The 56,341-nt window shown below is 58.9% G+C and carries 53 protein-coding genes, 2 tRNA genes and 4 pseudogenes; 39 read left to right on the top strand and 20 right to left on the bottom strand.

Annotation, left to right across the window (positions count from 1 at the left end; genetic code table 11):
• Positions 1 to 412: 412 nt before the first annotated feature.
• Positions 413 to 1,300 (top strand): threonine/homoserine exporter RhtA, encoded by an 888-nt coding sequence (rhtA, locus tag FBY10_RS30785; RefSeq protein WP_145338808.1) that lies wholly within the window; start codon positions 413 to 415, stop codon positions 1,298 to 1,300.
• Positions 1,301 to 1,464: 164 nt separating this feature from the next.
• Positions 1,465 to 1,746 carry a hypothetical protein gene (locus tag FBY10_RS30780; RefSeq protein WP_048730152.1) on the top strand — a complete coding sequence of 94 codons (282 nt, stop codon included), beginning with the start codon at positions 1,465 to 1,467 and terminating at the stop codon, positions 1,744 to 1,746.
• 106 nt (positions 1,747 to 1,852) lie between these two features.
• Here FBY10_RS30780 and FBY10_RS30775 read toward each other — a convergent pair whose 3' ends face one another.
• The 3 genes from FBY10_RS30775 to FBY10_RS30765 form a co-directional block, all read right to left on the bottom strand.
• Entirely contained in the window at positions 1,853 to 3,661 is a 1,809-nt protein-coding gene (locus FBY10_RS30775) for an aminopeptidase P family protein (RefSeq protein ID WP_145338807.1), read from the bottom strand.
• A 39-nt stretch (positions 3,662 to 3,700) separates the two neighbouring features.
• On the bottom strand, positions 3,701 to 4,861 hold the full coding sequence (locus FBY10_RS30770) for a cysteine desulfurase family protein (protein ID WP_145338806.1): 1,161 nt from the start codon (positions 4,859 to 4,861) through the stop codon (positions 3,701 to 3,703).
• Positions 4,862 to 5,094: 233 nt separating this feature from the next.
• The gene (locus FBY10_RS30765; protein ID WP_131699206.1) at positions 5,095 to 5,364 is read right to left on the bottom strand and encodes a hypothetical protein; all 270 of its coding nucleotides are present in this window, start codon (positions 5,362 to 5,364) and stop codon (positions 5,095 to 5,097) included.
• Between the two features lie 397 nt (positions 5,365 to 5,761).
• Between FBY10_RS30765 and msuE the strand changes: the two genes are divergently transcribed.
• From msuE to FBY10_RS30745, 4 genes are read left to right on the top strand one after another with little or no spacing between them, the layout of a single operon-like run.
• Positions 5,762 to 6,325 carry an FMN reductase gene (gene msuE, locus FBY10_RS30760; RefSeq protein WP_145338805.1) on the top strand — a complete coding sequence of 188 codons (564 nt, stop codon included), beginning with the start codon at positions 5,762 to 5,764 and terminating at the stop codon, positions 6,323 to 6,325.
• A 9-nt stretch (positions 6,326 to 6,334) separates the two neighbouring features.
• On the top strand, positions 6,335 to 7,474 hold the full coding sequence (gene ssuD / locus FBY10_RS30755) for an FMNH2-dependent alkanesulfonate monooxygenase (RefSeq protein ID WP_145338804.1): 1,140 nt from the start codon (positions 6,335 to 6,337) through the stop codon (positions 7,472 to 7,474).
• Positions 7,475 to 7,529: 55 nt separating this feature from the next.
• Positions 7,530 to 8,717: an acyl-CoA dehydrogenase family protein gene (locus tag FBY10_RS30750; protein WP_145338803.1), complete on the top strand. Its 1,188-nt coding sequence runs from the start codon at positions 7,530 to 7,532 to the stop codon at positions 8,715 to 8,717.
• A 13-nt stretch (positions 8,718 to 8,730) separates the two neighbouring features.
• Complete coding sequence (locus FBY10_RS30745) at positions 8,731 to 9,834, top strand: sigma-54-dependent Fis family transcriptional regulator (RefSeq protein WP_131699202.1); 1,104 nt, start codon at positions 8,731 to 8,733, stop codon at positions 9,832 to 9,834.
• On the opposite strand, the gene FBY10_RS30740 is transcribed toward FBY10_RS30745, so the two are convergent.
• Entirely contained in the window at positions 9,823 to 10,188 is a 366-nt protein-coding gene (locus FBY10_RS30740; RefSeq protein ID WP_065924540.1) for an antibiotic biosynthesis monooxygenase, read from the bottom strand. The genes FBY10_RS30745 and FBY10_RS30740 overlap by 12 nt on opposite strands.
• A 99-nt stretch (positions 10,189 to 10,287) precedes the next feature.
• On the opposite strand from FBY10_RS30740, the gene soxR reads away from it, so the two are divergent.
• The 10 genes from soxR to FBY10_RS30690 all read left to right on the top strand — a co-directional run bounded on the left by soxR (position 10,288) and on the right by FBY10_RS30690 (position 17,616).
• Positions 10,288 to 10,728, top strand: a complete 441-nt coding sequence (gene soxR / locus FBY10_RS30735) for a redox-sensitive transcriptional activator SoxR (protein ID WP_131699201.1) — start codon at positions 10,288 to 10,290, stop codon at positions 10,726 to 10,728.
• Between the two features lie 91 nt (positions 10,729 to 10,819).
• Entirely contained in the window at positions 10,820 to 11,278 is a 459-nt protein-coding gene (locus FBY10_RS30730) for a VOC family protein (RefSeq protein WP_145338802.1), read from the top strand.
• Between the two features lie 220 nt (positions 11,279 to 11,498).
• The gene (locus tag FBY10_RS30725) at positions 11,499 to 12,701 is read left to right on the top strand and encodes a PepSY domain-containing protein (RefSeq protein WP_131699199.1); all 1,203 of its coding nucleotides are present in this window, start codon (positions 11,499 to 11,501) and stop codon (positions 12,699 to 12,701) included.
• Positions 12,698 to 13,237 carry a thiamine pyrophosphate-binding protein gene (locus FBY10_RS30720; RefSeq protein ID WP_131699198.1) on the top strand — a complete coding sequence of 180 codons (540 nt, stop codon included), beginning with the start codon at positions 12,698 to 12,700 and terminating at the stop codon, positions 13,235 to 13,237. The genes FBY10_RS30725 and FBY10_RS30720 overlap by 4 nt, the downstream gene beginning before the upstream one ends.
• Positions 13,234 to 13,557, top strand: a complete 324-nt coding sequence (locus FBY10_RS30715) for a hypothetical protein (RefSeq protein ID WP_131699197.1) — start codon at positions 13,234 to 13,236, stop codon at positions 13,555 to 13,557. The genes FBY10_RS30720 and FBY10_RS30715 overlap by 4 nt, the downstream gene beginning before the upstream one ends.
• Complete coding sequence (locus FBY10_RS30710) at positions 13,554 to 14,114, top strand: DUF6162 family protein (protein ID WP_131699196.1); 561 nt, start codon at positions 13,554 to 13,556, stop codon at positions 14,112 to 14,114. The genes FBY10_RS30715 and FBY10_RS30710 overlap by 4 nt, the downstream gene beginning before the upstream one ends.
• 19 nt (positions 14,115 to 14,133) lie before the next feature.
• Entirely contained in the window at positions 14,134 to 15,054 is a 921-nt protein-coding gene (locus tag FBY10_RS30705; protein ID WP_065924535.1) for a metal ABC transporter substrate-binding protein, read from the top strand.
• The gene (locus FBY10_RS30700) at positions 15,051 to 15,797 is read left to right on the top strand and encodes a metal ABC transporter ATP-binding protein (protein ID WP_131699195.1); all 747 of its coding nucleotides are present in this window, start codon (positions 15,051 to 15,053) and stop codon (positions 15,795 to 15,797) included. Before FBY10_RS30705 ends, FBY10_RS30700 begins: the two co-directional genes overlap by 4 nt.
• Entirely contained in the window at positions 15,794 to 16,693 is a 900-nt protein-coding gene (locus FBY10_RS30695; RefSeq protein ID WP_131699194.1) for a metal ABC transporter permease, read from the top strand. Before FBY10_RS30700 ends, FBY10_RS30695 begins: the two co-directional genes overlap by 4 nt.
• Entirely contained in the window at positions 16,693 to 17,616 is a 924-nt protein-coding gene (locus FBY10_RS30690) for a metal ABC transporter solute-binding protein, Zn/Mn family (protein ID WP_145338801.1), read from the top strand. Before FBY10_RS30695 ends, FBY10_RS30690 begins: the two co-directional genes overlap by 1 nt.
• Before the next feature lie 15 nt (positions 17,617 to 17,631).
• Here the strand turns inward: FBY10_RS30690 and FBY10_RS30685 are convergent, their stop codons facing one another.
• Positions 17,632 to 18,345, bottom strand: a complete 714-nt coding sequence (locus tag FBY10_RS30685; RefSeq protein WP_145338800.1) for a UTRA domain-containing protein — start codon at positions 18,343 to 18,345, stop codon at positions 17,632 to 17,634.
• A 347-nt stretch (positions 18,346 to 18,692) separates the two neighbouring features.
• Here FBY10_RS30685 and FBY10_RS30680 point away from each other — a divergent pair, with 347 nt between their 5' ends.
• From FBY10_RS30680 to FBY10_RS30655, 6 genes are all read left to right on the top strand, one after another.
• A complete protein-coding gene (locus tag FBY10_RS30680; protein ID WP_131699191.1) occupies positions 18,693 to 19,769 on the top strand; it encodes an ABC transporter substrate-binding protein in 1,077 nt (358 codons plus the stop codon).
• Positions 19,770 to 19,896: 127 nt separating this feature from the next.
• Positions 19,897 to 20,703, top strand: coding sequence for an alkaline phosphatase family protein (locus FBY10_RS30675; protein WP_131699190.1), 807 nt, complete (start codon positions 19,897 to 19,899; stop codon positions 20,701 to 20,703).
• Complete coding sequence (locus FBY10_RS30670) at positions 20,700 to 21,545, top strand: ABC transporter permease subunit (RefSeq protein WP_145338799.1); 846 nt, start codon at positions 20,700 to 20,702, stop codon at positions 21,543 to 21,545. The genes FBY10_RS30675 and FBY10_RS30670 overlap by 4 nt, the downstream gene beginning before the upstream one ends.
• Positions 21,532 to 22,332 (top strand): ABC transporter permease, encoded by an 801-nt coding sequence (locus FBY10_RS30665; protein WP_131699188.1) that lies wholly within the window; start codon positions 21,532 to 21,534, stop codon positions 22,330 to 22,332. Before FBY10_RS30670 ends, FBY10_RS30665 begins: the two co-directional genes overlap by 14 nt.
• Positions 22,329 to 23,318, top strand: coding sequence for an ABC transporter ATP-binding protein (locus FBY10_RS30660; protein WP_131699187.1), 990 nt, complete (start codon positions 22,329 to 22,331; stop codon positions 23,316 to 23,318). The genes FBY10_RS30665 and FBY10_RS30660 overlap by 4 nt, the downstream gene beginning before the upstream one ends.
• A 30-nt stretch (positions 23,319 to 23,348) precedes the next feature.
• Positions 23,349 to 24,002 (top strand): HAD family phosphatase, encoded by a 654-nt coding sequence (locus tag FBY10_RS30655; protein WP_145338798.1) that lies wholly within the window; start codon positions 23,349 to 23,351, stop codon positions 24,000 to 24,002.
• Between the two features lie 81 nt (positions 24,003 to 24,083).
• Here FBY10_RS30655 and FBY10_RS30650 read toward each other — a convergent pair whose 3' ends face one another.
• Positions 24,084 to 25,046: a zinc-binding dehydrogenase gene (locus tag FBY10_RS30650; protein ID WP_145338797.1), complete on the bottom strand. Its 963-nt coding sequence runs from the start codon at positions 25,044 to 25,046 to the stop codon at positions 24,084 to 24,086.
• A 138-nt stretch (positions 25,047 to 25,184) separates the two neighbouring features.
• Here FBY10_RS30650 and FBY10_RS30645 point away from each other — a divergent pair, with 138 nt between their 5' ends.
• Together FBY10_RS30645 and FBY10_RS30640 are read left to right on the top strand one after the other, a co-directional pair.
• Complete coding sequence (locus FBY10_RS30645; RefSeq protein ID WP_178116820.1) at positions 25,185 to 27,266, top strand: carboxy terminal-processing peptidase; 2,082 nt, start codon at positions 25,185 to 25,187, stop codon at positions 27,264 to 27,266.
• A gap of 118 nt (positions 27,267 to 27,384) precedes the next feature.
• Complete coding sequence (locus FBY10_RS30640) at positions 27,385 to 29,154, top strand: bifunctional diguanylate cyclase/phosphodiesterase (RefSeq protein WP_145338796.1); 1,770 nt, start codon at positions 27,385 to 27,387, stop codon at positions 29,152 to 29,154.
• Here the strand turns inward: FBY10_RS30640 and FBY10_RS30635 are convergent.
• The 4 genes from FBY10_RS30635 to FBY10_RS30620 form a co-directional block, all read right to left on the bottom strand.
• Complete coding sequence (locus tag FBY10_RS30635) at positions 29,151 to 29,522, bottom strand: hypothetical protein (protein ID WP_005786715.1); 372 nt, start codon at positions 29,520 to 29,522, stop codon at positions 29,151 to 29,153. The two genes, FBY10_RS30640 and FBY10_RS30635, sit on opposite strands and share 4 nt — an antisense overlap.
• Positions 29,519 to 29,857, bottom strand: coding sequence for a helix-turn-helix transcriptional regulator (locus tag FBY10_RS30630; protein WP_145338795.1), 339 nt, complete (start codon positions 29,855 to 29,857; stop codon positions 29,519 to 29,521). Before FBY10_RS30630 ends, FBY10_RS30635 begins: the two co-directional genes overlap by 4 nt.
• Positions 29,858 to 29,950: 93 nt before the next feature.
• A complete protein-coding gene (locus FBY10_RS30625) occupies positions 29,951 to 30,409 on the bottom strand; it encodes a YkvA family protein (protein WP_131699181.1) in 459 nt (152 codons plus the stop codon).
• A gap of 312 nt (positions 30,410 to 30,721) precedes the next feature.
• Positions 30,722 to 31,453 carry an FKBP-type peptidyl-prolyl cis-trans isomerase gene (locus FBY10_RS30620; protein ID WP_131699180.1) on the bottom strand — a complete coding sequence of 244 codons (732 nt, stop codon included), beginning with the start codon at positions 31,451 to 31,453 and terminating at the stop codon, positions 30,722 to 30,724.
• A gap of 258 nt (positions 31,454 to 31,711) precedes the next feature.
• On the opposite strand from FBY10_RS30620, the gene FBY10_RS30615 reads away from it, so the two are divergent.
• Together FBY10_RS30615 and FBY10_RS30610 are read left to right on the top strand one after the other, a co-directional pair.
• Positions 31,712 to 33,520: a di-heme-cytochrome C peroxidase gene (locus FBY10_RS30615; RefSeq protein WP_145338794.1), complete on the top strand. Its 1,809-nt coding sequence runs from the start codon at positions 31,712 to 31,714 to the stop codon at positions 33,518 to 33,520.
• Positions 33,517 to 34,683 (top strand): catalase family protein, encoded by a 1,167-nt coding sequence (locus FBY10_RS30610; RefSeq protein ID WP_145338793.1) that lies wholly within the window; start codon positions 33,517 to 33,519, stop codon positions 34,681 to 34,683. Before FBY10_RS30615 ends, FBY10_RS30610 begins: the two co-directional genes overlap by 4 nt.
• A 266-nt stretch (positions 34,684 to 34,949) precedes the next feature.
• Here the strand turns inward: FBY10_RS30610 and FBY10_RS30605 are convergent, their stop codons facing one another.
• The 3 genes from FBY10_RS30605 to FBY10_RS30595 form a co-directional block, all read right to left on the bottom strand.
• Entirely contained in the window at positions 34,950 to 36,317 is a 1,368-nt protein-coding gene (locus FBY10_RS30605; RefSeq protein ID WP_032885992.1) for a glutamine synthetase family protein, read from the bottom strand.
• A 69-nt stretch (positions 36,318 to 36,386) separates the two neighbouring features.
• On the bottom strand, positions 36,387 to 37,787 hold the full coding sequence (locus FBY10_RS30600; RefSeq protein ID WP_145338792.1) for an aspartate aminotransferase family protein: 1,401 nt from the start codon (positions 37,785 to 37,787) through the stop codon (positions 36,387 to 36,389).
• Between the two features lie 168 nt (positions 37,788 to 37,955).
• A complete protein-coding gene (locus tag FBY10_RS30595; RefSeq protein WP_131699176.1) occupies positions 37,956 to 38,747 on the bottom strand; it encodes an SDR family NAD(P)-dependent oxidoreductase in 792 nt (263 codons plus the stop codon).
• A gap of 97 nt (positions 38,748 to 38,844) precedes the next feature.
• On the opposite strand from FBY10_RS30595, the gene FBY10_RS30590 reads away from it, so the two are divergent.
• Positions 38,845 to 39,750, top strand: coding sequence for a LysR family transcriptional regulator (locus tag FBY10_RS30590; RefSeq protein WP_131699175.1), 906 nt, complete (start codon positions 38,845 to 38,847; stop codon positions 39,748 to 39,750).
• Positions 39,751 to 39,770: 20 nt separating this feature from the next.
• Here the strand turns inward: FBY10_RS30590 and FBY10_RS30585 are convergent, their stop codons facing one another.
• Positions 39,771 to 40,661 (bottom strand): LysR family transcriptional regulator, encoded by an 891-nt coding sequence (locus tag FBY10_RS30585; protein ID WP_131699174.1) that lies wholly within the window; start codon positions 40,659 to 40,661, stop codon positions 39,771 to 39,773.
• Between the two features lie 165 nt (positions 40,662 to 40,826).
• Between FBY10_RS30585 and FBY10_RS30580 the strand changes: the two genes are divergently transcribed.
• The 6 genes and pseudogenes from FBY10_RS30580 (at position 40,827) to FBY10_RS32420 (ending at position 47,775) form a co-directional block, all read left to right on the top strand.
• The gene (locus FBY10_RS30580) at positions 40,827 to 41,909 is read left to right on the top strand and encodes a 4-oxalomesaconate tautomerase (protein ID WP_145338791.1); all 1,083 of its coding nucleotides are present in this window, start codon (positions 40,827 to 40,829) and stop codon (positions 41,907 to 41,909) included.
• A gap of 44 nt (positions 41,910 to 41,953) precedes the next feature.
• Positions 41,954 to 43,267: a dicarboxylate/amino acid:cation symporter gene (locus FBY10_RS30575; RefSeq protein WP_145338790.1), complete on the top strand. Its 1,314-nt coding sequence runs from the start codon at positions 41,954 to 41,956 to the stop codon at positions 43,265 to 43,267.
• A gap of 128 nt (positions 43,268 to 43,395) precedes the next feature.
• Complete coding sequence (locus tag FBY10_RS30570) at positions 43,396 to 44,700, top strand: CitMHS family transporter (protein ID WP_131699171.1); 1,305 nt, start codon at positions 43,396 to 43,398, stop codon at positions 44,698 to 44,700.
• Between the two features lie 91 nt (positions 44,701 to 44,791).
• Positions 44,792 to 46,045: an OprD family porin gene (locus tag FBY10_RS30565; protein ID WP_131699170.1), complete on the top strand. Its 1,254-nt coding sequence runs from the start codon at positions 44,792 to 44,794 to the stop codon at positions 46,043 to 46,045.
• Between the two features lie 59 nt (positions 46,046 to 46,104).
• A pseudogene (locus FBY10_RS32425) lies at positions 46,105 to 46,917 on the top strand (cache domain-containing protein); the annotation flags it as partial.
• A 36-nt stretch (positions 46,918 to 46,953) separates the two neighbouring features.
• Entirely contained in the window at positions 46,954 to 47,775 is an 822-nt protein-coding gene (locus FBY10_RS32420; protein ID WP_371921010.1) for a methyl-accepting chemotaxis protein, read from the top strand.
• 243 nt (positions 47,776 to 48,018) lie between these two features.
• Here the strand turns inward: FBY10_RS32420 and FBY10_RS30555 are convergent.
• From FBY10_RS30555 to FBY10_RS30545, 3 genes are all read right to left on the bottom strand, one after another.
• Positions 48,019 to 48,095 (bottom strand) — tRNA-Asp (locus tag FBY10_RS30555).
• Between the two features lie 19 nt (positions 48,096 to 48,114).
• Positions 48,115 to 48,190 (bottom strand) — tRNA-Val (locus FBY10_RS30550).
• A gap of 394 nt (positions 48,191 to 48,584) precedes the next feature.
• Positions 48,585 to 48,872 carry a hypothetical protein gene (locus FBY10_RS30545; protein ID WP_145338788.1) on the bottom strand — a complete coding sequence of 96 codons (288 nt, stop codon included), beginning with the start codon at positions 48,870 to 48,872 and terminating at the stop codon, positions 48,585 to 48,587.
• A gap of 153 nt (positions 48,873 to 49,025) precedes the next feature.
• Between FBY10_RS30545 and FBY10_RS32415 the strand changes: the two are divergent.
• Together FBY10_RS32415 and FBY10_RS32410 are read left to right on the top strand one after the other, a co-directional pair.
• Positions 49,026 to 50,345: pseudogene (locus tag FBY10_RS32415) on the top strand (HAMP domain-containing protein); the annotation flags it as partial.
• Positions 50,346 to 50,447: 102 nt separating this feature from the next.
• Complete coding sequence (locus tag FBY10_RS32410) at positions 50,448 to 51,203, top strand: methyl-accepting chemotaxis protein (RefSeq protein WP_371921009.1); 756 nt, start codon at positions 50,448 to 50,450, stop codon at positions 51,201 to 51,203.
• A 75-nt stretch (positions 51,204 to 51,278) separates the two neighbouring features.
• Here FBY10_RS32410 and FBY10_RS30535 read toward each other — a convergent pair whose 3' ends face one another.
• Entirely contained in the window at positions 51,279 to 51,419 is a 141-nt protein-coding gene (locus FBY10_RS30535) for a transposase (protein WP_145338786.1), read from the bottom strand.
• 335 nt (positions 51,420 to 51,754) lie between these two features.
• Positions 51,755 to 52,608 (bottom strand): IS5 family transposase gene (locus FBY10_RS30530; protein ID WP_145338785.1). Its coding sequence is split into 2 segments (ribosomal slippage): positions 51,755 to 52,260 and positions 52,260 to 52,608, totalling 855 coding nucleotides; the frame shifts between segments, so codons are not numbered across the junction.
• 126 nt (positions 52,609 to 52,734) lie between these two features.
• Between FBY10_RS30530 and FBY10_RS30525 the strand changes: the two genes are divergently transcribed.
• Genes FBY10_RS30525 through FBY10_RS30515 form a run of 3 tightly spaced genes read left to right on the top strand, consistent with a single transcriptional unit; the run spans position 52,735 to position 55,297 of the window.
• Complete coding sequence (locus FBY10_RS30525; protein WP_145338784.1) at positions 52,735 to 53,412, top strand: response regulator; 678 nt, start codon at positions 52,735 to 52,737, stop codon at positions 53,410 to 53,412.
• A complete protein-coding gene (locus FBY10_RS30520; RefSeq protein ID WP_145338783.1) occupies positions 53,412 to 54,800 on the top strand; it encodes a HAMP domain-containing sensor histidine kinase in 1,389 nt (462 codons plus the stop codon). The genes FBY10_RS30525 and FBY10_RS30520 overlap by 1 nt, the downstream gene beginning before the upstream one ends.
• 59 nt (positions 54,801 to 54,859) lie before the next feature.
• On the top strand, positions 54,860 to 55,297 hold the full coding sequence (locus FBY10_RS30515; RefSeq protein ID WP_206665934.1) for a hypothetical protein: 438 nt from the start codon (positions 54,860 to 54,862) through the stop codon (positions 55,295 to 55,297).
• 442 nt (positions 55,298 to 55,739) lie between these two features.
• Here FBY10_RS30515 and FBY10_RS30505 read toward each other — a convergent pair.
• Positions 55,740 to 55,933 (bottom strand): annotated as a pseudogene (locus FBY10_RS30505) (transposase); the annotation flags it as partial.
• Between the two features lie 121 nt (positions 55,934 to 56,054).
• Between FBY10_RS30505 and FBY10_RS30500 the strand changes: the two are divergent.
• Positions 56,055 to 56,341, top strand: a pseudogene (locus FBY10_RS30500) (transposase); the annotation flags it as partial.

The following is a 56,341-nucleotide window of genomic DNA, read 5'->3' as shown; positions in this document are numbered from 1 at the left end:
CTCTCGTTAGCGGGAGGCGAATTCTACAGCGTTACACGCTGCTGTCAACACCTCTTTTTCTCCGCTTTCGACCGAGAAGATCGAATCGTTAATAGTGCCAAACAACACGACTCTATCAACTCCTTCTGGGCTTCGATGAACTGAAGCAACTCGCCGTCTAATCCTGCATAACTCTTTGTTTAGCAAGGAGTTTTAAGTTTCGACTGCGCCGGAAGTGGGGCGAATTATAGACTTCCAGAATCTGCCGTCAACACTTAATTTGGTTTTCCTATCAAAGCACCTACCAACCTTAAAATCCCTCTATATATAGCAGGCCACCACTGTAAATTTGAGCAATATATTGCTCAACATACAACAGTTAAGCATCATAGCGGCCCCGGCTTCTCAAATATGACCTTGGACGAACACCCCAATGACCACCTCCCACCGCAGTTTGGCCTCGGCATTGTTTCCGGTCGGCCTACTGTTGATCGCTATGGCCTCCATCCAGTCCGGAGCATCACTGGCGAAAAGCATGTTCCCGATTGTGGGAGCACAAGGCACCACAACCCTGCGCCTGATCTTCGCCAGCGTAATCATGCTGCTGATATTGCGACCATGGCGCGCCAGGCTGACCGCAAAATCCCTGCGTACCGTGGTCGTCTACGGGATGGCCCTGGGTGGCATGAACTTCCTCTTCTATATGTCCTTGCGCAGCGTTCCCTTAGGAATTGCCGTAGCCCTTGAATTCACCGGACCGCTCGCCGTCGCAATCTACGCATCGCGCCGAGCGATAGACTTCCTGTGGATCGCCCTCGCGATCGTCGGCCTGCTCCTGTTAATTCCCTCGGGAGAAGCCAGCAGCGGAATCGACCTGGTCGGCGCGGCCTATGCATTGGGTGCGGGTGTGTGCTGGGCACTCTACATTCTGTTCGGACAGAAAGCGGGTAACGACAACGGCGTCCAAACCGCCGCCCTGGGTGTGATGATCGCTGCCCTGTTTGTTGCGCCCATCGGCATTGTCCATGCCGGTACCGCGCTACTGACCCCTGCATTGATCCCGGTCGCCATCGGTGTCGCGATTCTGTCCACTGCACTTCCCTACACCCTGGAGATGGTAGCGCTGACACGCCTCCCCGCCCGCACCTTCGGAACGCTTATGAGCATTGAGCCTGCTTTCGGCGCGCTCTCGGGACTTTTCTTCCTACAGGAACACCTCTCCCTACCGCAATGGCTGGCCATAAGCTGCATTATCCTGGCCTCGGTAGGCGCGACACTGACAATGCGCAATGACTCAAAGCCGCTGGTTCCGGCAGATTGAATCATCTTTGAAAGTTGCTCTGGTATTTGCTGCGTATTTAGGCCATGTTTAAACTGCAAACGAATGTCATTCATGGAGTTTTTCGACAAGGACAGCACGAACGCTACACTCGAGAGCGAGTAGAGCCGACTTCGAGCATTGCGAAGTGGCTATTAAGGATAGGAATGAAGCGAATTTTGATACTGTTAATGGTCCTGGCCATTGCTGGCTGTGCCGCGACTACCAAGACAGAAGTAAAACGCGGCAAAAAAGGGCTGCATATCAACTGTTCCGGCCTGTCTTCTTCCTGGGACCAGTGCTACACCAGTGCAACCAACTCTTGCGGCGCCAAGGGCTACCGGGTTATCGCCAAGTCCGGTGACAATTCCGAGGAGCCAGGGGACTACCCCTTCGGCATCAACCCTGCCGGCTATACCAGCCGCAGCATGATCGTCATCTGCAAGTGATCTCCTCCGAGCAGTCACCATCGACTGCTCATATAAATGCCTGATACAACCCCGTCCCTTCGCGGCGCTGCAACTAAATTATTGCAGCTCCTGATTTTGCAACAGGTTAAATGGCCATCGTGCGCATCTGCAGCCACTCCAACGCAGCACCGCTGAGCAGCGGGCTCAGGCGTTCACGCACCTGGGCGTGATACGCGTTGAACCACTCGCGTTCATCCGCAGTGAGCAGCGACGGCTCCAGGCAACGGGTGTCGATCGGGCACAAGGTCAGGGTTTCAAACGAGAGGAACTCACCAAATTCGGTCTTGCCTGCTTCGCAGTTCAATACCAGGTTCTCGATACGCACGCCCCAGCGTCCAGGGCGGTAGGTGCCCGGCTCGATGGAGGTGATCATCCCTGGCTGCATCGCGGTTTGCGGCGCAGGGGCCGCCTGATAGGCGATCACTTGTGGGCCTTCATGCACATTGAGGAAATAGCCTACGCCATGCCCGGTACCGTGGCCGTAGTCCACGCCTTCAGCCCAAATCGGCGCGCGGGCAATGGAATCCAGCAGCGGTGACAAAATCCCCTTGGGGAAATGTGCACGGGACAATGCAATAACGCCCTTTAGTACACGGGTGCAGTCACGTTTCTGTTCGTTGCTCGGCGTGCCAATAGGCACCATCCGAGTGATGTCCGTGGTGCCACCCAGGTACTGGCCACCTGAGTCGATCAGCAGCAATCCATCGCCTTCGATCACCGCATGCTCATCTTCGGTCGCGTGGTAATGCGGCATCGCACCGTTGGCATTGAATGCGGCGATGGTATTGAAGCTCAGCGACACATAATCGGGGCGACGGCTGCGAGCAGCCGTCAGGTACTCATCGATGGTCAGCTCAGTGATGCGCTCACGACCCAGCGCACTCTCCAGCCAGGCGAAGAATTCGCAAAGGGCCGCGCCGTCCTGCTCCATGGCCCGGCGAATGTGTTCCGCGTCCGCCAGGCTTTTGCGGGATTTGGCCAGTGTGGTCGGGTTCAGGCCTTCAATCAGCTTGACGCCGGCATCCAGGTTTTCCAGCAAACCGGCAGTCACGCGGGCGGGGTCAACTTGCAAGCTGGCACCCGATGGCACTGCACGCAGGGCATCCGCCACTTCGCTGTAATCGCGCAACGTCACACCATCCTGCGCAAGCACCGCGCGCAAGTCTGAATCAACTTTACTCAGCGCCACAAACAACGTGGCCTGTTGTTGATTGATCAAGGCAAACGAAACAAACACCGGATTAAACGAAACATCGCCTCCGCGCAGGTTGAACAGCCAGGCGATGTCATCCAGGGTCGCGATGAAGTGCCAGTCAGCGCCCTTCTCTTTCAAACTGGCGCGCAGTGCGGCAAGTTTATCGCCACGGCTGACGGTCGCCTGAGGCGGCAGATGCTCATAGATCGGCTGGTTCGGCAGGCTCGGACGGTCTTTCCAAACGGCATCGAGTATGTCGATATCGGTACGCAGGCGAGCGCCACGTTCTGCCAACTTGGCGCCCAACGTGCGCGCAGAAGCGACAGCCATCACCGCGCCGTCCACTGCCACCACGCCGCCTTCCGGCGTCTGCTCGGCCAGCCATTCCAGCGGCCCGGGTTGGCCCGGTTGCAGCTTGACCAATTCAATGCCGCTGCCCTTGAGCTCCTTGGTGGCCTGTTCCCAGTAACGGCTGTCGGCCCAGACACCGGCGAAATCCGCAGTGACAATCAACGTGCCTACCGAACCATGGAAGCCCGACAACCATTGACGCCCCTGCCAGTAACCCGGCAAGTACTCGGACAAATGCGGGTCAGCCGACGGCACCAGCAGGGCATGGATGCCCTCGTGGCTCATCAGTTCGCGGATGTGCGCCAGGCGCTGGGGAACCGTTCCATAGATCAAGGGCTGCGTACTCATTGTGTCTCCTGCTAACCACTAATAATTGTTATGAAAAAATCAGACGGCCCAGAACGCCGGGGCGCTGGCCAGTGCGGCCTTGATCAATTGCACAGCCTGGTCGATATCCTGCTCGGTGGTAAACCGGCCAAGGCTCAAACGTATGGTACGGCTGGCAGAACGCACGTCATGGCCCAACGCAAGCAGCACGTGGGAAGGCGCATTGCTGGCTGAATTGCACGCAGAGGTCGCAGAAAAGGCGATGCCGGCACTCAATGCCGCAGCGTCAAACTCACCTTCGCTGAAGGTAAGGCTGAGGGTGTGAGGAATGCGCTGCGCAGGACTGCCGTTGAGGCGCACGCCACCGATGGTCTCCAACTGGTCCAGCAGGCGCTGACGCAAGGCCACAATCACGGCCTTCTCCTCAGCAAAAGACGCCGCCGCCAGGGCGAACGCCGCGCCCATGCCCGCAATCTGATGGGTGGCCAGGGTACCAGAGCGCAGGCCACCTTCGTGACCGCCACCATGAATCTGTGCCAACACTTTCTGTTGCGCCCGGGGGCCGACATACAACGCACCAACCCCCTTGGGGCCATACAGCTTGTGCGCGGAAAACGACATCAGGTCCACCGGCCACTGCGCCAAATCGATCGTCACCTTGCCCGCCCCTTGCGCCGCGTCGACATGCAATAACGCGCCATGCTCACGCACGCGCGCGCCGATGGCCGGGACGTCATTGAGGGTGCCCAGTTCGTTATTCACCAGCATCAGCGATACCAGAAAGGTGTCTTCACGCAATGCCTCGCTGACTGCCTCGGCGCTGATCAACCCATCGGCGTCCGGCACCAGGTAAGTCACGGCCACACCGGCTTCCTGCAACTGCCGCGCGGTATCCAGCGTGGCCTTGTGTTCGATCTGGCTGGTGATGATATGCCCGCCCGCCACACCCCGCGCCTGGGCAACGCCCTTGATCGCGAGGTTGTTGGATTCAGTGGCGCCTGAGGTCCAGACGATCTGTTCAGGCTGTGCGCCCACCAACTCCGCCACCTGGCGACGCGCCTGTTCAACCGTTTGCCGGGCCGCTTGGCCGAACGCATGAGAACTGGACGCGGGGTTACCGAAGTTGGCGTTGAAGCCCAGACACTCGACCATCACCTGGATGACGCGCTCGTCCACCGGGGTGGTGGCGGCGTAGTCGAAATACAGCGGACGTTTATTCATGACAGTTAAGACTCGCAAAGCAGGTCCCCGAGAGCAGCGTCTCAGGGGCATCGGCCGGAACAGAGGTCGTCAGGTTTACCGGATCGAATGCCATTAAAGAAGGACAACTTTAAGTAAATGTGCGTAGGAACGCTCCTGAAATTCAGCTTAACAGGCTGAAGTCACGCCATGGCAAACAAAAAGCCCGAGGTTCCTTAAGGGAATCCTCGGGCTTTTTTCCATTCGGCGCAGGCTCAACTGGGACGACCATGCAAGGTCACGCTGCGTTCGGCGTTCATTTCGCCCTGGCGATCAAAGCCAAAGGGTTTCTGTGGCTGGCCGGTCAGTGCGGCGCGCTGCTGCTGGTACTCATCAAACGACAACCCACGACGGCTCAGTGCTTCCAAGGCCAACTGCTTGGTTTCTTCCGCTGAGTAGGGCCGTAATTCGGGCGAAGGATGGGTCGCACAGCCGGCGAGGACGGAAGTGACAATTAATAAGGAAACAGCGAGAAATCGGTTCATGGCGGTAGCCCTGCAAAGAAGGTTTCGAGTCAATGAACACAGGCTACTCCCGCCGTTGCGCAGTGAAAAATCACCGTCCGTGATAGTCGCTATCGACCACCTAGGCACCCTCGATAGGAAACGACATATTTCCTTATGATCTATAAATATGGAAATACGTTCATTTACGGAATAACTGCAACCTTCTATAAATGGCTCACGCCGAACCCGCACTGTTCGCCACGCAACTGTTTGCCAGGCAACAGCCATTCAACAAATCACAAGTCAGACAACAGCAGCATTTTTCAGCAGTGAACCTGCAACCCACGCCGATCAAGGCCTGTAGCCGTTGGTACAGCTCTTGCTCAACACGTTGCACCCCACCTGCTATGAACCACTGTTGATAAAGGAACTGTTCATGACCCGTCCCCTGAATGTCGTCGCCCTCTCCGGCGGAACCTGGCGTCCGTCCCGTACCCTCGTGCTGACCCAAGCCGTACTGGCTGAGCTGGCGACCTTACTGCCGATCCAGACCACCCTGATCGAATTGGGCGACATTGCCCGGCCCCTGGGTGGTGCGCTGTCACGCGATGAATTGCCCGCCGAGGTCGAAGCCCAACTGGTGGCCATCGAACAGGCCGGCCTGCTGATCGTCGCTGCACCGGTCTATCGCGGTTCCTACCCTGGCCTGCTCAAGCACCTGTTTGACCTGATTGGCCTCAACGCCCTGATCAACACACCGGTACTGCTCGCCGCCACCGGCGGCAGTGAACGCCACGCGCTGGTCCTCGATCATCAACTGCGTCCGCTGTTCAGCTTCTTCCAGGCCCTCACCCTACCGATCGGCGTGTACGCCACAGAGGCCGACTTCACCGACTACCAAATAACCAGTGAGCCCTTGAAGGGCCGGATACGTCTTGCGGCAGAACGCGCAGCGCCGTTGTTTGCTGCGCACTCCCCCTCTCTGCTGAAAATCGCTTAAGGATTGGTCATGGATGTTTTCTGGTTTCTGCCGACACATGGCGACGGTCATTACCTGGGTACCACCCAAGGTGCACGGCCGGTCACCCTCAATTATCTGAAGCAAGTCGCGCAGGCGGCTGACAGCCTGGGTTACCACGGCGTGCTGATTCCTACCGGCCGCTCATGCGAAGACTCCTGGGTCATCGCCTCGGCGTTGGTGCCGCTGACCGAACGCCTGCGTTTCCTGGTGGCAATTCGCCCGGGCATCATCTCGCCGACCGTTTCTGCCCGCATGGCGGCGACCCTGGATCGCCTGTCCAACGGCCGCTTGCTGATCAATGTGGTCACCGGCGGCGATCCCGATGAGAACCGCGGCGACGGCAGCTTCCTCGACCACAGCGAACGCTACGAAGTCTCCGACGAATTCCTACAGATCTGGCGCCGCGTGTTGCAGGGCGAGTCAGTAGATTTCGAAGGCAAACACCTGCGCGTGCAGAACGCCAAGGCCCTTTACCCACCGGTGCAGAAGCCTTATCCACCGCTGTATTTCGGCGGCTCCTCCGATGCCGCCCACGACCTCGCCGCCGAACAGGTGGATGTGTACCTGACCTGGGGCGAGCCGCCCGCCGCCGTCGCCGAAAAACTCGCAGATGTGCGTGAGCGCGCTGCCCGCCACGGGCGTACGGTGAAGTTCGGCATTCGCCTGCACGTGATCGTGCGCGAGACCGAAGAGGACGCGTGGAAAGCTGCCGACAAGCTGATCGAGCACATCAGCGACGACACCATCGCCGCTGCGCAAAAATCCTTCTCGCGCTTTGATTCCGAAGGCCAACGCCGTATGGCCGCCCTGCACGACGGGCGCCGCGACAACCTGGAAATCGCCCCCAACCTGTGGGCCGGTGTCGGCCTGGTGCGCGGCGGTGCCGGTACCGCGCTGGTGGGCAACCCGCAGCAAGTGGCCGAACGCATCAAGGAATACGCCGACCTGGGCATCGAGAGCTTCATCTTCTCCGGCTACCCGCACCTGGAAGAAGCCTATCGCTTTGCCGAGCTGGTGTTCCCGCTGCTGCCGGAACCCTATGCCAGCCTGGCCGGACGCGGCATCACCAACCTCACTGGCCCGTTCGGCGAAATGATTGCCAACGATGTTCTGCCAGCCAAGGCCTGATCGGCGCAGCGGCGGGAGCGGCATTGGTCGTTCCCGCTTATAAAGAGGAGACCCCGTGACAGCCAAACCCCACAGCGTCCTGCCATCACCGTTGCAGACCGCCAGATTGCTGGCCGCCGAATTCGCCCTCACCGCCGTCGAACGCGACGAGCGCGGTGGCACTCCCAAGACCGAACGTGATGCCCTGCGCCAAAGCGGCCTGCTGGCCCTGAGCATTCCCACCCAATACGGTGGCCTCGGCGCCCGCTGGAGTGACACCCTGGCCATCGTGCGCGAGTTCGCCAAGGTCGACAGCTCCATTGCCCACGTCTTCGGCTTCCACCACCTGATGCTCGCCACCGTGCGCCTGTTCTCGCGGCCGGACCAGTGGCAACCGTGGTTCGAACAGACCGCGCGCAAAAACTGGTTCTGGGGCAACGCCCTCAACCCATTGGACACACGCACGGTGGTCAAGGACTTCGGCGGCTGGCGTGAGTTCTCCGGCAAAAAGAGCTTCTGCTCCGGCGCCAGCGACTCGGAAATGCTGATTGCCTCGGCGGTGGATGAAAGCGCCGGCGGCAAGCTGCTGATCGCCGCCATCCCCAGCGGACGCAGTGGCATCACCCTGCACAACGACTGGAACAACATCGGCCAACGCCAGACCGACAGCGGTAGCGCCAGCTTCGAACGGGTGCGCGTCGAGGAGTCGGAATTGCTGATCGACCCGGGCCCGCTGAGCACGCCTTTTGCCTGCCTGCGCCCGCTGATCGCCCAGTTGACCTTCACCCATATGTTCCTCGGCATCGCCGAAGGTGCATTTGAAGAAGCACGCAACTACACGCTCACCGAGACCCGTTCCTGGCACAAGTCCTCGACCGAAGACGTGCGCCAGGACCCTTACGTGTTGCATCACTACGGCGAATTCTGGGTGGCGCTGGAAGGCGTGCGTCTATTGGTGGAGCGTGCCGCCGAATTGCTCGACCACGCCTGGGCCAAAGGCCCCCACCTCAGCGAACACGAACGCGGCCAACTGGCGATTGCCATCGCTACCGCCAAGGTCGCCGCCACCCGCCAAGGCCTGGACCTGTGCAGCCGCCTGTTTGAAGTCACCGGCGCACGCTCCACCCACGCTTCACTGCGTCTGGACCGCCATTGGCGCAACCTGCGCACACAAACCCTGCACGACCCGGTCGACTACAAACTCCACGAACTGGGGGACTGGGCGTTGAACCAATCCCTGCCGATTCCGACGTTCTACTCATAAAAAAGAGGTGCCCATGCAGCTTCTAACCTTACCGCCCTCGCCCGCCCTCGCGACGTCGATCCGCGCCACGGCCCAGGTCTTCGAAGACCCGAAATCCAAGGCGCTGCTCGACCACATCCAGCAAGTGGCGCCCAGCGAAGCCAGCGTGCTGATCATCGGCGAGACCGGAACCGGTAAAGAGCTGGTGGCGCGCCATATCCACAACCTCAGCGCGCGGCGCAACCGGCCGTTCGTAGCGGTGAACTGCGGCGCGTTCTCTGAATCCCTGGTGGAAGCCGAGCTGTTCGGCCATGAAAAAGGCGCGTTTACCGGCGCCCTGAGTGCCAAGGCCGGCTGGTTCGAAGAGGCAGATGGTGGCACCTTGTTCCTCGATGAAATCGGCGATTTGCCGATGCCCATCCAGGTCAAGTTGCTGCGGGTGCTGCAGGAGCGTGAAGTGGTGCGCCTGGGTTCGCGTAAGAGCATTGCGATCGATGTGCGCGTACTGGCCGCCACCAACGTACAACTGGAAAAGGCCATCAACGCCGGACATTTTCGCGAAGACCTCTACTACCGCCTCGACGTCGTCAGCCTCGAGCTCAGCCCGCTGCGCGAGCGCCCCGGCGATATCCTGCCGCTGACCCGGCATTTTATCGAAGCCTACAGCCAGCGCCTGGGCTACGGCCCGATCACCATCAGCCGCGAAGCCGAACACAAGCTAAAGAGCTACAGCTGGCCGGGCAATATCCGCGAGCTGGAAAACGTGATTCACCACACCCTGCTGATCTGCCGCAACGGCGTGATCGAACGCGACGACCTGCGCCTGTCGAACATGCGCATCGAGCGCCAGGACGACAGCCAGCACGGCACCGACAACAGCGCTGAGGCCTTGCTGGAGCGCGCGTTTCAAAAGCTCTTCGAAGAACAGGCCGGCGCCCTGCACGAAAAGGTCGAAGATGCGCTATTGCGCGCCGCCTACCGCTTCAGCCATTACAACCAGGTGCACACCGCCAACCTGCTGGGGCTGAGCCGCAACGTCACGCGCACACGCCTGATCAAGATCGGCGAGTTGGCGGTGAACAAGCGCCGCCCCGGGGAAAATGTGCAAGGCGAACGGATGCTGCATCTATCCATTTAGCCGGCAGTGCAACGCGTTGTCATGGCTGCGCTCGAAACTGCGCAGCACTTGGAACGAACCGAAGGTCACGGCCGTGGCCTGGTGCGCGCGAATCAGCGTCCAGAAATCTTCCTCGCCATGCTCAAAGCACTGGAACGCCGCTTCACCGTCCTCGCGGGAACGCCACTGCAGGTAATTGAGCACCCGCCGCCCGTCTTCGCTGACCTGCACACTCGCATTGATAAAACCGCCATGGCCCTGGGCCAGGCGCTCGCTTTGGGTGGACAAGGCGGCCACCAGCGCCACTTGTTGCTGGGGTTCGATGTGAAATTCGATCAACTGAGTGAAGCTGCGATTCTTCTCAGATACCTGCATGAAAACTCCCCTTTCTCTGTAGGCAGAATCTTGCGATTCAATGTCACGCAGGGTAAAACCTCTAGTTAAGTCAAGGTCAAGCGCTTAATCGGAGTTTTCATGATTACCAAGGAACTCACCGTGGGCCAACTGGCAGCCCGCAGCGGCGTGGCCGTCACGGCCCTGCACTTCTATGAAAACAAGGGGCTGATCAAGAGTCATCGCACTGCCGGCAATCAACGGCGCTATCCCCGGGATGTACTGCGCCGGGTGGTGGTGATCAAGATCGCCCAGCGCCTGGGAATTCCGTTGGCGACGATTGGCGAGGCCTTGCAGACGCTGCCGAATGGACGCACGCCCAACGCTCAAGACTGGGAGCGCTTGTCCGCGCGGTGGCGGGAAGACCTGGATGAGCGCATCAATAAGCTGATGCTGCTGCGCGACAAGCTCAATGGCTGCATTGGTTGCGGGTGCCTGTCGATGGACGCGTGCCCGCTGCGTAACCAGGACGACCAGCTCGCTGAGCGCGGGCCGGGGGCTCAGTTGCTGGAACCCAGTTGAGCATCCCCTGGTCGGGACCGACAGAGCCCTTGATTGGCGTGGCCTATAGTGAAAAGGCCGGTTCACCACCACCCCAATCAAGGAGAACGATATGAGCGTTAAACCTATTCCGGAGGGTTATCACAGCGTCACGCCCTATATGGGCATCGACAAAGCCTCAGAGGCTATCGAGTTTTACAAAAAAGCCTTCGGCGCCACCCAGATCATGCGCCTGGACATGCCCGATGGCAGGGTTGGCCATGCCGAGCTGCGCATTGGTGATTCGGCGATCATGCTGGGCACGCCCTGCGATCAGATGTCCCTGGGCAATCCGACTGAAAGCACGAGTGTGGCCTTGCATCTGTATGTGAACGACGTGGACGCGCAGTTCAAACAAGCCGTCGCAGCCGGCGCCAGCGTGGTGTCCGAACCAGAGGACCGCTTCTATGGCGACCGCTCGGGCAGCGTGAAGGATCCCTACGGTCACCTCTGGTACCTAGCCACCCGCAAGGAAGACCTCAGCGAAGAACAGATCCGTCAACGCGCCATGGAGATGTTCCAGCAAGACTGAGCATCGGGGCCGGTTCGCCGGCTCCTCCCCACCTCATGATCAACCCCTGCACGCCTTAAACCCACTGAATGTGAACCTGAAACATTTTCTTTCATATCGGCCTTGGGGATTTCTCATTCTCATCCGTCTTAATTTAGATACAGCCCGTCGCGTCAGCAAAAGCTACGACTGGCCTTTTTCGGGCCTCTTTCGCCCCCCTCTGATCAAGACCCTCATTCACATGTCCAAGAAGTCACGCTCAAAACTCTGGTTTCTCGTACATAGCTGGCTGGCCTTGCCCATCTGGTTCTTTGTACTGATCGTCTGCGTCACCGGCACCCTGGCGGTGGTCAGCCAGGAAATCGTGTGGCTGGCCAACCCGGACATCCGTGCGAGCAAGCCGTCGGATGATGCCGAGCCGCTGAGCTACGACCAGGTGATCAGCGCCATCAAGCGGGCCGAACCCCAGGTAATCGTGCAGTCTCTCAGTCGTCCGGACGAGTCGCACTTTGCCCTGAGTGTCGACCTCAGCTACCCGGACGGGCGCTCGGTAGAGGTCTACGTCAACCCGTACACCGGGGCGATCCAAGGCATCAGCCCGTCGTTCAACTTCCGTCAGTTCACCCGCGCCCTGCACGGCTGGTGGCTGGTGCCGTTTACCAATGGCTTCAGCTGGGGCTGGTACCTGGTGTCGCTGCTCGGTTTGCCGTTACTGGCCTCACTGGTCACCGGGCTGGTGGTGTATAAGCGCTTCTGGAAAGGCTTTTTCAAGCCGACCCTGCGTATCCGCCACGGCGCGCGAATTTTCTGGGGCGACTTCCACCGCCTGAGCGGTATCTGGTCGATCTGGTTTATTGCGGTGATTTCCATCACCGGCACCTGGTTCCTGATCCAGGCAATCCTGGGTGATAACCAGATCTCCATCTCCAGCGAGCCCATCGTCCCGGTGATCGCCCGTGAAAAAGTCCCAACCTCAGCCCCAGGCGTGCCGGCACCGATGATTCCCGTGGATGAGGCGATCGCGATCGCTACCCAACGTATCCCGGGGCTGGAGGCGAGTTTCGTGAGCCTGCCGCTCAATGCTTACAGCCACCTGCAAATCGGCGGGCGAGGCTGGTATCCGCTGATGTTCCAGACCGCGCAGATCAACCCGTATGACGGTGAAATCGCCTCGTCGCACCTGCTGTCCGACCGCACCAAGCTGGAGTTCGTCACCGAATCCATGCGGCCCCTGCACACCGGCGACTTCGGTGGCCTCTGGATCAAGCTGATCTGGGCGTTCTTCGGCCTCGTGCTGAGCATGATGGTCCTGAGCGGCTTGCTGATCTGGACCAAGCGCACTGCCCTGGCCACCCTCAACGCTCTCAAGCGCGAAGCCAAGACGCAACGTGCGCCGGCGTCCATCCCGGCCATGCAGGCTGAAACCTCGGAGGCCAACTCATGAGCAAGTCCGCTAACGCTACCCCGCCTTCACCGTTGCGGTCCTTTTGGCTGAAATGGCGTTTCCACATCAATGTCCTGTTGTTGCTGGTACCGCTGGGCTTCATGCCCAAATACTTCGCCGATGCCGCGCTGTTTCGCGGTGATACCGGCATCGGCGAGCGTGTGGCCGGCGATGTGCAGGTCGGACCCTGGAGCCTCAAACTGGCCGAATTCCGCAATGAAGGCCCGCGCCCCGACCCGGCCGGCCCGATGAAGTTCTTCAATGCCGCCCTGTGTGACACCTGCGCCGACCAGGTCAAGGCCACGTACCTGCGCATCGGCAAACCGCGCAGCCTGCGTGCCGCCGGGGTGATTTTCTTCGGCACCCCGTACCGCATGGGTGCCGGCCTGCCCGTGCCGGAACGCACCCCCGTCGACGCCGAACTGTGGGTCACCATGGAAGGCTGGGACGGCACCATGCACCAGGGTTCCATCCCGTTGAGCCAGGCCTCGCCTGCCACCATTGCCTGGCTGAACAAGCAAGGAGTTAAACCATGACGTTCAAGCGCCTGTCCCGCGCCGCGCTGTTGCTGTGCGCCGGTTTCAGTACCACAGCCTTTGCCCACAACCCGATGTGCGAATGCAAGGAAATCCCCGGCGAGCAGATCCAGTGCAAAGGCGGTTTCTCCGACGGCAGCGGCGCCCCCGGCGTGACCCTGGATGTGATCGGCTACGACGAAACCATCCTGGTGCCCGGCAAGCTCGGCCAGGACTCCACACTGACCTTCAAAAAGCCCGCGTCCGAGTTCTACGTGCTGTTTGATGCCGGCCCCGGTCACGTGGTGGAAATCGACCAAGCGGATATCCAGGCTCAATGAGTACCACACAGGTTGTACGCCCCGCCGGTGCCGGCCACGAGACCCTCTACGTGCTGCTGCTGTGCCTGATCATCCTGGCGGTGGCGGGAACGGTGGTGGCGCTGCACGGTGAAACCCAGGAGGTCGCGGCGGTGCCCAGCCATCAACTGGACGCCCGCCGCGACCTGAGCGCCGCCGAACAAGGCATCTACGCCGACCTGCGGGTAACGCTGGATGAAATCCACGTGCTGCAGCAAGAGCAAAGCGCCCTGCCCACCCCCGAGCAACTGGCCGCAGAAGGCTTTGCGCCGTTTGCCCACGACGCCAGTTCGGTCAGTCGTGGCGACCACCGCTGGCAGTTGCTGGCGAATTCGGCCTATCTGGGACTGAGCCAGGCACCGACCACCAGTGGCTCGCTGCTCATGCGCGTGCAAGGTGACGAGCCGGACATCTGGCTCAACCGCAGCAAAGACCTGGCCACCCCCGCCGACCTCACTGACCAGGCGCTGATCGCAGCCGGCTGGCAGCAGGTGATCGCGCAATTCGATGCCGGCGTCACCCGCCAGCACCGCCACTGAACGAGAAGACCGATTGCCCATGTCTATTTCATCTCCCCTGTTGCGCGTATTTCTGGTTGGCCTGTTCAGCCTGATACTCGCTCCCCTCGCGAATGCCGAGGCGGCCAAACGCCTGCGTATCGGTATCACCCTGCACCCGTATTACAGCTACGTGGCCAATATCGTCGGCGACAAGGCAGAAGTGGTGCCGCTGATCCCGGCCGGCTTCAACCCCCACGCCTACGAGCCACGCGCCGAAGACATCAAGCGCATCGGCACCCTGGATGTGATCGTGCTCAACGGCGTCGGCCATGACGACTTCGCCGACCGCATGATCGCCACCAGCGAGCGCCCGGACATCCCGGTGATCGAAGCCAACGCCAATGTGCCGCTGCTGGCGGCTACCGGCAACGCCGCGCGCGGTGCCGGCAAGGTGGTCAACCCGCACACGTTCCTGTCGATCAGTGCGTCGATTGCCCAGGTCAACAACATCGCCCGGGAACTGGGCAAGCTCGACCCGGACAACGCCAAGACCTACACCCAGAACGCCCGCGCCTATGGCAAACGCCTGCGGCAGATGCGTGCCGATGCCCTGGCCAAGTTGACCGGCGCGCCCAACCCGGACCTGCGCGTCGCCACCGTGCACGCGGCCTACGATTACCTGCTGCGCGAGTTCGGCCTGGAAGTCACGGCCGTGGTCGAGCCGGCCCACGGTATCGAGCCGAGCCCCAGCCAGTTGAAGAAAACCATCGATGAACTGCGCGCCCTGGACGTGAAGGTGATCTTCTCGGAGATGGATTTCCCGTCCACTTACGTCGACACCATCCAGCGCGAATCCGGGGTCAAGCTGTACCCGCTGTCACATATTTCCTACGGCGAATACAGCGCTGAAAAATACGAAGTGGAAATGACCGGCAACCTCAACACCGTGGTGCGGGCGATTCAGGAGTCGGGGGCATGACCGCAGCGGAACAACTTAACGTCGCCTGCGTCGGTCCGACCCTCGACTTCGACAAGGTGTCCCTGACCCTGGGCCGCACCGTGATCCTCGACGGCGTGAGCTTCCAGGTGCAGCCGGGCAGTATTCATGCGCTGGTGGGCCCCAACGGCGGCGGTAAGAGCTCGCTGATCAAGACCCTGCTGGGACAAACGCCGCACCAGGGTCGGTTAAGCCTGCAGTGGCCGTCCACGCCCGGCACCATCGGTTATGTGCCCCAGGCGCTGGAGTTCGACCGTGGTTTGCCGATGACCGTCGACGATTTCATGGCCGCCATGTGCCAGCGCCGTCCGGCGTTTCTGGGGTTGTCCAAACAGTACGCCGCCGCGATTGGCGAGGCGCTGGAACGGGTCGGCATGCAGGACAAACGCAAGCGCCGCATGGGCGCACTGTCTGGCGGTGAGCGCCAGCGTGTGTTGTTGGCCCAGGGGTTGATTCCCGCGCCGCAACTGCTGGTCCTCGATGAACCGATGTCGGCCCTCGATGAGGCCGGCATCCAAGTGTTCGAACGCTTGCTCAGTGACTGGCGCCTGGCCGGGATCACTGTGCTATGGATCGAGCACGACCTGGAAGCCGTGGGCCGCCTGGCCGACCGCGTCACCGGCCTGAACCGCCGCCTGCTGTTCGACGCCACGCCGAAAGAGGCGCTGACGCCGGACCGCTTGCTGACACTGTTCTCTACCCATCCTCGGAGCACGGCGCAATGAGTTATGAAGCGTTTCGCCTGATGGTCCAGGGCTGGGCATCGTCCGGTTACCTGCCGGAAGCGTTGGCCTATGGTTTTGTCGTCAACGCCCTGCTCGCCGGCCTGCTGATCGGCCCGGTGCTGGGCGGCCTGGGCACGCTGGTGGTGGTCAAGCGCTTTGCGTTTTTCTCCGAAGCGGTCGGTCATGCCGCGCTGACCGGCGTGGCCGTGGGCATTCTGCTGGGCGAGCCCTACACCGGCCCCTATGGCAGCCTGTTCGGTTACTGCCTGTTGTTCGGCATCCTGCTCAACTACCTGCGCAACCGCACCGGCCTGGCGCCAGACACCTTGATCGGCGTGTTCCTGTCGGTGTCCCTGGCACTGGGCGCCAGCCTGCTGCTGATCCTGGCGGGCAAGATCAACGTGCACATCCTCGAAAACGTGCTGTTCGGTTCGGTGCTGACGGTCAACGGCAACGACCTGCTGGTACTGGCGATTGTCGGCGCCCTGGTGATGGCGCTGGCGCTGCCGCTGTACAACCGCATCATGCTCGCCAGCTTCAACCCGCAATTGGCGGCGGTGCGTGGCGTGGCGGTGAAGACCCTGGACTACCTGTTCGTGATCCTGGTGACGCTGATCACCGTGGCGGCAGTCAAGGTCATTGGCGCCATCCTGGTGGGCGCGCTGCTGGTGATTCCGGCCGCGGCGGCACGCTTGCTGAGCCAGTCGCTCAAAGGCTTCTTCTGGATATCGGTGGTGATCGCCACCGTCAGCACCCTGTGCGGGATCCTGTTGCCGATCATCTTCGACCTGCCCATCCCCTCCGGTGCCGCGATCATCCTGATGGCCGGTATCGCCTTTGCCTTTGCCGCCATCGCGCGCGGCACCGTGCCCAGCCTTAAAGGGAACCTTGGATAATGCGCTCCGTTCTTCAGCCTCTGGCCCTGGCCATCGCTTGCTTGATCACCACGCCACTGATGGCGGCCGACGTGGGCAAACCTGCTGCTCACGCGGCAAAACCGGTCAAAGTCCTGGCCTCGCTGCCGATCACCTACGGCCTCGCGCAGGTGCTGCTCAAGGGCACCGACGTGCAGCTTGAGCGCGCGGCCCCCGCCAACCTGCCGGGCTCGCGACAGGTGTCGTACTTCACCGGGCGTGGCGCGACGGCACTGAACACCCTGGCCCAGGACGCCGACGCCGCCATCGGCCTGCGCTCGCTGTGGGCCGATGACCCGCTCTACCCCGTGGCCCGGCGCAGCAATATCCGCATCGTCGAAATCGATGCCGCACGCCCGGTGGATGGCGGCTTGCCGGGAATCGCCGTGCAACCTGGCGTCACCGATGGTTTGAACAGCCAGCCGTGGCAATCGAGCAACAACCTGGGACGCATGGCCGATGTCCTGGCCGCCGACCTGAGCCGCCTGGCCCCGGGCGCCAAGGCGAAGATCGACGCCAACCTGGCCGCCCTCAAGCAACGCCTGCTCAAGCTCAGCGCCGACAGCGAGGCGCGACTGGCCAAGGCGGACAACCTGAGTGTGGTCAGTTTGAGCGATCACTTTGCGTATCTGATCAGCAGTTTGAATCTGGAACTGCTCAGCACCGATGCCCGGCCCGACGCCGATTGGACGCCTGGGGCATTACAGAAACTCAGTGCAGCGCTGAAGGACAACGACGTGGCCGTAGTGCTGCATCATCGCCAGCCGAGTGACGCAGTGAAAGCCGCTATCACGGCAGGCGGCTCAACGCTGCTGGTGTTGAACGTAGACGGCGCGGACCCGGTATCGGAGTTGGAGAGCAATGTGGATCAGGTGATCAAGGAACTCACGGTGCACTCACTGTAGGAGCGAGCACCCCGATCACACCACATCGACGCCAACATGAATCGCATCATGCCGCCAGAATTCCAGGTCGCAGTCGATCAACCGCTGGTGCTGGTCGTAATTGACCCGGGCGATCCGCAAGCCCGGGCTGCCCACCGACATGCGCAATGCCGCCGCAGCCTCCACCGGCAATGAGGTCGGCACGATCTCGAAGCGCACCCGCCCGTAGTGCAAGTCGTACTTGCGCGCATACAACTCGGTCATCGACTGATTCAGGTCGCACTCAAGAATCCCCGGGAAATACTGCGGGTTCAGGTAGTGCTCCACGTATAACACCAGCCGCCCGTCAATCCGCCGCCCCCGGCAGATCTGGATCACGCGGGACAACGCTGGCAACTGCAGCCACGCACACACCGCCGCCGAGGCCGGTTGCAGCCGCGCACTGATGACTTCGGTGGACGCCACCCGCCCCTGGTCGTTGACCATGGCGTGAAAGTGACTGCGCTGCATCAGGTTGTAGGCCAGCCGAGGCGGCGAGACAAACCAGCCACGACGCTCCTCGCGATAAATCTGCCCTTGAGCCTCCAGTTGTAACAAGGCTTCCCGCACCGTAATTCGAGTGGTACCAAACAACTCGCTGAGCTTGCGCTCGGCGGGCAGCTTGCTTGCGGGCGGCAACAGGCCGTGGTCGATCTGCTCTTGCAGCGCCAGGCCAATGGATGTCACCGCCTTGATTGCCTCATCACGCATCAACGTTACCTATCTGGACTAGACCAGCACTGTTCAGGTGCACAAACCGCTGGGTAAATGGGCTTGCGCGACTGCTTGCCAGCCTAGGCACTCCTGATGACCGACAGATGACAGTCCCTGCCCCGTCCCTGCACCACACCCTGCAATACGCCGGCCAAGTCCAGTCCCTGCGGGCATTTGAGCATGGTCTACGCTAAGTCTGCGCCGAACGACATCAAGGCTTTAAAAACGACATCGACATGAAACTGTCATCCATCGCGTCTAGATTGGCTCAGGTATTGCTCTGACCTAGACCAACAACACCGTAGAAAACACCGCCGCGTTGAAAACGCCCAAAGGAGCTTCGGATGAAACAGCTTTTCCTGGCATCACTGTTAGGCTCGACCATTGCCATGTGCACCGCCGCCATGGCCGCTGATACCGATTTAAAAACTCTGGAAGCCGCCGCGAAAGCGGAAGGTGCCGTCAACAGCGTCGGCATGCCCGATGACTGGGCCAACTGGAAAGGCACCTGGGAAGACCTGGCCAAGACCTACGGCCTCAAGCACATCGACACCGACATGAGCTCGGCCCAGGAAATCGCCAAGTTCAAAGCCGAAAAAGACAACGCCAGCGCTGACATCGGCGACGTAGGCGCCGCCTTCGGCCCGATCGCGGTGAAGCAGGAAGTCACCCAGCCGTATAAACCTTCTACCTGGGCTTCGGTGCCGGATTGGGCGAAAGACAAGGACGGTCACTGGGCCCTGGCCTACACCGGCACCATCGCGTTCATCGTCAACAAGAAGCTGCTGCACGGCTCCGAAGTCCCTACCAGCTGGGCTGACCTGCAAACCGGCAAATACAAAGTCTCGGTGGGTGACGTGAGCACTGCGGCCCAGGCCTCCAACGCCGTACTCGCCGCCGCCATCGCCAATAAAGGCGATGAAAAGAACATCGCCCCCGGCCTGCAATTCTTCACCAAGATCGCCCAGCAAGGTCGCCTCGGCCTGTCCAACCCGACCATCGCCACCATGGAAAAAGGCGAAGTCGAAGTGGGGATCGTCTGGGACTTCAACGGCCTGAGCTACAAAGCCAAGATGGCCAACCCGGATGACTACGTGGTGTTGATCCCATCGGACGGCTCGGTGAAATCCGGCTACACCACCATCATCAACAAATACGCCAAGCACCCGAACGCCGCCAAGCTGACCCGCGAATACATCTTCAGCGACGCCGGCCAACTCAACCTGGCGCGTGGCAACGCACGTCCGATCCGTGCTGAAACCGACCTGAAACTGCCGGCCGACATTGCCAAGAACCTGATCCCGGGCGAGCAATACACCAAGGCCAACCCGCAGCCGATCAAGGATGCCGATGCCTGGGAAGCGACGTCCAAAAAGCTGCCTCAGCTGTGGAACGAGCAGGTCATCGTAGAGATGAAGTAAGGGTTTATCCCACATTGGAGCTCCAGTGGAGATCCAATGTGGGAGGGGGCTTGCCCCCTCCCACATTTTTGACCCCGTTCCTCCAGAGGAATTGAGCCAAGTCAATCATTGCGGAGCGTCGCCCCCCATGAAGCACCCAGTCATCCTTGTCGTGCTCGACGGCCTGAACTTCGAGGTTGCCCGGCACACAATGGGGCACTTGCAGGCCTATGTCGGCGCAGGACGCGCAGCCCTCTACACGCTGGAATGTGAACTGCCCGCCCTGTCCCGCCCGCTGTATGAATGCATCCTCACCGGTGTGCCACCGATCCACAGCGGTATCGTGCACAACCAGGTCTCGCGCCTGTCCAACCAGCGCAGCATTTTCCATTACGCCACCGACGCGGGTCTTACCACTGCCGCGGCGGCTTACCATTGGGTCAGCGAGTTGTATAACCGCACGCCCTTTCTCGCCGCACGGGATCGTCATACCGACGACAAGGCGCTGGCGATCCAGCACGGGCATTTCTACTGGAATGACCACTACCCGGATTCCCACCTGTTCGCCGACGCCGAAAGCCTGCGGCTCAAGCACGCGCCGGACTTCCTGGTGGTGCACCCGATGAACATCGACGACGCCGGCCACAAGCACGGCCTCGACACACCGCAGTACCGCAACAGCGCACGCTCGGCCGACATCCTCCTGGCCGACTACCTGCAAGCCTGGCTCGATGCCGGTTACCAGGTGCTGGTGACCGCCGACCACGGCATGAACAACGACCGCTCCCACAACGGCCTGCTGCCGGAAGAACGGGAAGTGCCGCTGTTCGTCCTCGGCGATGCCTTCAGCCTGGACGCCGGGGCCACACCGAAACAGACCGACCTGTGCGGCACCGTCTGCGAACTGCTGGGCGTACCCCACGACAAACCTGTGTGCCGGGAGTTACTGAAGTGAGTTCAATATCCCGCGGCAAATGGCTGGCCCTGCTGTGCCTGGTGCCTTTCGCGCTGTTTTTTATCGTGTTCGAGATCGCCCCGCTGGTATGGGTGCTGATCAATAGTCTGCAAACCGAAGAAACCGGGTGGGGCGTGGACAACTTCACGCGCATCTTCAGTTCGAAGTTCTACCTGCAGGCCATCCAGTTCAGCCTGGAGATCAGCTTCTACTCGAGCATCTTCGGCATCATCATCGCCACGCTGGGCAGTTACTCCCTCCGCCGGGTGGATTCGCCGCTGCGCAACTTCGTCACCGCCTTCGCCAACATGACCAGCAACTTTGCCGGCGTGCCCCTGGCCTTCGCGTTCATCATTTTGCTGGGGTTCAACGGCAGCATCACCATCATGCTCAAGCAAGCCGGGATCATTCAGGACTTCAACCTGTACTCCAAGACCGGCTTGATCATCCTCTATACCTACTTCCAGATTCCGCTCGGCGTGCTGCTGCTCTATCCGGCCTTTGACGCACTGCGCGAAGACTGGCGTGAGTCGGCGGCCCTGCTCGGCGCCAATGGCTGGCAGTTCTGGCGACATATCGGCTTGCCGGTGCTCACCCCGGCGCTACTGGGCACGTTCGTGATCCTGCTGGCCAATGCCCTGGGTGCCTACGCGACGGTCTACGCCTTGACCACCGGTAACTTCAACGTGCTGCCGATTCGTATCGCCGGCCTGGTGTCGGGGGATGTATCCCTCGATCCGAACATGGCCAGCGCCCTGGCCGTGGTGCTGGTGGCGCTGATGACCGTGGTCACCGTGGTCCATCAACTGCTGCTCAAGAGGAGCTACCATGTCTCGCGCTGAAGCCGGCCCGGCCTCCCTTTACCACCGCGTGGTGGTGTACCTGTTGTTCGCGATCCTGGTGCTGCCGCTGATCGGCACCTTTGTCTACTCCATTGCCAGCAGTTGGTCGGCGACCATTCTGCCGGCTGGCTTCACGGTGAAATGGTATGTGCAACTGTGGAGCGACCCACGCTTCCTGATGGCCTTCGGGCAATCCTTGCTGGTGTGCGTGGGTGCGCTGATCCTGTCGGTGGTGTTGATCCTGCCGCTGCTGTTCGTGGTGCATTACCACTTTCCCAAGCTCGACGCCTTGATGAACATCCTGATCCTGCTGCCGTTTGCGGTGCCGCCGGTGGTGTCGTCGGTGGGCCTCCTGCAGCTGTACGGTTCCGGGCCGTTGGCGATGGTGGGCACGCCTTGGATCCTGATCGGCTGCTACTTCACCGTGGCGCTGCCGTTCATGTACCGGGCGATCACCAACAACCTGCAAGCCATCAACCTGCGCGACCTGATGGACGCCTCGCAACTGCTTGGCGCCAGCACCTGGCAAGCCGCGATCTTCGTGGTGCTGCCCAACCTGCGCAAAGGCCTGATGGTGGCGCTGCTGCTGTCGTTCTCGTTCCTGTTCGGTGAGTTCGTGTTCGCCAATATCCTCGTGGGCACTCGCTACGAAACCCTGCAGGTGTACCTGAACAACATGCGCAACAGCAGCGGCCACTTCACCAGCGCCGTCGTGATTTCCTATTTCTTCTTTGTGCTGGTGCTGACCTGGGCCGCCAATATCTTGAACAAGGACAAAAGCCAATGAGCTTCGTCAGCGTCCAACACCTGCAAAAAAGCTACGCCGGCACCCCGGTGTTCAGTGACATCAACTGCGAAGTCGCCAAGGGCGAGTTCGTCACCCTGCTCGGCCCATCCGGTTGTGGCAAGTCCACCCTGCTGCGCTGCATCGCCGGCCTGACGTCAGTGGACAGTGGGAAAATCCTGCTGGACGGCCAGGACATCGTTCCGCTGAGTCCGCAAAAACGCAACATCGGCATGGTGTTCCAGAGCTACGCGCTGTTCCCCAACATGACTGTGGAACAGAACGTCGCCTTCGGCCTGCGCATGCAAAAGGTCAACGCCGATGACAGCCACAAGCGCGTGCAGGAAGTGCTGCAACTGGTGGAACTCAAGGACCTGGCCGGCCGCTACCCGCACCAGATGTCCGGTGGCCAGTGCCAACGTGTGGCCCTGGCCCGCTCACTGGTCACTCGCCCGCGCCTGTTGCTGCTGGATGAACCGTTGTCGGCGCTGGATGCACGGATTCGCAAGCACCTGCGCGAACAGATCCGCCAGATCCAGCGCGAACTGGGGTTGACCACGATCTTCGTAACCCATGACCAGGAAGAAGCCCTGACCATGTCGGACCGGATCTTCCTGATGAACCAGGGCAAGATCGTGCAAAGCGGCGATGCCGAGACCCTCTATACCGCACCGGTGGATGTATTCGCCGCCGGTTTTATCGGCAACTACAACCTGCTGGACGCCGACAAGGCCAGCCAACTGCTGCAACGCCCGATCAGCGGGCGCATCGCGATTCGCCCAGAGGCCATCGAACTGAGCCACAACGGCGAACTCGACGCGCTGGTGCGCAGCCACAGCCTGCTGGGCAACGTGATTCGCTACCGCATCGAAGCCCGTGGCGTGGAATTGGTGGTGGACGTGCTCAACCGCTCGGCGGACGATCTGCACCCGGATGGCCAGCGCCTGGCACTTTCCATCGACCCCAGTGCGCTGTGTGAAGTAGCCTGAGCAGCAGTGAATTTTGAGAGAGCGTAACGGATGGCATTGGTAATTTTTGATTTGGACGACACCCTGATCCATGGCGACTGCGCCACCCTCTGGAGCGAACAGATGGGTCGCCTGGGCTGGGTCGACCCGGAGTCGTTCATGCGCAGGAACAACGAGCTGATGGACGCCTACAGCCGGGGCGAACTGGCCATGGAAGACTTCATGGACTTCAGCCTGGAGCCGATGATCGGCCGCACCCCGGAGGAAATCGACCACTTGGTGGAGCCCTGGGTCGAGGATGTGATTGAGCCGCTGATCTACAGCGACGCCACCAGGACCATCGCCCGCCACCGCGCGAACGGCGACCGGATCCTGGTGATCTCCGCATCGGGGACTCACCTGGTGAAACCGATCGCCGCGCGCATCGGTATCGATGAAGTGCTGGGAATTGAGCTGGAGATCAGTCATGGCGTGTACAGCGGCCGTACCGTGGGTGTACTCACCTACCGCGAAGGCAAGATCACACGCTTGCTGGAATGGTTGGAGCAGGAAGGCGAGACGCTGGACGGCGCGTACTTCTATTCGGATTCGCGCAATGACTTGCCGTTGCTGTTGAAGGTGGATCACCCGCAGGTGGTGAACCCGGATCCGGTGCTGCGCGAGCATGCCGAGAAGGCCGGCTGGCCAATCCACCACTGGGTCTGACACCGCCTATCCAGACTTGAAATCCAATCAAATGTGGGTGGGGGTTGCCCCCTCCCACATCGACCCTATTCCAATCCGGGATCAGGTGAGGCTTTCGTCAATTACCAACACCAGCTTCCCGGCAATCTGATTGGTCGCCAACTCGGCAAACGCCGCCTCGGCATCCTTGATCGGGAACGTCTTGGCCAATTGCGGGCTCAGACGCCCTTCGGCAAACAACGGCCATACATGCTGGCTCAGGTCGCTGAACAGGTCGGCCTTGAACTGATCGTCACGGCTGCGCAGGGTCGAGCCCAACAACTGAATACGCTTGCCCAGCACCTGGGCCAGGTCCAACTGCGCCTCGCGGCCGCCCATCAGGCCAATCAATACCCAGCGACCGTCCAGCGCCAGCAGCTTGAGGTCCAGCGCGGCGTAGTCGCCGCCGACCGGATCGAGGATCACATCGAATGGCCCGAAATCCCGCAGCCCTTCGATACCGTCAGTACGTACTACGCCGCCCTGGGCGCCCAAGTCCTCACAGTAGGCCAGGCGCTGCACCGAGCCGACACTGACCCAGCACGGGCTGCCAAATGCCTTGCACAACTGGATCGCCGCCGAGCCCACGCCACTGGCACCGGCATGCAGCAACACCTTCTCACCGGGCTTGAGGCCCGCCAACTGGAACAGATTGAGCCACGCCGTGCTGTACACCTCAGGCAACGCCGCCGCTTCGACCAGCGACACACCTTCCGGTACCGGCAACACATGCCGTGCATCCACCACCACTTCTTCGGCCATGCCGCCACCGGCCAGCAGCGCACAGACGCGATCGCCCACTTGCCAGGACGCGCCTGCGCCCACTTCACTGATTACCCCGGAGCACTCAAGTCCGAGCACAGGGCTGGCGCCAGGCGGTGGCGGATAGAGCCCGGCACGCTGCAATAAATCGGCACGATTAAGGCCAGCAGCTGCCACGCGAATGCGCACCTGGCCTACATCACATGTAGGACTTGGTTCGTCCAACCACTCCACATGACCTTCAACGCCTTGCAATGCTTTCACAGTGCCTCCATAGTGAGTCTGGACTGAGCCCGTAGCAGTAGCGTCGGGCTTTTTGCATTATGCGACCGGCCCCTATGGAACCGGCAACTTCAAAGACGGCCTAATATGCGTTATCAATTGCCCCCGCGTCGAATCAGCATGAAGCATCTGTTCCCCAGCACCGCCCTCGCTCTTTTCATTGGTATCGGCTTCGCGTCGATGTCGACCAATACGTTCGCAGCCAACAGCTGGGACAACCTTCAGCCGGACCGCGATGAGGTGATTGCCAGCCTTAACGTCGTCGAGTTGCTCAAGCGTCATCACTACAGCAAACCGCCGTTGGACGACGCGCGCTCGGTGATCATCTACGACAGCTACCTCAAGCTGCTGGATCCGTCGCGCAGCTACTTCCTGGCCAGCGATATCGCTGAGTTCGACAAGTGGAAGACCCAGTTCGACGACTTCCTCAAAAGCGGCGACCTGCAGCCCGGCTTCACCATCTACAAGCGCTACCTGGACCGCGTCAAAGCGCGTCTGGATTTCGCCTTGGCTGAGCTGGACAAGGGCGTCGACAAACTCGACTTCACCCAGAAGGAAACCCTTCTGGTGGACCGCAAGGACGCGCCTTGGCTGACCAGCACCGCCGCCCTCGACGACCTGTGGCGCAAACGCGTCAAGGACGAAGTGCTGCGCCTGAAGATCGCCGGCAAAGAGCCCAAGGCCATCCAGGAGTTGTTGACCAAGCGCTACAAGAATCAGCTGGCGCGTCTGGACCAGACCCGTGCCGAAGATATCTTCCAGGCCTACATCAACACCTTCGCGATGTCCTACGATCCGCACACCAATTATCTGTCGCCAGATAACGCGGAAAACTTCGATATCAACATGAGTCTGTCACTGGAAGGCATCGGTGCCGTCCTGCAAAGCGACAACGACCAAGTGAAGATCGTGCGTCTGGTGCCGGCCGGTCCGGCAGACAAGACCAAGCAGGTTGCGCCTGCCGACAAGATCATCGGTGTGGCCCAGGCCGACAAAGAGATGGTCGATGTGGTCGGCTGGCGCCTGGACGAGGTGGTCAAGCTGATCCGTGGGCCGAAAGGCAGCGTGGTGCGCCTGGAAGTGATTCCGCACACCAATGCTCCGAACGACCAGACCAGCAAGATCGTGTCCATCACCCGTGAAGCGGTGAAGCTCGAAGACCAGGCGGTGCAAAAGAAAGTCCTCAACCTCAAGCAGGATGGTAAGGACTACAAGCTGGGCGTGATTGAAATCCCGGCCTTCTACCTGGACTTCAAGGCCTTCCGTGCCGGCGACCCGGACTACAAGTCCACCACCCGCGACGTGAAGAAAATCCTTACCGAGTTGCAGAAGGAAAAAGTCGACGGCGTGGTCATCGACCTGCGCAACAACGGCGGCGGTTCCCTGCAGGAAGCCACCGAGCTGACCAGCCTGTTTATCGACAAGGGTCCGACCGTGTTGGTACGCAATGCTGACGGCCGTGTCGACGTGCTCGAAGACGAGAACCCGGGCGCCTTCTACAAAGGCCCGATGGCGTTGCTGGTCAACCGCCTGTCAGCCTCGGCTTCGGAGATTTTCGCTGGCGCCATGCAGGACTATCACCGCGCGTTGATCATCGGCGGCCAGACCTTCGGCAAAGGCACCGTGCAGACCATCCAGCCGCTGAACCATGGCGAGCTCAAGCTGACGCTGGCCAAGTTCTACCGGGTTTCCGGGCAGAGCACCCAGCATCAGGGCGTCCTGCCGGACATCGATTTTCCGTCGATCATCGACACCAAGGAAATCGGCGAAAGCGCTCTGCCGGAAGCCATGCCGTGGGACACCATCCGCCCTGCGATCAAGCCGGCCTCGGACCCGTTCAAGCCGTTCCTGGCGCAATTGAAGGCTGATCACGATACCCGCTCCGCCAAGGATGCCGAGTTTGTGTTCATCCGCGACAAGCTGGCCCTGGCCAAGAAGCTGATGGAAGAAAAAACCGTCAGCCTCAATGAAGTGGACCGTCGTGCACAGCACTCCGACATCGAAAACAAGCAACTCGTATTGGAAAACATCCGCCGCAAGGCCAAGGGTGAAGAACCACTCAAGGAGCTGAAGAAAGAAGACGAAGATGCGCTGCCGACCGAGGCGGATAAAACCAAGCCGGAAGACGACGCTTACCTGGCCGAGAGCGGCCGGATCCTGCTGGACTACCTGAAAATCTCCAAACAGGTGGCCAAGCAGTAAATGATGGCGATTTAACGTGATCGCTCCTCGGAGTGTCATCATATAGACATCATTCTGTCGTGAAATGAAGGACCGCAGGCGTAACGCCTGCGGTCCTTTTTTTTCGATCGAGATCGCCATGACTATGACCGAACAGCTGAGTGCATTGGGCTCTATCCTGGCTCAAGGCAGTTTGCACAGCCTGTTCCAACCGATCATCTGCCTGTCAGAACGGCGCATCCTTGGCTACGAAGCCCTCAGCCGCGGCCCGTCGAACAGCCCGCTGCACTCGCCCATCGCCCTGTTCTCGGTGGCGCGCCACGCCGGGCGCCTCAGCGAACTGGAAATGACCTGCCGCGAAAGCGCATGCCGACGCTTCAGCGAGCAAAAGCTGCCGGGCAAGCTGTTCCTGAATGTATCGCCGGAATCCTTGATGGACACGGCTCACCAGCCGGGGCGCACGCTGCAATTGCTACGCGACTTCGGGATTCCACCCAGCCAAGTGGTGATCGAGCTCACCGAGCAAACACCCACCGACGATTTCGACCTGCTGCAAACCGCCCTGCACCATTACCGTGATATGGGCTTCGCCATCGCGCTTGATGACCTGGGCGCCGGCTATTCCAGCCTGCGACTGTGGTCGGAACTGCGCCCGGATTACGTGAAGATCGACCGGCACTTTATCGACGGCATCCATCAGGATGCGCTCAAGCGTGAGTTTGTCGGCTCCATCCTGCAAATCGCCAGGGCCTCACGGGCCCAGGTGATTGCCGAGGGCATCGAATTGCCGGAAGAGCTGGCGGTATTGACCGAAATGGGCGTCGACCTGGTCCAGGGTTACCTGCTCTGCCGTCCACAGGAGCAACCGCCACAGGAAGCGCGCCAGATGCTGCCCAAGCCCGATCAGGCCAACGTGGCGCTCAACGAAGAAGCCGGCGACCTCAGCGCCCTGATCAACGAGCAACCGGCGGTCGATCAGGACACCGCGACCGCTCAGGTGTTGGAGGCGTTCCGCCGCCAGGCCAACCTTAACTCCCTGGCGGTTCTGGATGGACGCGGCCACCCGGTGGGTATCGTGCACCGGCATTCGCTGTCGGATGCGCTGCTCAAGCCGTTTGCCACCGACCTGTTTGCGCGCAAGCCCATCAGCCGGCTGATGAGTACGGATTTTCTGGCGGTGGAGTTGAGCCAGTCGCTGCAACAGGTCAGCCGCCTGCTGACCAGCCGCGCACGGCAACGCATCGAAGAAGACTTCATCATCACGCTCAATGGCGACTACCTGGGCCTGGGCCGGGTGATCGATGTACTCAAACTGATCACCGAACTGAAAATCCAGCAGGCGCGCTATGCCAATCCCCTGACCCTGCTGCCTGGCAACGTGCCGATCCAGCAGTGCCTGACGCGACTGTTACAACAACAGCGGGAATCGGTGATCTGCTACGTGGATATCGACAGCTTCAAGCCGTTCAACGACATCTACGGCTACGGACGTGGGGATGAGGTGTTGCTGTGCCTGGCGCAGTGCCTTAACGACCGGGTCGACCCCAGCCGCGACTTTGTCGGGCATATCGGTGGCGATGACTTTTTGCTGGTATTGGGGCCACAGGATTGGCGCAAGCGGCTCAACCAACTGCTGGACGATTTCCACACCCAGTGCCGGCGCTTCTACCGCGCCGAACACCTCGACGCCGGCCGCTTCGTGGCACTGAACCGCCAGGGCGTACGCCAGGAGTTTGCGTTGCTGTCACTGTCGATTGGGGTGGTGCATTTGTATCCACAGGCCTGTGGACAACTCGATGCCAGCCAGTTGGCGGAACTGGCCTCGCAGGCCAAGCACCACGCCAAGGATATGGCCGGCTACAGCATCCATGTGATCGACAGCATGGACATGTTGCCCCAGGCACTTTAAGCCTCGGCAGACTCCGGATACTCGTATTCGAACACCCGCACCACTTCCGAGGCATGCCAGGAGGCGGCGGCGACACCATCGGACGGTCCGCTGAAACGCCCCAGGCGCTCCACGCACTCAAAGAACCCGGTACGCGGCAGGCGGCTGGCGCCCTGGCTGATCACCAGGGAGCTGCGCAACGGTTGCTCGGCCTTGGCATCCAGCGCCGCCAGGTGCTCCAGGGCAGCTGCCAGGGTTTGCATCGCCGGCGTCGGAAATTGCAGACGCTCCAACAGTGCTCGGTAGGTCAGCAGATGGCGCTGGCGGCGCGCCTGGTCCAGTTCGTTAAGTAACCCATCCCAATGTTGACGACTGATACGTAGGCTCAAGACTCATCCCTCCAACCTGCAACGCCTAATTCCCAGGCCAGGCTGCGGCGGATTGCGGCATCCGGCTGACGTTCACCACTTTCGATCAATCCTAGATACGAGGGGCTGATGCCCACGGTGCGGGCCAGGGTCTCAATCGCCAGGCCCTTGGTTTCACGCAAGCCGCGCAGGTCTGCGAGCGGGCGCAAATCCTGATCAGGCGCGGCTTGGACAGTAGGAGAAGGTGCCGGTGAAGGCTGTTGATGACCGGCAGCTTTTAGCAGCGCCTGGTACTGATCCCATGGCAAAACCGCGTACTCGGGTTCGCCATTGCGTGAAATTATCTGAATATCCATGACCGCCCCGTAGGATAACTGCACTTACTGAGTAAGCTCTTTCCTTAGGAGTGTAATCCTAACAGCCACAAAGGTCGCAGGGGGATAGCCACGTCATCCGTTTTTTTGCGGGTTTTCCTTGGCCAGCAAGGCAGGCGTGGCAGGCAGGCGCTCGACCACCGCGAGTTTTTCCGGACGCTGCGCGTCACGCCAGGTGCGGAAAGCGCTCAGCTCACCGTTCAGGGTCTTCATGACCCACGCCAGTACAGCGATATCGTCGAGCATGCCGAACATCGGGATAAAGTCCGGGATTGCATCAATCGGGCTAAGAAAGTACATCAGCCCCGCCACCACAGAGATCAGCGCCTTGGGACTGATGGACCGATACTCGCCCCGCCAGTAAGCCAGGCACAGGGATTGAAGCAACTTGAGATCATCCTTGAGGGTGCCCAGGCGGTTGCCTTGGCTCGAGCCCTTGGCGGCGACGGCGAACAGCAAGGTCGGTAACCGCCCACGGCCCAGCAAGCGTGCAGCCATGGGCAAGAAACGGGTGAAATTGAAGGGTGGTTTCATCTGTCACTCCAGTTCCATCAAACAGAAAGGTTATCCACACAAATTGTGGATAACCTTGTGAACAGAGCCTGTTTTACCGGCTGAAAGCCACGGTCTACAAGGCTTTCAGTCAGATCGGGCGTTTTTTGCGCACATCAAAAAAACCCAAGAATTCATTGACTTGGCGCAGATGTGCCGGTACCCGTACTCGAGTCTTATATCAGACTGTTACAGCGTTCGAGCGTTCGATCGGATGTACACAGGTGCTGATTTTGAAAGCCGTGGAAACAACAACGCCCCGTCGAGACGGGGCGTTGTGTGTTCAGGCGCCGATTACTTTTTGGCGGCCGGTGCAGCAGGGGCTTCAGCCTTGGCTGGGTCCTTGATGCCCAGCAGTTCCAGATCGAATACCAGCACGGAGTTGGCTGGAATCGCCGGGCTCGGGCTCTGGGCGCCGTAAGCCAGGTCGGACGGGATGTACAACTCGACCTTCTCGCCTACGTGCATCAGTTGCAGGCCTTCGACCCAACCAGGAATCACGCCGCTGACCGGCAGGTCAATCGGGCTACCGCGATCCACGGAGCTGTCAAAGGTGGTGCCGTTGGTGAGCTTACCGGTGTAGTGAACAGTCACCACGTCAGTCGGCTTAGGCTGTGGGCCGTCGGCTTTCTTGGTGATCTTGTACTGCAGGCCGGAAGCGGTGGTGACTACACCGTCTTTCTTGGCATTGTCTTCGAGGAATTTCTTGCCGGCGGCTGCCGACTCTTCGCTCATTTTGGTCATGCGTTCTTCAGCACGCTTCTGCAGTGCGGCAAACGCTTCAACCAGTTCGTCGTCTTTGAGCTTCTGCTCTTTCTTGCCGACGGCATCTTCGATGCCCTGGGCTACCGCTTTGGAGTCCAGGTCATCCATGCCTTCCTGAGCAAGGCTTTTGCCCATGTTCAGGCCGATGCCGTAGGAAGCTTTCTGCGCCGGGGTTTTCAGCTCTACGCTGGTCTGCGAATCACAACCCGCAAGTACCAGGCTAACCAGGGCCACCGCCGCCGCCAACCGATGCTGTTTCATGCTATTTCCTTGTTCATGCGCCAAAAGGGCATTCGAATAAAGTCGCGAGCTTATCAGGCGGCCACGACCAATGGCTACCGGCATGTGAGCAGGAAACTTCTGATAAGTTCACGTGTTTAAAAGCATTTTCATTCATGATGGGCCGCCGCGAAGGATCGTGGGACCACCTGTTACCAGGCTCATGGCCACTTGCCCCACCTGTGGCGTAGTGGCATAACAACGCGACCCCTCGACAAGGCCGAGACAAGGATAGCCATCTTGCGCATTTTTTCCCGTGTTTTACTGCTGATACTCACCGTGCTGGGCCTGATCCTGGCCGTGGTGCTGTACTACACCGTTAACCCCAAGCTGCCCGACTACGTGCCGGTGGAGCAGGTGCGCTACCAGGACCAATGGAGTGCCGCCGACCGCCAGACCTATTACTTCACGCCCCAGGGCACCCAAGTAAAAGGCCTGCACTACAACTGGTTCACCGCCCTGGAGCTGCCATTCTCCCAGCGACGTTTTGCCACGCCGGAGTACCTGGCGCGCTTTGGTTTCCTGGTCGACCCCAAACAGGCACCCACCGCACAAAACCCCGGCAACCTGCCCGTGGGGTTCGCCCGGCATAAAAACGCCGGCAGCAACGTCGAGTATCTGGATATCACCTGCGCCGCCTGCCATACCGGTGAATTGCACTTCAAGGGCCAGGCCCTGCGCATCGACGGCGGCTCGGCCCAGCACGTACTGCCTTCCAGCGTACCGACCCTGCGTGGTGGCAGCTTCGGCCAGGCGCTGGTCGCCAGCCTTGCCGCTACCTATTACAACCCGTGGAAATTCGAGCGGTTCGCTCGCCAGGTACTGGGTGACCGCTACGACGCCGAGCACAGCCAGTTGCGCGAGGACTTCAAGCAGTCGCTGAACAAATTCCTCAAGGTCGCCTGGAACGATACCCACCGCGGCCTCTACCCCACCGAAGAAGGCCCGGGCCGCACCGACGCCTTTGGCCGAATCGCTAATGCCAGCTTTGGCGATGCCATTTCGCCGGACAACTACCGCGTCGCCAATGCACCGGTGGACTACCCGCAGTTGTGGGACATCTGGACCTTCGACTGGGTGCAATGGAACGGCTCGGCCCAGCAACCCATGGCGCGTAATATCGGTGAAGCCCTCGGTGTAGGCGCGACGCTGACCTTTTTCGACGCCGCCGGCCAACCGCTTCAGGGCGATGAGCGCTACCCGTCGAGCGTGCGGGTGCGTGACCTCAACCTGATCGAAGAAACCCTGCAACGCCTCAAACCACCAACCTGGCCCGAGGATTTGTTCGGCACCATCGACAAGCCCCTCGCCGCCCAGGGCCGTGCGCTGTTCGCCGAGAACTGCGCCGGCTGCCATGTGCCGACCGTCACCGAGGAAAATGGCCGCCCTGTGCAGCAGCTGAAAATGCTGCCGGTGGCGTACATCGGCACCGACCCCGGCACCGCCAGCAACATTGCCGACCAGCGTTATGACCTCAGCGCCCTGCAGTGGGACCCGGCGGAGCTGGCCAAGCTCAATGTCGAGTTGCACCCCACTCCCTCCGAGCCGCTGGACCTGAAAAAAATGTCCGTGGCCAAGGGCCTGGCCTACGTCACCGCCTTCGTCGAAGACCATGCCTACCGCGCCGCCGGCGTCACCCCGGCCGAGCGCCCGCGCCTGGATGGCTACGGCCTGCCCATTGGTGTGCGCGAGTTGCGCGCCTACAAGGCCCGCCCGCTGGCCGGTGTGTGGGCTACCCCGCCGTTCCTGCACAACGGCTCGGTGCCGACGATCTACCAGTTGCTGTCGCCCCAGGACGAGCGCAGCACCACCTTCTATAAAGGCACCTTCAACTACGACCCGCGTCACCTCGGCTTTGAGACCGAGGCGTTCAAAAATGCCTTCCTGTTCGATACCAAACTCACCGGCAACCACAACAGCGGCCACGAATTCCGTGCTGGCCAACGTGGCAATGGCGTCATCGGCCGTGGCTTGCTGCCGCAGGAACGCTGGGCGCTGCTGGAATACCTCAAAGTGCTGGGCGGCCCGCTGGAGCAACAACTGCCATGATGATCCGATCTCGATACGACCAACCTTCCCTGCTCGCCCGCCTGTGGCTGCGCATCGGCGCGTTTCTCGGCAAGACCCTGCTGTGGATGGTGGGCCTGGGCCTGCTTGGCTGGCTGGCGAGCACGGCGTGGTTTGCCTGGCAGCACAGCGGGCCGGTGTCGCCGGACGAGCAGATCCCTGCGGGTGAAGCGGCCATGACCCAGGGCATCATCCAGACCGCAGTGCGCATCGTTGATCAGCATCGCGAAGGCACGCGCTACCTGCGTGATGCCCATGCCAAGGCCCATGGTTGTGTGAAAGCCGAGGTCAGTGTGCTGCCCGATCTCGACCCGGCGTTGCGCCAGGGTGTGTTCGCCGAACCGGGTAAAACCTGGCAGGCGATGATGCGGCTGTCCAACGGCAACGCCTACCCACAGTTCGACAGCATCCGCGATGCCCGGGGCATGGCGCTCAAGCTGTTGGACGTGCCGGGCAAACAACTACTGGCCGACCAGCAGACACGCACGGAACAGGACTTCGTGATGTTCAGCCACCCGAATTTCTTTGTCAGCGATGTGGCGGAGTACGCGCAGAACATCGGCGCCCAGGCGGATGGCAAGAAAGTCCTGGCGTTCTTCCCCAAGGCCGACCCGCGCAGTTGGCAGGTGCGCCATCTATTTATCGCCCTGGCAACCCTGGCACCCGCACCGGCGAGCCCGACGCAGACAACCTATTTTTCGGTATCGCCCTACAAGTTCGGCGCGGCCAATGCCAAGTTCCGCGTGGCGCCAGACCCGCAGAGCTGCCCGGAATACGCCTTGCCCAAACAGAACCAGGACCTGCCGAACTTCTTGCGCAGCGCCTTGAGCCAGCAGTTGTCCACCGACCGCGTGCCGGCGTGTTTCGTGTTGCAGATCCAGCGGCAGAACCCGCAGAAATTCATGCCGATCGAAGACACCAGCATCGAATGGAAGGAAAGCGATGCGCCCTACGAGAGCGTGGCCAAGGTGCGGATCCCGGCTCAAGACTTCGATACGCCGGAACAAAACCTGGCGTGCGACAACCAGTCGTTCAACCCGTGGTTTGGCGTCGCCGAGCATCGCCCCATCGGCGGTATCAATCGCTTGCGCAAGGCGGTGTACGAGGCCGTCAGCGATTACCGCCACAGCCGCAACTCCCCGTAAAGACTGCGTAACAATGGACCCGGCGTCGTAAGGATTGCGTCGGGTCTATTGAGGCGCTTACGCCGTAACTCTACCGTGGACGCCTACTCCATCACGTAGGAAGCCCATCGTGGAAAGCTCAACCCTAGGCATGATCGTACTGACCATAATCGCCGTGTTCGGCACCGCTTCTTTTTGCTTCGAGCACTTGGCCACGCGCCAGCCACGCAAGAAAAAGGTCAGGTAGCCTCAGCGGTCCGTTTCAAGGCGTCCTGACGGGTCGACATTCATGCGTGAGTGAGGTACCAGCGCCAGTCCTGCTCTCCGACTTCAGCATTGAATTGACGGAACTCGCGCCACTTGATCGCCAGGAACACCTTCAGGAATTCAGCGCCCAGCGCCTCACGTGCCCAGGTTGAGCGTTGCAGTGCCTGCAACGCTGTCAGCCAATCGGTGGGTAGAAAATCGGTCGCCTGTTCATAGCCATTCCCCACAATCGCCGCGCCGGGATCGCTTTGATGAGTGATGCCGTGGTGAATGCCCGCCAGTAACGCGGCAGCGGCGAGATAGGGGTTGGCATCGGCACCGCAAATGCGGTGTTCGATGTGCCGACTGATGGCGGGGCCGCCGGGCACGCGGAACGACACCGTACGGTTGTTGACGCCCCAACTTTTAGCCAGCGGCGCGTAACTACCGGTCTGGAAGCGTCGATATGAATTGGCATGGGGGCAAAATATCGCCAGCGAGTCAAACAAGGTCTCCATCATCCCGCCGATGGAGTGCCGCAACAGTGGCGTACCCTGTGGGTCTTCGCTCGCATACAGGTTATTCCCGTGCTCGTCGGCCAGGCTGACGTGCAGGTGCATACCGCTGCCGGCCTGATCGCTGAATGGCTTGGCCATGAAGCACGCTTGCAGCCCATGTTTGTTGGCCACCCCCTTGACCAGGCGTTTGTAACGTACGCCTTCATCAATGGCCTGGAGTGCGTCGAAACGATGCTCCAGCGTCAACTCGACCTGGCCTGGCGCGTACTCGGATATCGCCGTACGTACCGGCAACCCCTGCAGCGCGCACGCTGCGTAGAGGTCATCAAGAAACGGTTGAAGCTGCTCAAGCTCGTATACGCCATAGACCTGTGGAGCAACAGGGCGTACGCCATTGGTCTGCAACGCCGGCTGCGGCCGACCGTTGACGTCGCGTTGTCGGTCCAGCAGGTAGAACTCCAACTCAACGGCCATGACCGGATGGAATCCATCGGCTTTCAGCCGCTCGATGGTGTTCACCAGTACGTGGCGCGGGTCCGCCGGTGCGGCGGGAATTCCTTGGGTCGGGTGCATGCTCACCTGCACTTGACCGGTGGGGTTGGTGCGCCAGGGTTGCAAGGTCAGGCTTCCCGCCAAGGGGTATGTCCAACAATCGGCGTCAGCAACATCCCAGACCAAGCCTGTGTCTTCTACGTCTTCACCCTGCACGGTCAAGGCGAGAATGGAACTTGGCAGTGGCCGACCATTTTCGTAGATCGCCAGCAGTTCGTCGCGATGTAACAGTTTGCCCCGTGGAACGCCATTCGCGTCGATAAGGAACAACTCGATGCTCAGCACTTCAGGGTGGGCGGCCAGATAATCTACGGCCTCTTTTTTATCCGCAAATTGCATGTCAAACCTCTTAGCGCTTATTCAAGCGACTGGCAGTATTTAAGAACAATGGCGTTTTCAGACGTGCAGTTATGAAGCGATAACCCGCGCGCCAGGTTGGGCAAGCAGGGTGGTCAGCGCGTTATCCAACTCAGCAATCAGCCTGTCGATATCCGCATCACTTGTTTGCGGACAGCACAGGGTCATGTTGTGAAAAGGCGTGATCAGGATTCCGCGGTTGATGAGATAAAGATGCAGCGCCATTTGAAGGCTGTCATGAAAAGCCGCCTCGGCTTGCGCGCCTGTTCTTGGCGAGGTAGCACAGAATTGAAACTCACAACGCGCGCCCAACTCTGTGACAGACCAGTTCAGTTGGTGCCGCTTGAACAACCCTCGAAATCCCTGGGCCAGCCTTGAGGCCAGGGGCAACATGTGCTCGTATGCAGACTCTGTCATGACCTCTTCGAGACTGACGCGCATGCAACGCATCGCCAGGGCATTGGCGGAAAGCGTCGTTCCCATGCCACTGTGGCCATGCCCGCCGCTCTCCTCGCTGATGGCCTTCTGGACGTCGCGCATGGCCGAGGCGACTGGCTCGCTAACGCCAAACACCGCGCAAGGCACGCCACCTGCAATGGGTTTACCCACCACGAAAAAGTCGGGTTTCAAATCCCACTGGCGAGTGCATCCACCGAGGCCGGTGGAAATAGTGTGGGTCTCATCAATGACCAACAGGCTGCCATATTTAAGGGTCAGCTCTCGGCACTTTTGCATGAACCCCGGATCCGGCAGGACCATGCCAATGTTCGTCATCGCCGGTTCGCACATCAGCGCGCACACATCGCCCTGGGCTAATGCCGCCTCCAGTGCGGCGACATCGTTGAAGGGGATGGATCGACTGTATTGGCTCAAGTCGTAGGCTTGGCCCACAAGACCTGAACGGTGCACTGTTTTGCCGTCGCGGTAGCGCACCATCACGTCATCCACGGTGCCGTGGTAGCAGCCATCGAACACCAGCAAGACGTTGCGCTGGGTGATAGCGCGCGCCCAGCGCAGCACATACCGGTTGGCGTCAGTCGCATTGGCGGTCACTTGCCAGTAAGGCAGCTCGAATCGCCGAGCCAGCAACTCGCCGCAGACCACCGCGTCTTCGCCCGGCAGCATCGTGGTCAAGCCATTATTCGCCTGCTCGGTTATGGCGCGGACAATAGGATCAGGTGAATGGCCAAACATCGTGCCGGTGTCGCCAAGGCAAAAGTCTATGTATTCATGCCCGTCAACGTCGGTGAAGCGCGCCCCTTTTGCACGCTGGACGAAGAGCGGCGAAGGCATCGACCAATCGCTCATCCAGTGCATGGGCACACCGTTGAACAGATTCGCCTTGGCGCGCTCGGCCAGCGCCAGTGAAGTTGGGTTGTTTTCTATAAACCGGGCACGCTCGGAGGCGGTAAAAGCAGCAATCGCTGATTCACTAATTCCACTTTTCGACATGATCAATACCCTATGTTAATTATCAAATTAATTAAAAGTCCGTTGCTGAATGACAGCCGGATACAGCTCAAAGAACTCAACTGTTCTTTGATACATCGCGCTTTTATAAATCTCGGTTATAGCCCCCGCCCAATATCGTGGATTGAGCGCGCTGGAGCGTATTCAAACTTAATAATCGCCGTGAGGGGCTTTGTTCTCGACCAGACAGTTCCCGCCATCCACCACGAGGACTTCCCCAGTGATGTAACTGGCGTCAGGCGATGCCAGAAATGCAACCGCCGCCGCCACTTCGCGGGGGCTGCCGGCGCGCCCAATGGGGGTGAAGCGCCCCGCCTCGGCTTCAACGGGCGTGGTTGAGCCCGTGGTGATCCAGCCGGGGGCCACGCTGTTGACGGTAATCCCCTGCTTGGCGACTTCAAGCGCAAGCCCCATGTTCATGCCCACCATCGCTGCCTTTGCGGCGCTATAAGCGGCTTCCCCCGGATTGCTCCCGCGGGTGCCCGTGGTAGAACTGATATTGACAATGCGTCCGTAACCTCGCGCCCTCATACCGGGTAAAACAGCCCGCGTCAGAAGAAAAGCGGTGGTTAAGTTTCTGGCCAGTGAAAGATTCCACTCATGCAGTTCCATACTCGCCAATTCCGAGAAAACCTCAGGGCTTCCTTGCATGGCCATACCGGCATTATTCACCAGAATATCGACCCGCCCCCAGACTGACTCTGCCCATAGGCCGAACTCGCGCACCTGACTTTCATTGGTGAGGTCAGTTGCCCGGCCTTCAACTTCAAACCCTTCTGCGAGTAGCTCTTTAACTCGATCCTCGATGCGCTTGCTGCTAGCGGTGATGATCAATCTCGCGCCCGCTGCACCCAGCCTGCGTGCGATCGCCATACCAATACCCGCTTCACTTCCGGCACCACTGATAAGTGCCACTTGCCCCCTCAAATTAGTATTTAACATGGTGTTCCCCACGTACTTAATTTGTAATAGAAGTGGAAATTAGGCTAATAAATCTGATAAATAAAGACAATCATCATCAGGAAATCTGACAACCGTTATGGCGTTCACCAGTGAGTCACTCAAAATTTTCCTTGCGGTTGTCGACAGCGGCTCCTTTTCTGCCGCCGCACGCAAATTGGGCCGGGTACCCTCCGCCATCAACATGGCGGTGTCGCAGCTGGAAGCGGAGCTGGATTTATTGCTTTTTGACCGATCAACCCGCAAAGCCATTCCTACGGCCGCCGCCAAAGCACTTGAGCCTCAGGCACGACAGGTCGCCAGCCAGTTAAACCTGCTGGACGCCCATGCGCTCCAGCTTCATCAAGGGTTGGAGGAGCGCCTGGTCCTTGCGATGGCGCCGGAGTTGCAAACAGGCGTATGGAATCGTCCGCTGGCCATTATCGCCAGGGAGTTTCCAACGCTTGAAATCGAGATTCGCTCCGCGTCCCATCCGGAGGCGATGCGCATGCTCCATGAAGGGCGTGTGCAATTGGCACTTGGATTTGAACGACCAGGGCTTGACGAGCGGGAAACGTTTCTTGAAGCAGGGAGCCAATTGTTAGTCGCCGTTGCCTCTCCTGATCATCCTGCGGCCGCCGGCAAGAAAAGCCCCTTAAGTGAAGAGCAACTGGTCAACGTTCGGCAGATCATCGTGGCTACTGGAGGACCTACAGACTCTGATCCACGTGTTGTGCTGTCACGGCGGATTTGGCACAGCGACAATTATCTGGCAACGCTGGATCTGGTGCAGCAAGGATTGGGCTGGGCTTATCTTCCGCAACCGCTGGTACAACCTCTCATCACTTCGGGCGCATTGACGGAGGTGGTGTTTGACAACATGCCGAGTCAGATGCGGCTATGGGTCGATATCATCTGGGTAAAGAACCGCCCCCTGGGGCTGGCAGCGAGTCGCTACCTGAGCCTGATGCGCAAGATTGTCGAGGGCGAGCCGCGTCGTGTTTGAGAAAAAACCAGCCGTATGGCTCATTGCGGCCACTGCTCAAGCAGTATCGAGACAAATTTTTCCGCCGCTGGCGAAAGCGATGATCCCCGACGGTAGACCAAGCCCAAGGAGCGGTTCACTACCGGTTCGATCAACGGAACGCTGACCAAGGTTGGATGATCTTGAGCCGGCATGGCCAGGCTCGGCATCGCCGAAACCCCCAGGCCGGCCTCCACCAGGCCCAGCGAAGTAGAGAGGTGCTGGACTTCGTAGAACCATTGCGGCCGCCAACTCAAGCCCGACAACGCGTGATCGAGCAGCATGCGGTTCCCGCTCAGGCGCCCTACCCCGATAAGGCGGTAATCGCTCAATTCAGACCAGGTGACCGAACTGCGCCCAGCCAGTTCATGATCTCGCCGACACGCTAATACAAAAGGTTCGCTGACCAAGGGCACGAACTCAATGTCCGGATGCTGCCCACTCATCATGTTGATACCGAAGTCGGCTTCCCCCCGCAGCACCGCCTCAAGCCCCTCATTGGCACTCAAATCCAGCAGGCGGATCCGAATTTTCGGGTAGCGCTCGTTATACAGGCGAATGACTGAAGGCAAGAAATAGAAAGCTGCAGTAGGGATACACGCCAGGGTTACCCGACCAATCTGGCGTTCGGCCAATTCGCGGATATTGAGAATCGACTCATCGAAGTCATCCAGCAACCGACGTGCCTTTGGAAGAAAGTCCCGACCCACGCTCGTGAGGCTGACCTTCCGCGTGGTGCGATCAAGCAAAGAGGTGCCCAACCCCTCTTCCAGTTTTTTTATTCGGCGACTGAGGGCAGGCTGAGACAGGTGCAACGCATCGGCTGCTTCATGAAAGCTGCCAAGTTCGGCGATTTTCACGAATGATCGAATGTCGTTCAGCTCATATTCCATGTCTTATCTCATCAGAAGAAGGCGTCGAAAGGAAATTCAGCGTAAATTTATCATTCGTAAAACGCAACAATCTCTTCAATTTTTGCATTTGAAACATTTTTTAAAGCTTGAGACTCTTGCCCCCAGAACATCAATTACATCGATTGATCAACAAGAGTCAGTGTCATGCAAAGAATTCCCTGTGTGCTGATGCGCGGTGGTACCTCCAAGGGTCCGGTATTTCTGGATTGGGACTTGCCGGCCGCCATCGAGGAACGTGACGAGCTACTGCTCAACGTAATGGGCTCCGGCCATGAACTGGAGATCGATGGTATCGGCGGTGGCAGCCCGCAAACCAGCAAGGTCGCGATTGTCAGCCCTTCCCTGCACCCTGACGCGGACGTCGATTACCTGTTCGTCCAGGTGATGGTCTCGCAGCGTCGGGTGGACAGTGCCCCCAACTGCGGCAACATGCTGTGTGCCGTCGGCCCGTTCGCCATTGAGCAGGGCCTGGTCAAAGGCTCGCCGGGACACACCCGCGTCCGCATTCGCAACGTAAACACCGGCACCTTCATCCATTCCGACGTCTACACACCCGATGGCAAGGTCAGTTACGAGGGCGATACCGCCATCGATGGCGTACCCGGTACCGCGGCGCCCGTGCAACTGACCTTCCTCGATGCAGCCGGCAGCAAGACTGGCAAACTCTTCCCCACCGGCAATACACACGACGTGATCGACGGCATTGCCGTGACCTGCATCGACATGGCGATGCCCATGGTGCTCGTCGAAGCCCGTCAACTGGGCAAGCGTGGCGATGAAAGCCCGGCGGAGCTGGACGCCGATAAAGACTTCCTGCGGCGCCTTGAGTCATTGCGGCTTCAGGCAGGCCTGGCCATGGGCCTGGGCGATGTCAGCGACAAAGTGATTCCCAAGCCGGTGCTGGTCTCCCCCGCGAAAGCCGGCGGCACGATCCAGGTTCGCTATTTCATGCCGCAAAACTGCCACCGCGCGCTGGCCATCACTGGCTCGATTGGGTTGGCCACCGCGTGCGTCATCGACGGCAGTATCGTTGCGCAGATGCTCGGCGGGATCAGTACACCGCGCCTTGAAGCGGTGCGTATCGAACACCCGAGCGGCGGGATTGATGTCGTATTGTCCTACACCGGCGGCAACAGTGAGACAATTCAGGCGTCTGTCGTACGCACCGCACGCAGGCTTTTTTCAGGTTACGTCTACGCCTCGGACTCTCAGCGCCTCGCCGGATAATCACGGCGGTCGTTGGCATTTTTTGCATCCACACAATTCTAAAAATGGGTGATGCCATGAAAGTTGTTAAATCGCTCTACTTCCAGATCCTCTGCGCCGTGGTGCTCGGTGTCGTGGTCGGGCATTTCTGGGCCCAGCAGGCCATTGCACTCAAGCCGCTGGGCGATGCGTTCATCAAGCTGATCAAGATGATGATTGCCCCCGTGGTGTTCTGCACCATCGTCACCGGCATTGCCGGGATGAGTGACAAACGCTCGCTTGGGCGCCTGCTCAGCAAGACCATGCTGCTGTTCTTCGGCCTGACGGTGATCAGCCTGGTGATTGGCCTGGTGGCGGTGTATGTATTCCAGCCGGGCGCCGGCATGAACATCGATCCGAACCAACTGAGCACCAAAGGATTGGCCCAGTACACGGAGTCGGCCGCAAAGCTTGGGGTTGTGGAGTTTTTCATGCACATCATTCCCGAGACCTTTATCGGTGCCTTCAGTAAAGGCGAAGTGCTGCCGGTCCTGTTTATTGCCGTGCTGTCCGGCTTTGCCTTGTCGTCACTGGGCGAACGTGGCAAGCCGGTGCTCGATGTACTCGAGTCCGCCTCGCAAATGGTCTTCAAGATCTTCGCTTACCTGATGCGTTTTGCGCCGATCGGTGCATTCGGGGCCCTGGCGTTCACCGTCGGTCAGTACGGCATCACGTCGCTGGGTTCGCTGGCCAAGCTGATCATGACCTTGTATATCGCCTGCGGCTTTTTCGTGTTCGTGGTACTGGGCAGCATTTGCCGCGCCAATGGCTTCAGCCTGTGGAAGCTGCTGCGCTACTTGCGCGAAGAATTCCTGGTGGTACTCGGTACCTCCTCCACGGAACCGGTGATGCCGCGCATGTTGGAGAAACTCGAAGCGCTGGGTTGCAAAAAAGGCATCGTCGGCCTGGTACTGCCTACCGGCTACTCGTTCAACTTGGACGGCACGGCGATCTACCTGTCTTTGGCAGCGATTTTCATTGCCCAGGCCTGCAACATTGACCTGAGCCTGACGCAAATCATCACCATGCTGGCGATCATGCTGCTGTCCTCCAAGGGCGCCGCCGGTGTGACCGGCAGCGGTTTCGTGGCACTGGCCTCGACCCTGACGGTCATTCACGACATCCCATTGGCCGGCCTGGCACTGCTGATCGGCGTTGACCGCTTCATGTCTGAAGCGCGCGCGCTGACCAGCCTGGCCAGCAACGCGGTCGCGACGGTGGTTATTTCGATGTCTGAAAACGCCTGCCACCGCGAAACGCTGAACCGGGTGCTCGATGGCAAATCTTGCGCGGCACCGGAGAAAGCCTGGCAAGACCTGACGGTCACCAAACACGTCTAGCAACAACCGGATAACGCTTACCCCTGACTGAACCCCCTCCCCGCTCGGCGCCGCTTGCCGCCCGGCGGGTCAGGGCTCGTGCGCCTCGGCGCCAGCCATTATTACGATAACAACAAGAGAATCGTCCTATGCTCGCTTTCCTTGGCTTGGCCATGGTGGTCGTATTCACCTTCCTCATCATGACGAAGCGCTTATCGCCGATCGTCGCGCTCACCGTAGTCCCCATCGTCTTCGCGGTGATTGGCGGCTTCGGCGGCACCACCGGCAAGATGATGCTCGACGGCCTGAAAATGGTCGCTCCGTCTGCCGCGCTGCTGCTGTTTGCGATCCTGTTCTTTGGCCTGATGATCGACGCGGGCCTGTTCGACCCACTGATCCGCAAAATTCTCAAGCGGGTCAATGGCGACCCGATGAAGATCGCGGTGGGCACCGCCCTGCTGTCGCTGCTGGTCGCACTCGACGGCGACGGGACAACGACCTACATGATTACCTGCGCAGCGATGCTGCCGCTGTATAAACGTATCGGCATGAACCCGATGATCCTGGCGACCATCTCCATGCTGTCCTTGAGCATCATGAGCGGCATGACGCCCTGGGGCGGCCCCGCGACGCGCGCTATTGCCGCGCTGGGCCTGGATGCCGGCGAATACTTCGTGCCGCTGCTGCCGACCATGATCGGCGGAGCCGCGTGGGTGGTCTTCACCGCCTTCATCCTGGGGCGCGCAGAGCGCAAACGTATCGGTAACGTGCAACTGCAGAGCGGCGGCGGCGATTGCTACATCAACGCGATTCTCGAGGACACACCCCACAAACGTCCGAAGCTGGCCTACGTCAATCTGGTGCTGGTGATTGCGGTGATGGCGGCCCTGGTGATGGGGCTGATGCATTCCGCGATCCTGTTCCTGATCGGTTTTGTACTCGCGCTGATGATCAACTACCCCCAATTGGACATTCAGAAAGAACGCATCCTGGCGCACTCGGGCAATGCCATGACCGTGGTATTGCTGGTATTCGCCGCCGGGATCTTTGCCGGGATTTTTTCCGGCACCAAGATGGTCGACGCCCTGGCGCAGACCCTGGTCGACTGGATCCCGCCGTCCTGGGGTCATCTGTTCCCACTGGTGGTTGCGATCACCAGCATGCCGCTGACCTTCGTGCTGTCCAACGACGCCTACTACTTCGGTGTGGTGCCGATCCTTGCCAATGCCGCCGCCGCTTATGGCATCGACCCGGTGGAAATCGCGCGCGCCTCGATCCTGGGGCAGCCCGTGCACCTCATGAGTCCGCTGGTGGCCTCAACCCTGTTGCTGGTGGGCATGGTCGATCGCGATATCGGCGACTTCCAGAAAGCCACCGTCAAATGGGCCGTACTGACCTCTCTGGTCGTCACCGCGCTGGCCTTGTTGACCGGGGCCATCAGCCTGTTCACCTGATTCACCCATAACCTCTGCTGCCTTCCAACGCGCCTCACTCACGAGGCGCGTATCGCCCTGTACCCCAAATAACAACAACGAGTCATTTGCCATGAACCATGTGTATACCCGTCGGGCTTTGTTTTGCGCGTTAGGCCTGGTACCCGTCGCAGGGGCCAACGCCGAAGGTTTTATTGATGACAGCAAACTCAAGCTGCAACTGCGTAACGTGTATTTCAACGAGAACTTTCGCGACGAGCACGGCTTGAGCGCACGGGCTGCGCGCACCGCAAAAAGTGAACGCACCGAATGGGCCCAGGGATTTCTGCTGGACTATCAGTCCGGATTTACCGCCGGCACCCTCGGCTTCGGCGTGGATGCCCTGGGGCTGTATGGCGTAAAGCTCGACTCCGGCCGTGGTCGCAGCGGCACCGGGCTCATGCCGCTGCATGATGACGGGAGAGCGGCCGACGAGTTTGCCAGCGCCGGCGCTACCGCAAAAGCCAGGTTCGCCAAAACCACCGTCAAGTACGGCACCTTGCTGCCCAAGACGCCGGTGCTGATTTACAACGATGCACGCTTATTGCCCCAGACCTACCAGGGCACCCAGGTCAGCAGCAGCGACATTGAGAACCTGACCGTCACCGGCGGGCATCTGGACCGTTTCAAACTGCGCGACTCCACCGACAGCGTGCCGATCGTGCCTGACGGCTACAGCGGGGAAAAGTCGGGCGATTTCAATTACGCCGGGGCCGAGTACAAATGGGGCAAGAATGTTCGCCTGAGCTATTTCTACGGGGAGCTGGAGAACTTTTACCGACAGAACTTCGCCGGTATCCAGCACGACCTGCCGTTGGCCGGTGGCGTGCTGACCAGCGACCTGCGCTACTTCAACAGCGTTGACAGCGGCTCGGCCTACGCCGGCAAAATCGACAATGACATGCTCAGCGGCCAACTGTCCTACGCCATCGCCGGGCATACCGTCGGCGGGGGCTATCAGACCCTGCGCGGTGACGCCGGCCTGCCCTACATCAGCGGCGCAACCGTGTACTCGTTCAGCAACGCCGGCATCGGCAAGTTCATCGAAGAAGACGAAAAGACCTGGATGCTCAACTACGGTTACAACTTCGCCGCCGTCGGCGTGCCCGGCCTGACCTTCAGTGCGCGCTACCTGAGCGGCAATGACGGCAAGTCCACGACCACGGTCAAGGAATGGGAGCGTGATGCCGAGCTGGCCTACGTTGTGCAGGCCGGCACGTTCAAGGGGCTGGGTGTGCGCATGCGCAACTATGTCTACCGCTCTGAATTTTCCCGAGGCCGCGACAGCAACCGCCTCTACCTCACCTATGACATCGCCCTTTGGTAAGTCGACGATCGCGGCCCTTGTGGCCGCGTTCATACAGATTCAGGTGAGGAACCCAAAGCATGCTGTTTAAAAATAGAGTACTGATGCTGGTGCTGGCCCCGGTGGTGCTGTTATCCACGGTGCTGGCGCTGACAACGAGCACCACCTTGCTGTCGAGCGCCGAGCAGGAAGTCACGGTGACTCGGGAACGCCTGCTTGATGAAAGCCGGGAGCGCTTGAAAGACTACGCCAACCTTGCCCGAACCTCAGTAGCGGACCTGTATGTGCAGGCAGAGACGGGGAACAAAGCAACGCGTGCGCTGGCGATCGCGCGACTGTCGCAAATGAAGTATGGGGACGACGGCTATTTCATCGGTTACGACAGTCAGGTCGTGCGCCTGTTTCGGGGCGACAGCCGCGAAGGCGTCGGCACTGACATGAGCGACCGCAAAGACAAGAACGGAATTTACCTGAACCGGGAAATGGTTGCCGCAGCGAAGAACGACACCCACTTCGTCAACTATTCGGGAGCCCTGATCAATACGGATAAAGTCGTTCCCAAGCTGGCCTACAGCTTTTACCTGCCCGCCTGGGACATGGTGGTGGTCACCGCGATTAACCTCGACAGTATCGAAAGCCAGGTTGCCCAGGTGCGTGGAGAAATCCATCAGCGTGTGCGCAGCCTCGTCTATGGGATAACCGTCATTGCCCTGATTGCGCTCGGGATCACCGGCGTGCTCGCATTGTTATTGGTTAAAAGCAGCCTGCGTCCGCTGTCGCGGATTCGCGAGCACCTTGATGAAATCGCAGCGGGCGAAGGCGATCTGACGCGGCGCTTACCCATCAGCCGCGACGAGTTCGGCCAGGTGGCCGTGTCGTTCAATGCCTTCGTCGATAAGATTCACGGGCTGGTCAGCCAGATCGTCGGCATGGCCCGAGAGTTGAATGCATCGGTCACCCAGGTGGCCGAACAGAGCAAATGCATCGATCAGGTCATGGAACAGCAACGCCAGGAAACCGATCAGGTCGCCGCAGCAATTAATCAGATGTCATCCGCGGCGCAAGAGGTAGCCATCAGCGCCCAGAGCGCTTCGGATGCAGCTGGCGAAACCGACTTGCAGGCCCAGCACGCCAGGCAGGTCGTCAATGAAAGCATCGGCCGGTTGGGCACCCTGACCGAGGACCTGTCCGCGGGAGGTGTCTCGTTGAAAAGCCTGCAAGGCGATGTAGAAGGCATTGTCACAGTGCTGGATGTCATCCGCTCGATCGCCGAGCAAACCAACCTCCTGGCACTCAATGCCGCGATCGAAGCGGCACGAGCCGGGGACGCGGGTCGCGGATTTGCCGTGGTTGCCGACGAAGTACGTGCGCTGGCAAGCCGGACGCAACTCAGCACCCAGGAAATTCAAGCGATGATCGAGCGCCTTAACCAGGCCACCACGAAGGTCGTCACAGCGATGAGTCATTCCGGCGCAGCAGGTCATAGTGCCAGCCAGCACGCGGAACAAGCCGGGCAATCGCTGGGCAAAGCGGTCGAGTTGATCGTCACCATCAATACGATGAACGCGCACATCGCCAGCGCCGCGCAAGAGCAGACGTCGGTCGCCGAAGAAATCAATCGCAGCGTCCATCAGATAGCCCGCGCGATTGAAAACGTCGCAGACCAGACGCAAAGCGGCGTACACACGGTCGATGAGCTGTACGCCATCGGTCATCGCCTGGAAGGCCTGTTGAGGCAATTCAAGATTTAACCGAGACGCCGGCTTGCGTTCAGATTGCAACGCCTGCATGCGGTGGGGCCAGACGAGCCTTCACCAAGACACTGCTGCTGTGCTTATCCACAATTGCTGGGACAACAATCAGCAATCCGCCTTGGGTCAATTTTCAAGTGGCTGGAGGTGGATTCCAGTGGAATCCAGAAACGAAAAATAGCGGCACAAGGCCGCTATTTCCGTGGCTTCCAGGCGCTCAATGGGCCTTGGCGGAAGCAAATATGGCGCAGCGGACGGGACTCGAACCCGCGACCCCCGGCGTGACAGGCCGGTATTCTAACCGACTGAACTACCGCTGCGCGTAACACTTGAAGCGAATGGTGGGTGATGACGGGATCGAACCGCCGACCCTCTGCTTGTAAGGCAGATGCTCTCCCAGCTGAGCTAATCACCCTTCGTTTCGGTGTGGGCGCATCATACACCAAAAAATCGTAATGTCTTGATTTAAATGCAATTTATTCAAAAAAAGTTCGCCGTACGATTTTTTGCCATATTCCGGACAGCAAAAAGCCCGCGATTAAGCGGGCTTTCTGTGGTGACCTGGCGTTCAGCGTTCCAAGTTACCGAATATGGCGCAGCGGACGGGATCATAACTCACCTTCCAAGTCTTTGAAATCTTACTACATTCATGACGTTGCGTTTCATCTATGGCCTCAATTATGTACTCAATAGTAATTGCTGTAAACAGCTCTATCAGGCTACATGACAGGTATCCGTGAGAGGCTCAAGTTCAGACAGAACGTCGCTTCGTTCACCCCAGTGACCATGATGCCGATAAGACCGTAAGGTTATCTGGCAGGTAAGCGTCCGGACAATTCACCTACCGCATCAGTGGATGCCTGCCAATCGCTACAAGGTGTATTCGCTGGCATAACATAAATAGAACGATCCTTTCTCATGGCGCTTGGCTCTATCTGACTCAGTGAGGTGGTGAGGCTTAGACGCTTAAATGCATAAAGAAACATTTCAGTCGGCGCGTCACGATGAGAATGATAAACCTTTTTATTTGTGTATGGGTTTGGAACACGAAGCACCAGATAATGCCAAAGAGACATTCTGGCGGAAAGAGCGATCATGAAGCGCAGCACTGCTGCCTGATCGAGGTTAATTGACCGGGCAGTCGATGTTGGTACGCATACAAAAACTCGTTACATATCTGGCTTATTAAAATTGCATCTCTGCCGATGAAGGTACATACACAATAAGAAGTCAGTGGATCAGGCCAGCTGATGGTCAACCCCCACATTGCTCCCAAGCGAGATAACCCAATGCTCGACACTCTCTCCATCCGCTTAAAGATCACCCTTCTCTCCGGATTGTGCCTCTTGGGCGTGATTGGCCTGATCGTCAGCCTGAATCTCTACCAAAGCAGTCAGAACAACCTGTTGATCAGTACGTCGAGCAGCAAGATGCTGACGGAAAGCGGGGACGACCTGCTGCAGGCCAAGGCCGCAGAGCAGGCGAGTAAGCTGCAAAGGGCCTTCGGCGATAGTCTGCTGATGCTCACCGTTCTTTCCGACCAAGCCTCCAACTTGCGCACTATAGCAGCCCGGCAAGGCTTGGCTGCCGCCACGCTGCGTGAAGAGCTGACCCAGAGCCTCAAGACCACCTTTGATCACAATCCGCAGATATTGGGGCTTTGGGTGCTTTACGAGCCCAATGCGCTGGAAGGTAAAGACAGTGAGTTCATCAACGACGCCGCGCGTGCCTCCAATGAAAAAGGGCGTTTTACCAGCGGCTGGAATCGGGGCGCCGGTCAGTCGGTCAATATCGTGATTCCCGAAGACGATTTGCAAAAGACCGAGCTGAGTATCAGCGGCGTCCCCTATAACAGTTGGTACACCTGTCCGCGAGACACTCGACACACCTGCCTGATGGCACCCTTTATCGATACCCAGGCGGGAATGGCACAACTGATGACCACCCTCTCCATGCCCTTGATTGCCGATGGCAAGGTCATCGGCGTCATTGGCGTGGACCTCGCACTCGGGGCTTTGCAAGCGGCAGCCAGTGATGCCCAGCAGACGCTGTTCAACGGCTCGGGCCGTATGCTGATTGTTTCGGACAGCGGTGTCCTCGCCGCCTACAGCAAGGATGCCGGTCAGATCGGCAAACACATCAGCGTCCCTTTGGGAGATGAAAGCAAGGCAGTGCTCAGTGCATTGCAACTCAAAAAGCCGGTGGTGCTGAGTCAGGACGAATTGATCCGCGCGGTCTACCCAGTTGCGCCCATCCCTGGCGCCGCGGCGTGGGGGGTGGTGATTGACCTGCCCAGGGACGTACTGCTGGCCGACTCATTGGAACTTCAAACATTGCTTGACCAGGCGCAAACCCGCGACACCCTGAAGTCGCTGCTGGTCGCAACAGGCGCTGGACTGCTGGGCCTGCTGCTCATCTGGTTCACCGCCTCTGGCGTAACGCGCCCCATCAACAGGGTCGCTCAGATGCTCAAGGCAATTGCCAGCGGCGACGGCGACCTGACACAGCGACTGAACTACAGCAAGAAAGACGAACTGGGCGAGTTGGCGAACTGGTTCAACCGTTTCCTCGACAAACTGCAACCTACCATCGCACAGATCAAGCAGAGCATTACTGACGCTCGCGGCACTGCCGACCAGTCCTCGGAAATCTCGAGGCAGACCAGTGAAGGGATGCAGGTGCAATTTCGCGAAATCGATCAGCTGGCAACAGCCTCTAACGAAATGAGCGCGACGGCACATGAAGTCGCACACAGCGCTTCGAGCGCCGCCAAGGCTGCGCGAGGTGCCGACGAAGCGTCAAGAGAAGGCATTACCATCATCGAAAGAAGCACTCGCGACATCAACGCCTTGGCTAGCGAGGTCAGCAAGGCCGTCGCGGAAGTCGAAGCTTTGGCGGTCAACAGCGAGCAAATCGGCTCGGTACTCGAAGTCATCCGCAGCATTGCCGAACAAACCAACCTGTTGGCCCTCAACGCTGCGATTGAGGCGGCAAGGGCCGGGGAAAGCGGTCGTGGTTTTGCGGTAGTCGCCGATGAAGTGCGCAATCTTGCCAAAAGAACCCAGGACTCCGTCGAACAAATCCGACTGGTCATCGAGCGTATCCAGACTGGCACGCGTGGCGTGGTGGCAACCATGCATTCAAACCAGACGCTGGCCCAGGAGAACGCCGAGCAGATCCAACAAGCAGTGCAGGCATTAGGCAAAATCAGCGATGCGGTGACAGTGATCAGCGATATGAACCTGCAGATTGCAAGTGCGGCGGAGGAACAAAGCTCTGTGGCCGAAGAGGTCAATCGCAATGTCTCAACCATCCGCGGCGTGACCGAAGCGCTGACTGAACAAGCGGCTGAGTCGGCGCAGGTCAGTAGTCAGCTCAATGCACGAGCCAATCAACAAATGAAGCTGATGGATCAGTTCCGCGTATGACGCAAACAGGTTTCGATTCCGCGATACGGCCGCAAAAAGGATTTTTTGCAAGGCGTGCTCTGCGCACCGATTTGTTCAGAGCGGCATCCATTTACGTATGAAGGCGGCGTTAATGCCATGGCTCATGGCGACACTGGACACGGTTGCGCCAGGTTGCAGGCATTCCTGAACGACCTGGGCCTTGAACGGTTCGGGATAAGAGCTTAGTTGGCGCATTGAAATCCTGGCGATAAGTGTGATCGCGTCTGCTTAAAAATGTCCACTATCGCCCTAAGCGAGAGGGCAAGGAAGATTTATTGGCCGGACGCTTACTTTGGCAGATCACTGAACGCCTGAGTACCTACATGAAGCTTGAAGCGATTTAGCGAACTCCAAATCGCCGGGTTCAAACGCTCATGATGCAAATGTCTCAGATTGAAAAGCTCGCCTTGATTTTTGAACCAATGGAGTTCGAATGGGCCGGGACGGCCAAGCCTGCAGGAGAAACCGGATCGGCAACCTGCTTTCCGACGTGCCACGGCCAAGCATTCCGGCGATTCAGTAAGCTATTACTAGGGTTTGTCTGAAAAGTCAGCCCGCAAGCATTTCTCGATACAGGCCAGTGTAACCATGGCTTTGAAGCTGCTCGCCAGTTTTTCGTATCGCGTACAGAGCCGACGTTTTTCTTTGAGCCAACTGGACAGCCGTTCGATCACGTTGCGCTTTTTATATTGTGGCCTGTCGAACAGTCGAGGCAGGCCTGGTCGAGGCTTGCGATGCATCTTGCGCAAGGGAATGATCGGCTGCATGCCGTAGCGGTCACAGTACTGACGCAGTATCTGGCTGTCATAGCCCTTGTCCGCCAGTACACATCGGCAACGCTTACGCGGACGACCCTTGCTGCCTGGCAGGCTGATCTGTTCCAGTAGCGGCATGAAATAGCGCGAGTCGGCTTCTTGACCGGGCGACAACATGACAGCCAGCGGGAAGCCATGGCTGTCGCAGGCGAGATGTATTTTGGTGGTCAATCCGCCTCGGCTACGGCCTAGGCAGTGGTGTTGCGGTTCTTGCGGGCCCCTTTTTTTCCAGCACCGCTGGCCGCTCGGGTAGCTCGAATCGATGTCGAATCGACCATCCAGGTATTCAGATCGATAAAGCCATCTTCGCACAAACGAAGGTGTAAATGGCGCAGAACCTGCTCAAAAGTGCCGTTGTCACGCCATTGTCGGAAACGCTGGTAAACGGTCTTCCAAGGCCCAAAGCGCTCTGGAAGATCTCGCCATTTGGCACCAGAGCACAAAATCCAGAAGATTCCGTTAAGCATCTGGCGGTCATCGCGCCTTGGCCGCCCCATGTGTTGAGGAGGAGAAACGATGGCTTCGATCATCGCCCAACGCTCAGATGAAATTTCATAGCGGCCTGTCATAACGGCCCTCTTGGCAATCAGAGGGCATCATTTTAGCCAAAGAGACTTTTCAGACAAATCCTAATAGATTTCCTAATATATTTTTTCTTCAGACGTTCTTCATTCACTTTTGATAACGTAACTATTGTGAAAATTCTCCTAATCGAAGACGACCTGGATCTCGGCAATGGCGTTCGTATCGCACTTGCAGATCAAGGGTTAGATGTCATATGGGTTCGCCGAAAAGTAGATGCGTTGCATCAGCTCGATGTCTGCGTGCCAGAACTTGTGCTACTCGACCTCGGACTGCCCGACGGTGACGGCATGAGCCTGGTAGCATGCTTACGTCAGCAGTTCAGGGGGATCCCCGTCATCATCCTGACTGCAAGAGGCACTCTGCAAGATCGCCTGTGTGGGCTCGATGCGGGTGCAGACGACTATCTGGTAAAACCATTTGTTCTCGCCGAGTTGTTGGCTAGGGTGAGAGCACTGGCCCGACGCAGTTACGGTTTTCAAAATGAGGTGATAGAAATTCGAGGATTATTTCTTCATATGCCGACTCGTCGCGTGACAGTTAGTGGACGTAATGTTGATTTAACGGCAAGTGAATACGTCCTGCTTGAAATTTTAATGATGCGCGCTGACCGCGTGCTTACACGACGTTTTCTGGAGGAAAGGCTATTCGGCGCGAAAGAAAATATGAGTAATCCGTTGGATGTGCATATGGGAAATTTGCGTCGCAAAATCGGCGAAGGCTATGTGCGAACGGTGCGGGGTGTGGGGTATGTCATTGATACCGCTACAATTCAGAAAGGGATTGGTTGATGCGAAATTTTTGGCTCAACTTGAAAACTCCAACGCTTTCAAGACGAATTATACTCGCCCAGATGCTACTACTTACACTGCTTTGGTGTCTTTTTCTGACCTACATTTTGTGGGAGAACTTGCGAAGCCCCTCTATGCTCACGGGTAGCAATACTTACGAAACCATTCTTACATTAGTTAAGCGCATGGATGATCGCCCGCAGGACCTCACTACTGTGCTGGAAAAGTTCAGCGAAGCATTGCAGGAAGGTTATGGCGGAGGTGAAGATCCCAAACTGTCAATCAGCCTCATTGTTCGTAAGAATAGAAAGATAATTTATTCATCTGATGGTGCTCCGACAGGAGTAACAAATAGCAGGTATGGAGAAATTCAGAGCATTCAGAGTGAGGGGCGCAGCTGGAATAGCCGTACTCTCAAATCAGGGAACTCCGACGCGGAGGTAACACTTATTACCCCTGCCGGAGGCTGGAATTTCTTCATATACCTGAACTCTCGTGGATACTACATATTGCCGCTGCTGGTGTGCATTCCTTTTCTTTTTTTTCCCGCATGGCTATCAGTCCGTATTGCAATGCGCCCTTGGAGCAAGGTGATAAATGGTATTTCTTTGCGAACTTTAGAAGATCTCTCCCCCTTAAAAGAAGGACCAAAGCAGATAGAGCTTCGCCAAATGGTGGACGCGACCAATCTATTTCTTGCCAGAGTGCGAGCAAGTTCTGAGAGGGAACGGGTTTTCATTGCAGATGCCGCTCATGAGCTGCGTACTCCCCTGGCTGCAATGCGAATCAATGTTGAGGCTTTGCAGTCCTATGTAAGCAGCACTAATCAACAGGAGCTGCTTGCAGGGATTATTCGCAGCAATAGCCGTGCTGCGCGTCTCGTCAATCAGTTATTGCTGCTGATGCATAGCGAAGCAAGCATCGACACTGTTATGGAGGCTGTGCCGCTGACGACCCTCATACAAGAGCAAATGGCTGCGCTGGCCCCCCTAGCGGCTGAGCGTAGGATTGAACTTGAATTCTACTCTGATGGTGAAAGCTGGATCAATGGCATCAGGGAACGCCTTATGTCGCTGATTGATAACTTAATTGAAAATGCCGTGAAGTACAGCCCTGAGGGCGGACGCGTTGAGGTAGATGTGCGATCACTTGATAAATCTACTCAGCTACGTGTCTCAGATGCAGGCGCTGGCATTCCATTTGAATTAAGGGCGCGAGTCTTCGATAGGTTTTTTCGCGAGCCCAATCAAATGCAAAGCGGCAGCGGACTGGGGCTCGCAATAGTCAAAGCGGTTGCACTGCAGCACAACAGCAACGTATGGCTAAGTACATCTGCAGAGGGTGGACTCCTGGCGACTGTTGATTTTCCAAAACACAATTCCGACTGAAAAAGCATGATTTGATGCCTGCCCGGCGGAGGGCCCATACCAGAACAATGGAGTTGAAATTGAAATATTTATCCTTGCCTATACTATTCTTTTCTATCTCAATCAGCGGGTGCGCTATAACCGTCAGCGAATTAAAAAGTAGTCATTCATCTTATGACGGCAGCTTCACTAGCGAGAAGACGCCCTCCGATACTTATCGAAACTTAAGACTAATGGCAAGACAATGCCTGGAACATGAGACATATACAGGAAAGCCGGTCATCGTATTAAGCGAGTTTAGCGATGAGCGCAGTGAAGGTGAGATCAATCAAAAGCTCCTTTCGGAAGGACTGTTGATCAACAACGCCCTAATTGAAATAGAAAGACATGATGCGAACAAAGCACAGGTCAGGTTGTACACAACAAAGAACATCTTGAGTGTCGGTGCTAGATCGCCGAAGATAAGTGATATCAAGCGCTGGGCTGACGGCGATATAAATTGCGCTAACGAACTCTAGTTCATGCCGTGAGTACTCCAAGCCTATTGGAAAAATCCCGCATAATCGTTCAATCTGCTTTTATAGGTCAACGGCGATATATGCAATGAGCCGTTTGCCAGTCGCCTGCATAGAGTCGATGCAGCGAGGAGCCGACTTGTCGCTTAGGAGTAGTGGGCCTAAATGTAGGTAGCATTCTATGGTTGGGTGTTTGAATGCTTCAGGGTATCGGACGGAGCCGTAAAGCTTGATCGCAATATGCTCTGAATAATGGTGACCGATTGGCCAAGTGTCGGTAGGCGTGGCCATGCTGAAAGACCATTGTTGGCGCTGGAGCGAGATTGATCCAGTTGCTGATATTTAGCTGACCCGGGCTGTTGTGACGTAAACGATCATTGGCTCTGGGTAATTCGCGAGCTGACCGGGTAAGCGTCCCGTCCGCAACAGGGGCAATCCGTCATCAGCGGTCACAAACAGTCTTCCAAGGCCCAAAGCGCTCTGGAAGATCCCGCCATTTGGCGCCCGAGCACAATATCCAGAAGATACCGTTAAGCATCTGACGGTCATCGCGCCTTGGGCGTCCCATGCGTTGAGGAGGGGAACGATGGATTCGATCATCGCCCAACGTGCAGATGAGATTTCATATCGGCCTGCCATAACGGCCCTCCCAGCAACCAGAGCACGTCATCTTAGCCAAAGCGACTTTTCAGACAAACTGAATCGCCCCGGGTTTCGTAGACACCTCCATGCCTTAAACTGAGGCCAATCAGGAGGTGCCATGAGCAACCCACGTTATCCCGAAGAGTTCAAAATCCAAGCGGTCAATCAAGTGACCGAAAAGAAGCTGCCTGTCGCTGATGTGGCGGCGCGTCTTGGCGTGTCGACGCATAGCCTCTATGCCTGGATAAAGCGCTACAGCAAACCTCAGGCAGAACGGCAGCAAGACGACGATCAGCACGCTGAACTGCGTCGTCTGCGAGCCGAACTCAAGCGCGTCACCGAAGAGCGAGACATCTTAAAAAAGGCCGCCGCGTACTTTGCCAAGGAGTGCGGTTGAAGTACGCC

This window comes from Pseudomonas sp. SJZ103, assembly GCF_007828335.1.
Lineage (GTDB): Bacteria > Pseudomonadota > Gammaproteobacteria > Pseudomonadales > Pseudomonadaceae > Aquipseudomonas.
Note: the sequence above shows the minus strand (reverse complement) of the source record. Positions and strands in the feature narration are given on the sequence as shown.

Bases quoted from the DNA above. Each gene is read 5' to 3' on its own strand.
- FBY10_RS30655 (WP_145338798.1), top strand. From the start codon at position 23,349: ATGGCATTGGTAATTTTTGATTTGGACGACACCCTGATCCATGGCGAC.
- FBY10_RS30685 (WP_145338800.1), bottom strand. From the start codon at position 18,345: ATGCGTGATGAGGCAATCAAGGCGGTGACATCCATTGGCCTGGCGCTG.
- FBY10_RS30715 (WP_131699197.1), top strand. From the start codon at position 13,234: ATGACGTTCAAGCGCCTGTCCCGCGCCGCGCTGTTGCTGTGCGCCGGT.
- FBY10_RS30700 (WP_131699195.1), top strand. From the start codon at position 15,051: ATGACCGCAGCGGAACAACTTAACGTCGCCTGCGTCGGTCCGACCCTC.
- soxR (WP_131699201.1), top strand. From the start codon at position 10,288: ATGATTACCAAGGAACTCACCGTGGGCCAACTGGCAGCCCGCAGCGGC.
- FBY10_RS30680 (WP_131699191.1), top strand. From the start codon at position 18,693: ATGAAACAGCTTTTCCTGGCATCACTGTTAGGCTCGACCATTGCCATG.
- FBY10_RS30620 (WP_131699180.1), bottom strand. From the start codon at position 31,453: ATGAAACAGCATCGGTTGGCGGCGGCGGTGGCCCTGGTTAGCCTGGTA.
- FBY10_RS30590 (WP_131699175.1), top strand. From the start codon at position 38,845: ATGGCGTTCACCAGTGAGTCACTCAAAATTTTCCTTGCGGTTGTCGAC.
- FBY10_RS30710 (WP_131699196.1), top strand. From the start codon at position 13,554: ATGAGTACCACACAGGTTGTACGCCCCGCCGGTGCCGGCCACGAGACC.
- FBY10_RS30690 (WP_145338801.1), top strand. From the start codon at position 16,693: ATGCGCTCCGTTCTTCAGCCTCTGGCCCTGGCCATCGCTTGCTTGATC.
- FBY10_RS30705 (WP_065924535.1), top strand. From the start codon at position 14,134: ATGTCTATTTCATCTCCCCTGTTGCGCGTATTTCTGGTTGGCCTGTTC.
- FBY10_RS30595 (WP_131699176.1), bottom strand. From the start codon at position 38,747: ATGTTAAATACTAATTTGAGGGGGCAAGTGGCACTTATCAGTGGTGCC.
- FBY10_RS30770 (WP_145338806.1), bottom strand. From the start codon at position 4,861: ATGAATAAACGTCCGCTGTATTTCGACTACGCCGCCACCACCCCGGTG.
- FBY10_RS32410 (WP_371921009.1), top strand. From the start codon at position 50,448: ATGCAGGTGCAATTTCGCGAAATCGATCAGCTGGCAACAGCCTCTAAC.
- FBY10_RS30545 (WP_145338788.1), bottom strand. From the start codon at position 48,872: ATGATCGCTCTTTCCGCCAGAATGTCTCTTTGGCATTATCTGGTGCTT.
- FBY10_RS30775 (WP_145338807.1), bottom strand. From the start codon at position 3,661: ATGAGTACGCAGCCCTTGATCTATGGAACGGTTCCCCAGCGCCTGGCG.
- FBY10_RS30725 (WP_131699199.1), top strand. From the start codon at position 11,499: ATGTCCAAGAAGTCACGCTCAAAACTCTGGTTTCTCGTACATAGCTGG.
- FBY10_RS30570 (WP_131699171.1), top strand. From the start codon at position 43,396: ATGCTCGCTTTCCTTGGCTTGGCCATGGTGGTCGTATTCACCTTCCTC.
- FBY10_RS30645 (WP_178116820.1), top strand. From the start codon at position 25,185: ATGAAGCATCTGTTCCCCAGCACCGCCCTCGCTCTTTTCATTGGTATC.
- FBY10_RS30745 (WP_131699202.1), top strand. From the start codon at position 8,731: ATGCAGCTTCTAACCTTACCGCCCTCGCCCGCCCTCGCGACGTCGATC.
- FBY10_RS30640 (WP_145338796.1), top strand. From the start codon at position 27,385: ATGACTATGACCGAACAGCTGAGTGCATTGGGCTCTATCCTGGCTCAA.
- FBY10_RS30765 (WP_131699206.1), bottom strand. From the start codon at position 5,364: ATGAACCGATTTCTCGCTGTTTCCTTATTAATTGTCACTTCCGTCCTC.
- FBY10_RS30730 (WP_145338802.1), top strand. From the start codon at position 10,820: ATGAGCGTTAAACCTATTCCGGAGGGTTATCACAGCGTCACGCCCTAT.
- FBY10_RS32420 (WP_371921010.1), top strand. From the start codon at position 46,954: ATGGCCCGAGAGTTGAATGCATCGGTCACCCAGGTGGCCGAACAGAGC.
- FBY10_RS30625 (WP_131699181.1), bottom strand. From the start codon at position 30,409: ATGAAACCACCCTTCAATTTCACCCGTTTCTTGCCCATGGCTGCACGC.
- FBY10_RS30600 (WP_145338792.1), bottom strand. From the start codon at position 37,787: ATGTCGAAAAGTGGAATTAGTGAATCAGCGATTGCTGCTTTTACCGCC.
- FBY10_RS30630 (WP_145338795.1), bottom strand. From the start codon at position 29,857: ATGGATATTCAGATAATTTCACGCAATGGCGAACCCGAGTACGCGGTT.
- FBY10_RS30660 (WP_131699187.1), top strand. From the start codon at position 22,329: ATGAGCTTCGTCAGCGTCCAACACCTGCAAAAAAGCTACGCCGGCACC.
- rhtA (WP_145338808.1), top strand. From the start codon at position 413: ATGACCACCTCCCACCGCAGTTTGGCCTCGGCATTGTTTCCGGTCGGC.
- FBY10_RS30780 (WP_048730152.1), top strand. From the start codon at position 1,465: ATGAAGCGAATTTTGATACTGTTAATGGTCCTGGCCATTGCTGGCTGT.
- FBY10_RS30740 (WP_065924540.1), bottom strand. From the start codon at position 10,188: ATGCAGGTATCTGAGAAGAATCGCAGCTTCACTCAGTTGATCGAATTT.
- msuE (WP_145338805.1), top strand. From the start codon at position 5,762: ATGACCCGTCCCCTGAATGTCGTCGCCCTCTCCGGCGGAACCTGGCGT.
- FBY10_RS30675 (WP_131699190.1), top strand. From the start codon at position 19,897: ATGAAGCACCCAGTCATCCTTGTCGTGCTCGACGGCCTGAACTTCGAG.
- ssuD (WP_145338804.1), top strand. From the start codon at position 6,335: ATGGATGTTTTCTGGTTTCTGCCGACACATGGCGACGGTCATTACCTG.
- FBY10_RS30720 (WP_131699198.1), top strand. From the start codon at position 12,698: ATGAGCAAGTCCGCTAACGCTACCCCGCCTTCACCGTTGCGGTCCTTT.
- FBY10_RS30520 (WP_145338783.1), top strand. From the start codon at position 53,412: ATGCGAAATTTTTGGCTCAACTTGAAAACTCCAACGCTTTCAAGACGA.
- FBY10_RS30575 (WP_145338790.1), top strand. From the start codon at position 41,954: ATGGGTGATGCCATGAAAGTTGTTAAATCGCTCTACTTCCAGATCCTC.
- FBY10_RS30565 (WP_131699170.1), top strand. From the start codon at position 44,792: ATGAACCATGTGTATACCCGTCGGGCTTTGTTTTGCGCGTTAGGCCTG.
- FBY10_RS30585 (WP_131699174.1), bottom strand. From the start codon at position 40,661: ATGGAATATGAGCTGAACGACATTCGATCATTCGTGAAAATCGCCGAA.
- FBY10_RS30535 (WP_145338786.1), bottom strand. From the start codon at position 51,419: ATGCGCCAACTAAGCTCTTATCCCGAACCGTTCAAGGCCCAGGTCGTT.
- FBY10_RS30580 (WP_145338791.1), top strand. From the start codon at position 40,827: ATGCAAAGAATTCCCTGTGTGCTGATGCGCGGTGGTACCTCCAAGGGT.
- FBY10_RS30605 (WP_032885992.1), bottom strand. From the start codon at position 36,317: ATGCAATTTGCGGATAAAAAAGAGGCCGTAGATTATCTGGCCGCCCAC.
- FBY10_RS30695 (WP_131699194.1), top strand. From the start codon at position 15,794: ATGAGTTATGAAGCGTTTCGCCTGATGGTCCAGGGCTGGGCATCGTCC.
- FBY10_RS30665 (WP_131699188.1), top strand. From the start codon at position 21,532: ATGTCTCGCGCTGAAGCCGGCCCGGCCTCCCTTTACCACCGCGTGGTG.
- FBY10_RS30610 (WP_145338793.1), top strand. From the start codon at position 33,517: ATGATGATCCGATCTCGATACGACCAACCTTCCCTGCTCGCCCGCCTG.